This window comes from Shewanella sp. MF08487 (assembly GCF_050848685.1).
Classification (GTDB): domain Bacteria; phylum Pseudomonadota; class Gammaproteobacteria; order Enterobacterales; family Shewanellaceae; genus Shewanella; species Shewanella glacialipiscicola.
Window position 1 is genome coordinate 57,672 of the sequence record NZ_JBOZPB010000014.1, and the last position, 50,994, is coordinate 108,665.

The window sequence follows — 50,994 nt, forward strand, 5'->3', positions numbered from 1 at the left end:
AAGAAATATCTCGCGATGTTTCAGTCGCACTTAATCCTTGACGAGATTTAAACCATTGACGCTCAGCGTCGACTAACGTCACAAGGCAAATGGGCGCTGAAAAAATTCTTCTAGTGAGTCGAGTGACACGGTCGAAACGTTCTTCGGCTTCGGTATCAAGCACATTGAGTGTGCGTAACTTGGCCAAACGTTGCAGTTCATTGTCAGGAATTATAGGTAATTGCATGGCGCTCTCTGCTAACGGCTTTCATTAAACTCTAGCCTAAATTAAGTGTTATTGCGGCGTTAAGACAATGCTGGTGAAAAATGTTACCCATAGGATAAAGCATTTATCACAGTGCATTACTCAAGTATCGTTCGATAGATGTTCAACACCCGCTCAGTGTGAGCAGACACCGCAGATACAGGTAATTGGCTGAGCTTTTGCTGCAGCGTCAGTCGATGATTTTCATCTCTCAGTAAACAATAGGTCTGAGTCAAATGCTGGGCACTCATCATAGGTAACAGTTCAAGCTCGGCTAATATACCAAAAATTCGCACATTATCAGACCAAATCGTCAGCTCTGGATACTCATGGGCATTGGCAAGCACTAAGTATTGGGCAATAAACTCAATATCGGCAATACCGCCGGGACTCTGTTTTAAATCAAATATGCCTTCACTCACTTTAAGTAAATGGTCGCGCATTTTCTGGCGCATCTCACGTACCGCTTTTTTAAGCTCAACTTTATCCCTTGGTTTTTCCAATACCGAGGCGCGAATTTGGCTAAATTTAACCGCTAAGCTATTATCACCAAAAACAAAACGCGAGCGTACTAAGGCTTGATGCTCCCACGTCCACGCCTCGTTAGCTTGGTACTCGCCAAAACGCGCAATTTCACTGACCATCAAACCCGAGGCGCCAGAAGGACGCAAGCGCATATCTACTTCATATAACTCACCCGAAGTAGTACGAGTCGAAAATAAATGCAGAATACGCTGAGCGAGCTTGAGGTAAAAATGGCCGGCTTCAATTGAGCGCTCACCGTTGGTAAGATTATTTTCTGTTTTGTTTTCACACAAAAAGACTAAATCGAGATCCGAGCCGTAGCCCAATTCAATACCACCCAATTTGCCGTAACCAATAACAGCAAATCCGGTGTCATTACCCTCAAGATAAGCGGGCACGCCGTGGCGTACTGAAACCTGTTGCCACGCCTGCATTACCACTTGTTCGATAATCGCTTCGGCTAAAAAAGTTAAGTGATCGCTCACTTGCATCACGGGTAAAACGCCAGTGACATCGGCGGCGGCGATTTTAAGTTGTTGTGAAAGCTTAAATTGTCGCAGCGCTTCCATCTGCTGCTCCATATCATCCTCGGGCACGCGCATCATGTACTGACGCAGCTCGCTCGGATAATCGTCGATGGATGTCGTGTCATAGAGCTGCGACGGATCGATAAGCTCATCGAGCAGCATGGGAAATTTAGCCAACTGCGCGGCAATCCAAGGACTGGCGCAGCACAAACTCACTAACTGTTGCCGCGCGCCGGGGTTTTCACACAAAAGCTCAAGGTAAGTCGTGCGGGTTAAAATTTGCTCCAGTACCTTAGATACAGGCTCAAAAGCCGCCGATGGACTCTGTTGATGAATCAACTCTTCCAATAATCTTGGCATTAATTTATCTAAGGTTTCCCGCCCGCGTGGACCAATGGAACGCTTCGTCACTGTTTCGCGCCAGCTGCTGAGCATAGGGCACAGCTTGTCATCGTCAATTTGCTGTTCGGCCAACAACGCAATGCCATCATCAAGGTCTTGCATATTCCACAGCTGCGCCGTCCAATGTTCGGCTTTTTCTTCGCCTTCTTCACCACCCACTGTGGCTTTAAAATGACGATGGATTTTGCTCATTGCCGCTTCAATATGGGTTCGTAAATCGATCTCACTCGCCATATCAAGTACATGGCAGAGTCGTGCCCAATCCAGTGGATTATTCGGTAAGGTTTGGGTTTGTTTATCATCTATGGCTTGCAGTAAATTCTCGACTCGGCGCAGCAGTAAATAACTGTGCTTAAGCTCATCCACCGCCAAATATTCGAACTGCCCTAAGCTATAAAGAGTATCGATAGCGCCGAATAAACTCTGCTGGCGCAACGCAGGCTCACGGCCGCCACGGATCAATTGGAAACTTTGCACCACGAACTCGACCTCACGAATACCGCCTGCACCGAGTTTAATATTGTCGGTTAAATGACGGCGCCGCACTTCTTGTGCGATGAGTTGCTTCATTTTCCGCAGGGATTCAATTGCCGAAAAGTCGATATAACGGCGATACACAAAGGGTCTCAGGAGGCTGTGTAGTTCATCGGAGAAATGGTTCCAAGGCCCGAGCGCACGCGCCTTGACCATGGCATAACGTTCCCAGTCTCGTCCTTGTTCTTGGTAATAATCTTCAAGACCACTAAAACTCACCACCAAGGGGCCACTTTCCCCGTAGGGGCGCAAACGCATGTCCACGCGGAACACAAAACCATCAACAGTGACTTGGTCGAGCAAGTTGACTAGCCTTTGTCCCATGCGGATAAAAAACTGTTGGTTATCTATACTGCGGCGGCCACCAACGGTTTCGCCGTGTTCTGGGAAAGTGAAAATCAAATCGATATCGGAGGAGAAATTGAGCTCGCGGCCGCCCAACTTACCCATGCCCAAAATCAGTAACGGCTGCGCATTGCCTTCTTTGTCCATCGGCGTGCCATATTGGGCGCACATCTCTTTATAGAGCCAGTCACGGGCGCAAATCACTAAGGCTTCGGCGAGTGCGGATAAATCGAGGAGTGATTCTTCTAAACTGGCATAGTCTAAAAAATCACGCCATGCTAAACGTACCATTTGATAGTTACGAAACCGTCGCAAGCTGGCTTTTGCCATCTCTTCGGTTGTGGCGCAGCTCAATACTTCGTGTAATTCAAGATCAAAGTTTTTACGCTCAACCAGGCTTAACTCACCAGTAAACAGGGTGTTAATCCATGTGGGATAACGGCATAACTGGGCCGCCACGTAATCGCTGAGCCCTAAAACCGTTTTTAATTCTTGTTTTTGTGCCAGCGTTAATTGAGTCAGTCCTTCGGACCATACGTCCTCTAGCCGTTGAAAATTATGCTCAGCGGTTTGATTAACGAGAACAGACAATGACTTACTACTGTCTTTTTGCATGGACATAAGGGTTCCTAACAAATTTAGCTATCGACATATTATGTCGTGATGATATAAATTAACGCCACATCATGTTATGTTTGCCATGACTTACTCGCTGCACGATATAGCACGCAAGTAAAGGTTAAGGCTTTATCTGTGACATTTAAAGATACTATAACCTTGTAGCAGGCATATTGAGCAAGCAGATTATGATTGTCTGCAAGTATTTATGTTTTAATTCATTACCTTTTGGAGAAAACATGGCAGGAATGCTAACTCGTGTTCTCACATCGATACTCTTTATAGCCGTTTCGCTAGCGCTAACGGGTTGTGGCGATGACAGACCGGATAAAATTGCTAAGTATCAACAACTAGCGCAGCAACGCCTTGCAACACTCACCGCTATGATTGACGATGAGCAGTTGCGTAACGCTAACCTGTTAAAACAATACACCACATTATTAAAGCAACAGAAGCCCGAATTAGCGCCCTTACTCGATGAATTAGCCAAGGATGCAGGTACTCAAGGTCCCATGTATACATCGCTAAAACGTCGTTTAGAGGAGTCGAAAGTAGCGAGCAACTTTGCCGATCTCGATCAACAGCTGGCCGAAGCCGAAAATCTTTATCAAGCCGCGGATCCCAGTTTGTATAACGATATGTTGTCAGATCCCGTCAACGTAGTCGCTGATATGTCCGACGGTAAACTGGCCCGCGTGAATGCCATCAGCCGCGAAGCCGCAACCCTTGCTAATGGCGCAGAAAACTTTGGCCCAGGTAGCCAACTGGTGGGAAATCCCGCTTATGGTAACTGGCAAACTGATTCGAGCGGCACTTCATTTTGGGCTTGGTATGGCATGTATTCGATGTTTTCGAATATCTTCAATCGACCCATCTCCTACGATCGTTGGTCAGGTAATCGAGGTTATAGCTATTATAATGACGTTGGTCGTTATCGCTATACCTCACCAAAACAAGCAGATGCGCAGGCTAAAACATTCGAGCAGACTAAAAAGCGCTTTGACTCCCAAGGTAAACGCTTTGACAGCCCTTATGCTAAACCCCGTACAGGTGGCACGGCGTTATCCCGTGAAAGCACCAGCGCACCGAAAACTAACACCACCAGCGCAAGCAAGAGTTCCGCGAACAACTCCAAAAGTAAGTTTCGCTCTAACTATGCTAAAGACAGCAGTTTTCGCAATTCCAGTAATCGTACGACCCGCAGTGTGCGCCGCGGTAAGTAACTAAGGATTATCAATGACATTATTTCAAGGTTTAGGTATCACACCAGAGCTAGCCACTATTCTGGCGATCGATCTCACTATTGCGGTGATTTTACTCACACTGATGCGTTATTTGCAAGGTTGGAGCGTCAAGGTTAACAGCAGTAAAGAATTGGCAGAACGGGACAATTTTGCTTTTGGTATTAGTACCGCAGGCGCGGTTGCTGCGCTTGGCATTGTACTGACGGGCGCTATCACAGGCGCTGCGGCACACTCGTATCTTACTGAAGCGATTGGCATGAGTGCTTATGGTTTATTCGGTTTAGTACTGATTAAATTCGGCCGTTTTCTGCACGATAAAATTGCACTAAATGAGTTTGATAAGAACGAGCAAATCATCAAAGGTAATGTGTCTGTCGCTATTGTTGATGCCAGTGTCGCCATCGCCACTGCGATTATCATCCGCTCCGTGTTGTTATGGGCTGAAGACTTAACCTTAGATACCTTTATTGCTATTTTCAGTGCCTTTGCGATTTCGCAGTTAATGCTAGTGCTACTCACGCGCTGGCGCGAAAACCGTTTTGCGAGCCGCAATCAAGACTCGTCGATGCAACAAGCCTTAGCCCAAGGTCATACAGCGTTAGCGCTACGCCATGCGGGTTACATGATTGCTATGGCACTGAGTTTTAATGCCGCAAGTCACTTTATTATTTATAATCCAACAGCTTATGTGACTAACGTGATCGGCTGGTTAGTGTTTTCAATCATTATGCTACTCGCGCTCTCCTTACTGCTGTTCGTCGTGAAGAAACTGGTATTGGCTCGTATCGATTTAGCCGATGAAGTGGAAAGACAACACAATATCGGTATCGCTGCCGTAGAAATGGCTCTCTGTATCGCTATCGCACTTATCCTCACGGCACTGATGGCCTAATTAAATGCAACAAAGTAACTTAACTCCCTCGACGGCCAAACCTAGCCGTCTAGGTTGGTTCGACGATGTCCTATTGTTGGGCATTATGGCCGTATTAGCAGGCTGCGGCCTGATTTACGAATATCTTTTATCACACTATGCGGGACGCATTTTAGGCGCATTAGAAGCCGCCATCTATACCATGATTGGCTTAATGATCGTCTCCATGGGCTTAGGTGCTTTCGCCGCCCGCAAGATCCGTGATGCCTTTACTGGTTTTGTGATCTTAGAACTCACGGTTGCACTGTGTGGCTCGCTCGCTATTTTAATCACTGCGGCGGTCATTGGTTTTGGCCAACAACTACCGTTGATGATTGCTAACACCTTAGGCTTGCCGCCAGATCACTTGCCTGAAGGCGGCATGATAGGCACGCTGCAAAAACTCAGCGAATACTTGCCCTATGTGTGGGGCGTGTTACTGGGTTTGATGATCGGCATGGAAATCCCATTAATTGCACGGGTGCGTCAATCGCTTTCAGATGAACATTTACTGCATAATGCGGGGACGATTTATGGCGCCGATTATATTGGTGCTGGCATAGGTGCCGCCATTTGGGTTGGTTTTATGCTCGCCATTGATATCCAACTCGCTGCCGCCTTAACCGCTAGTTTTAACCTGCTGGCGGGTTTTGTATTTATCTGGCGTTTCTGGTCTAAAATCCATCGTGCAAAACTACTGTTGACTGGACATGTTATCGTCACGGGTGTCTTGTTAGTTCTAGCACTTCAAGGCCCGCACTGGGAACAGCACTTCAACAATCTGATCTATAAAGATAAAGTGGTATACACCAAGGCGACACGCTTCCAGCAACTGACCTTCACCGAGCGGTTACGTGGTAATGGTCTCCCTCCCGTTTACAACTTATATATCAATGGGCGCTTGCAGTTTTCTAGCATAGACGAACACATCTACCATGCGTTTCTCGTACACCCCACACTCGCAGCCAGTGCTCGTCACAACAAGGTGCTGATCATTGGCGGCGGTGATGGACTCGGCCTCAAACAAGTGCTGCGCTGGGAACCTGAACAAGTCACGCTGCTCGATCTCGATGTGGGCCTAGTGCAATTATTTAAATCGCCCGATACAGATATGCCCGATAGTCTCAGTCGCGCTATGTTGGCGCTCAATGGCAATGCACTGAACGATCCCCGTGTTACTGTGATCAACGACGATGCATTTAATGGTGTGGATAAGCTGATTGCCACAGGCGTGAAATACGATGCGATTATCGTGGACTTGCCCGATCCGAGCCACCCCGATCTTAATAAGCTGTATTCGGACTATTTCTACCGTAAATTAAAGGAACTTATGAGCAGTGATGGCGCTCTGACTGTACAGTCAACATCGCCTTACCATGCCCCTAAGGCCTTTATTTCGGTAGCAAAAACCTTGGCATTGGCGGGATTTGACGTCAAGCAGTACCATCATAATGTGCCCAGTTTTGGCGAATGGGGCTGGAGTATTGCAACCTTAGGCGGACTCGATGCACAACACAGATTAGCTAAATTAACTGAGTTGCCCATCAAAGATGACTGGCTCACTTTAGGTTTAGTGGATGGCGCCTTTGAGTTTCCAGCCAATTTTTATCAAGATGCCGCCACAATAAAACCCAATGAATTGGGTTCGTTGCAGTTGTATCACTACCATTTGCAAGATTGGTCCGAGAATCAAGGACTGGATCTTTTTTAATAGGATGAGATAGTGCTTGACATATTATGTCTCGGTGCTATCTTTGAACACAGACATAATATGTCAATAAGGACAAATATGAATATCCATACCATTGCCAACCACCTCAACAGTCTAGGCAACAATAGCCAAACTGGCTTTCAATTTGATTGTTATCCAATTGCTGGTGAAGTCGAAGTGTTGCAAGTGAATGTGGTCGGCCGTGAAGAAATCCCGGTATTTGTATCGGTAACGGACAATCAGATCCTGTGCATCAGCTATTTATGGGGCGAGAACGAAGTAAACCAAGAACGTCGCAGTGAAATGTTTGAAACTATGCTAGAGCTCAACATTCCAATGCCCTTGTCAGCCTTTGCAAAAATTGATGACAAATACGTGGTTTACGGTGCGCTATCACTACAATCTAGCATGCTCGAAATCGAGCAAGAATTAGCAGTTTTATCTGATAACTGTTTAGAAGTTATTGATGAAATGGTCGACTATCTTAAATAAGGAGCCACAAAATGGGCATTTTAAATAAAATTTTAACAGCGTTTCGCGGTGGTGCCACCGAAGTTGGCCAAAGTATCGTTGATGCAAACTCAACCCGTATTTTCGAACAGGAAGTGCGTGACGCTGAAAAGCACTTAACCAATGCTAAACGTGAACTGACTGATGTGATGGCGAAAGAAATGCAAGCCAGTCGTGAAATCGACCGCCTAAAGCGTTCTATCGCTGAACACGAAGGTTATGCAACACAAGCACTTGATAAAGGTAACGAAACCTTAGCGATTGAAATTGCTGAAAAGATTGCTCAGTTAGACCAAGAGTTGTCTGAGCAACAAAGCGCCAACGACAGCTTTAGCGCCCATGCTGCACGTTTGAAAGACTTAGTGAAGAAAACCGAGCGCCAACTGTCTGATTATCAACGTCAGTTGAGCATGGTTAAAACCACCGAAAGCGTCCAAAAAGCGACGGCAACCATTACTGACTCGTTCGCGTCTAGCAACTCTAAGCTGCTGAACGCTAAAGATTCACTAGAACGTATCAAGGCACGTCAACAACAATTTGACGACCGTTTAAAAGCGGCTGAAACCTTAGCCGATGAAAACAGTGATAAGTCGTTACAAGCCAAGCTAGCCGAAGCCGGTATTGGTGAGCAAAAGTCAAACGCAAATGCAGTGCTAGATCGAATCAAAGCACGTAAAAGCTAAGCAATGATTGACCGAATGCCGAGTCTCAGTGGGATCATCACCCCCTACTGACCTCGGCATTTTTTTGTTTCATCCTCATTAAATAAAAATGACCACTATTGCCCGTGAATATCCGCAGCCAATCAATATGAGGCCGCACTCGAGCATAGTCAGCAGGAGTCACTATGGGATTTTTCAATAGTATTTTTGATAAGAAAGCCCCGCCACAGCGTGAGCTCAATCACCCATCCCAGCTCAATGTAGGCGACATGATCTCAATCGATGATAGTTTTGCCCTGCCACCACAACTCCGTGGTCAACAATTAAGAGTCGAAGCCGTACATACTTACGAGTCTGAACGTAAACAACACTCCGAATGGTTACTCAAGGGACATGGTAGCGATACTCTCTTTTTGAGCATTGAAGAAGACGACGAAACCTATCTCGCCTTTTCGATTAAGGTTTCCCGCGCCCAAGTGGAGCAATTATTCGATCTCGAACAATTCAGCACCCTGTTCGAGGAACCGGGTCATGCCGAATTAACTACGCAAGTATTACCGGCCGAATTAGCTGAACAACTTGAACAATGGCTTGGAAAACAATATCACCAAGTGACTTTTGCCGCTTTTGGCTATTTCCATCGTCAGGATTATCGTGGCCAAAAGCCGCCACAGGATGCTAATGGCGCCACGGGTGAACCCTTCGAGTATTATTTGCTCCTCGATGACGATGAGAACCGAGCCGTCGAAGTGGAAGTCTACGAAGGTGGCGATACCGATGTCGTATTGACCTTATATCGCCCACTGACGGATATTCGCGATTACTGGCCAGCTAAATAATGCAAAAATAAGATAAAGTGCGGGCTCGCACTTTATCAATAATCCCAATACAATCTCACAAATAAGCGCGATAGAAACGATTGATAGCAATAGGTAATACGTTATGAGTAAAACCAAGCATGCTCTCCCCGAGCAATGGTTGAAAAACCAACAGGCGGCGAAAGCAACACAAGTGGCTTTCGATCTCGATGAAAAATTTCAATATTCGATTCGTAAAGCCGCGTTAGATGCAGGCGTTAGCCCTTCCGATCAAATTCGCACTATTTTGGGCTTAACGGTATCAAAACGCCCTTCTCGCCCACGTCTCACCGTGTCACTCAATGCCGACGACTACATTCAACTCGCAGAAAAGTATGGCTTAAGTGCCGATTCACAGCTCGAGATTAAACGTCGTGTACTCGATGACCTCGTCCACTTTGTTGATAAAAGCTGATACTCACATTCCACATCGGCATGCGAGCCTTAAGCTAAACGCGCTGGAGTAACGGGTATCCTACTCATAAAGAGCTCATAAAGTGTCCTTAAATTCGCTAAGTCAATTTACTCACAGTCGAAAGTCTTTTACTTTAGTGATCCGCCGCACTTAAACAGGAATGATGTTTGGCATGACAGATAAAACTCCATGGTCACTTCGCACCCTTGGGACGCCTTCTCCATTCGAAATGGCAATGATGATTTTATCTTTGCTGTCAGTGATTATTGTGCTCGTCATGACATTTGGCCGTCTGGATAGCGAAACCTACCGCTTACTCTTCTTTATTGACACCAGTATTTGCATGATTTTCATGCTTAACTTCTTTATCGGATTATTCCGCGCTCGCGATAAACTGTTTTTTATTAGACACCATTGGATTGATTTTATTGCCAGCATCCCAGCAATAGAAGCACTGCGAATGGCGCGTTTGTTCCAAATTTTGCGGGTAATCCGTCTTATCCGCATGAGTCGCTCACTGCTCCTACCGCTCATAAAACAACGCAAACAAGCCACCTTAGCCAGTTTATTGGTCGCTATGGTGACTATTTTGACCTTGGCCTCTGTCATTATACTCATCGTCGAAAGCGGCACTAAAGGTGCGAATATTCAAACCGCTGAGCAGGCAATTTGGTGGGCATTAGTGACTATCTCGACCGTGGGCTACGGCGATTATTATCCTGTGAGTACGCCAGGCCATATCATAGGCGGTATAGTGATTGTTAGCGGGGTGAGTTTTTTCGGGGTTATTTCAGGCTATATGGCGTCAGTATTTGTCGCACCCGATGAGGCTGAACGTCAGGAGCGCCACGATGCAAGTAAAGCCGAGCTAAAATCTGAGCTTGAATTAGCGTTAGCAAGAATGGAAGAAAACCAACTAAAGATGGAACAAAACCAAACGCAAATGCTCGCCAAAATAACGGAGTTGCAACAGAGTCTTGATAAAAAAATCTAACCATTAATGCCGATAAAAAAGGCCAACCCGTTATTGGATTAGGCCTGTATATCAAGCTACTACATTCAAACAACATTAACCGCTAAAAACTACCAATAGCCAAGTTGTTGTAACGCGTTGAGGCGCGTTGACTCCATTGCAAACAGCAGGCTCTGCTGTTTATCATCAAGCCACTCATGTAAATCAATATCCAACTTACGGCTCGCATGTTCTAAGGCGCTATAACACGCCAAGGTTTTAATCCCTAGGGTTAAATCAAGCCAAGGGGCGCGAAACATATCCCGCAATTTAACATCGTACAAACTACCATAAGCCTGACCGACGAGAATGCTCTCATCAAGCACTGTAGACGCTTGTAAGTAATGAGTGCTCGTCATAGAAGTATCACATGACATCACGTCAAATATGGCCTGCCAAGAAGCTTGCAGAGCACTATCAGCATGCTGGCGCAAACTTGGCGGCTTAATACTGCCAAGCTCACCCGCACTCACCTTAAGCAACTGTTCCACTACCGCTAACTGTAACTGACCGTATTCAGGCTGCTGCCAAAGTGAGCTTAATTGTTCATCGAGCTTAATATTGTCTAAGTCAAACCGTAGCTGTTGTTTTAATTGACGGCTCTGCGACTGTCGATGAAACAAACGATATTGACTACCCAGTAACGCTGTTAACGCCTGCGCTGGTTCAATAAAATCGAGTTGCTTTTCAATCAACATGAATTGACTCAAAAGCCTTGCATCCAATAAAGCAAACTGACTTAGGGTAATGCGCAGTAAACGGATACAGGCGCGCATACGCCACCAGAGTGCAATACAGGCCTCTGGCTCATGCTCATCTGCAATCATACTTTCTAATAATTGCCAGCGCTCAAGGGCGATTTCGAGTAATGTTTGACAGCTTGCGGTTAAATCGGGTGAGAGAGTCTCGCTGTGTTCGGCAAGTGGTAAAAATTCTAACGCGGTTAAGTGAAGCGGCGGAGCTTTACCGGCTAACCGATATCCTCGCTGCGCTTTACTGGCTTTACCTAAACGAACAGGCACAACACTCGCCACTTGAATGGCAAGCTTAAGTAAGGCCTCGGTATCGCCACTGAGCAGCTCGAATTCCAGTTCGCATAAAGCTTCTTGCTGACCATTGGCAGTGATTTCACCTATGTCTAAGGCGACTTCAACCAAACTATCATCTATATGAATATGCCAAGCGCGGCGATAAAAATCAGTATGGAAAATACAATCCAATTGGACTTGAGTAGAAGCTAAATCGGCATTACTCGGCCAGATACTGCTGGGGAACAGGCTTAAATTTGGGCTATCCAATTGAATGGTCACATTATACTCAGGCCGAGAATGAATCCCCCCAATGACCTGTCCCGCAGTTTTTATGGTTTGTTCTCGATGTTCATCATCGCCACGCACTCTCAGTCCCATATCCCATTGGCGCAATTGCAGATCAGGCGTATCAAAGTAACCGTTTGTTAAACGACGCTGCCCTTGAGGCACGCTATTATCGAGGCTATCTAACTTATTTATCAGGGATTGTTGATATTTTGGCAGGAAAAATAGTTTTAATTCAATCTCAGCATTCATTGCATAACCGCTCATTTTGTCATCAAATATTCATTGATACGTCATGTTTCGTTCATAATGTCACAAATGTGTCATAAAAATCCCGTAGGATTTGCTTTTGCAGTTGGTAGATAACCCGTTAGAATAACGCTGTGGTTTTTTCTTAAAAAACACAGTTTCAATATGCGGACGCTTAGGTTAACATGCGCCCGCTTTTTCCAATAATGGAACAATCTAAATAGGTAAACGGCAATGCCAGTAAACTCTATTTTGGGCGTGTTTGCAAAATCGCCAATTAAGCCCCTTCAAGAGCACATGGACAAAGTACACGATTGCGCATCGTTACTGGTCCCCTTTTTCGAAGCGACTCTCGCAGATGACTGGGACAGTGCAGTTCAATTACGTAAGCAAATTAGTTTAGCCGAGAAGCAAGCAGATTCACTAAAGCGTGAAATTCGCCTCACTCTGCCAAGCGGTTTGTTTATGCCTGTAGAACGTACCGATCTATTGGAACTATTAACCCAACAAGACAAAATCGCCAACAAGGCAAAAGATATTTCAGGCCGTGTTATCGGCCGTCAGTTGTTAATTCCTCAGATCATGCAAGTTCCTTTTATCGCTTACCTACAACGTTGTATAGATGCGGTTGCCCTTGCAAAACAAGTCATTAACGAACTCGAAGATCTACTCGAAACCGGTTTCCGTGGTCGTGAGCTCGACTTAGTGGCCAAAATGATCAACGAACTCGATATTATCGAAGAAGATACTGACGATCTACAAATTCAGTTACGCCGTCAGTTATTCGCTATGGAGTCGCAATTGAATCCTATCGATGTAATGTTCCTCTACAAAACGATTGAGTGGGTCGGTGGTCTTGCAGATCTTGCCGAACGCGTCGGTTCGCGTCTTGAGCTTATGCTGGCTCGCGTTTAATAAATTAAGGTTATCAAGGTATCAATATGGTTGATGCAGGTATTGAGGTGGCTAACGTCTTAGTCACTAATGGCCCGTGGCTTATTGCCATTGCGGCTGCATTTGGTTTTCTCATGGCATGGGGTATTGGCGCAAATGATGTCGCCAATGCGATGGGAACCTCTGTCGGTTCAAACGCAATTACAATTAAACAAGCGATTATTATCGCAATGATCTTTGAGTTTTCCGGTGCATTTTTAGCTGGGGGCGAAGTTACCAATACTATTCGTAGCGGTATTATTGATACGAGCTATTTCACTGCCACGCCTGAATTGCTGGTTTACGGCATGATAGGATCATTATTGGCGGCTGGTATTTGGCTTGTAGTCGCATCAGCTCTTGGCTGGCCAGTATCAACGACTCACTCTATTGTCGGTGCCATTATAGGTTTCGCAGCAGTGGGTGTTGGCGCAGATTCAGTCTCATGGGATAAAGTGGGTGGGATTGTAGGTTCTTGGATCGTAACCCCTGCTATTTCGGGCTTTATGGCATTCATCCTCTTCCAAAGCGTACAAAAACTTATCTTCAACACTGATGATCCTTTAAGTAATGCTAAGCGTTTCGTCCCTTTCTATATGGCATTTGCTGGTTTCATCATGTCATTAATGACAATTATGAAAGGGTTGTCTCACGTTGGTCTGCATTTCTCTATTACCGAATCTTACCTACTCGCAGCTGCTATTGCCGCCGTAGTGGGCATCACAGGTAAAATTGCCATTTCACGCTTACAAATGAGTGATAAAGCAGATCGTCAAACACAGTTCAAAAACGTTGAAAAAGTATTTGCGATCCTGATGGTACTGACAGCCTGTTGTATGGCTTTTGCCCATGGTTCAAACGATGTAGCAAATGCGATTGGCCCATTAGCTGCGGTTGTGGCTGTAGTGAATAGTGGTGGTGAAATTGCAGCTAAATCAGCTCTAGTCTGGTGGATTTTACCTTTAGGTGCCGTAGGTATTGTGATGGGTCTGGCTATTTTTGGTCAGCGTGTAATGCAAACTATCGGCAAAAACATCACTCACTTGACGCCAAGTCGTGGCTTTGCAGCAGAATTAGCCGCGGCAACCACTGTCGTTATCGCTTCAAGCACTGGTTTACCTATTTCGACCACACAAACCTTAGTGGGTGCGGTATTAGGTGTAGGTATGGCTCGTGGTATCGCAGCTATCAATATCGGTGTAGTACGTAATATTGTTGTCTCTTGGGTAGTAACTCTACCTGCAGGAGCGGGTTTATCTATTATCTTCTTCTTTATAATTAAAGGTGTCTTTAATTAATAAGTCTCGCAGGGGCGCTTATAACGAGTAAGTCATCCCAACACCGAGGGCAAGAAGATTGTAGAAACGTGCGCATTAAATTGGAATATACATAGCATGGATGCAGTAAAGTAGAGGGAAGTCTATGACTTCCCTCTTGCATTACAGGCCTCAAATCCATAGCATGTGCAGACTATTTCGTTGATGAGAATACAAAAGTGTTTAGACTCCTTACTCTGGTAGGAATGATGTTACTGTCTTCCAACCTGCTGGCCGAAGGCCAATCCCGTTACATATCAGATAATGTGTTTCTTTATCTTCTAGGCGGCCCAGGTACTGAGTTTCGAATAGTAGGATCAATCGAAGCTGGGCAACCTGTGACACTGCTCAATGAAACTCAGGGCGATTATTCCAAAATAATCGATCATAAAAATCGCGAAGGCTGGGTGCAAACGAGCTTAATTAGCTCAACTCAAAGTTTTCGTGAACAAGTGCCAGCCTTAACCGCTGAATTAACCCAAGCTAAGGCTAAATTGACCGAAGTGTTAGGATCAACGGATAACCACGCTGACGAAGTTACCGAGCTAAAAGCTAAGTTAATAGAGCTAGAAAGCAACCTAGCCACCACCACCCAAGAACGTGACAAGCTCAAAGTAGCCTTAGATCGCACCGCACAAGATGAACGTTTCGAATTATGGCGTCAAGGCGGATTAATTGCTGGTATGGGCTTGCTCGTAGGGATTGTTTTAGTTTATTTACCTAGACCACAGCGTCGCAATAAAAAGCGCTGGATGTAGTCTAATACGCTTTTCTTTAGTCACTAAAGCCAGTGTTTTTAAACACTGGCTTTTTTGTCAACTCCGCATTACATCTGGCTATTAACAAACCCGTCAAACAAGCCTTACAATTACTCACACTATGGTGTTGTCCGTCACATTTTGGTTGTATAATCGGCGCGCGCAAACCTTCATATTGTATACAAAATACTAAATGCGTTTAGCGCCTCCCCATTTGTTTCAACAATAACGCCCTAAAAACGGCCAAGATGGAAGCGATTACTATGTTCAAAGCGAGTGAAGTGCTGGCAGGCCGCTACGATTCTGCCAATCTCGACGAACTGTTCCAAGCTGTCAGCGATAACTATATTGTCGACGAAGAACAATACTTGTCAGAGCTAATCAAACTAGTTCCCTCCAGTGATGAAACCATAGAGCGTGTCACTCGTCGCGCCCACGAACTGGTCAGTAAAGTTCGTCAATTCGATAAAAAAGGCTTAATGGTCGGTATAGACGCCTTTCTGCAACAGTACAGCTTAGAAACGCAGGAAGGGATTATCCTAATGTGTTTAGCCGAAGCGTTGTTACGTATTCCCGATGCAGCCACTACAGATGCACTGATTGAAGATAAGCTTTCAGGGGCTAAGTGGGATGAGCACATGAGCAAGAGTGACTCAGTGCTGGTTAACGCATCAACTTGGGGGCTGATGCTCACAGGCAAAATCGTTAAGCTGGATAAAAAAATCGATGGTACCCCGAGCAACTTACTGAGCCGTTTAGTCAATCGCCTCGGCGAACCGGTGATCCGCCAAGCCATGATGGCTGCAATGAAGATCATGGGTAAGCAGTTCGTGTTAGGGCGCAATATGAAAGAAGCCCTTAAAAACAGCGAAGACAAACGTAAACTCGGTTATACCCACTCCTACGATATGCTCGGTGAAGCGGCATTAACCCGTAAAGATGCTGATAAATATTTTACCGATTACGCCAATGCTATCACAGAGCTGGGGGCGCAAAACTATAACGAAAATGAATCACCGCGACCAACTATCTCAATCAAACTATCGGCGTTGCATCCACGCTATGAAGTCGCGAATGAAGATCGCGTTTTAACTGAATTATATGACACCGTTATTCGCCTGATTAAATTAGCGCGCGGCTTAAATATCGGTATTTCTATCGATGCTGAAGAAGTCGATCGCCTCGAATTGTCACTAAAGCTGTTCCAAAAACTGTTTAATTCAGAAGCGGCAAAAGGCTGGGGATTACTCGGCATTGTGGTTCAAGCTTACTCTAAGCGTGCCCTACCTGTGCTGGTTTGGTTAACCCGTCTTGCAAAAGAGCAAGGGGACGAAATTCCCTTACGTCTGGTAAAAGGCGCCTATTGGGATAGCGAACTTAAATGGGCCCAACAAGCTGGCGAAGCCGCTTACCCACTTTACACTCGCAAAGCCGGTACTGACGTTTCTTATCTCGCCTGCGCCCGCTACTTGTTATCGGATGCGACCAGCGGCGCTATATACCCACAGTTTGCTAGCCACAATGCGCAAACCGTTGCTGCGATTGCAGATATGGCGGGCGAACGTCACCATGAGTTCCAACGCTTACACGGTATGGGGCAAGAGTTGTACGACACCATTTTGTCGGAAGCTGGCGCCAAATCGGTACGTATTTATGCGCCCATCGGTGCCCATAAGGATCTACTGCCCTACTTAGTGCGTCGTCTGCTGGAAAACGGGGCCAACACTTCGTTCGTCCACAAGCTCGTCGATCCTAAAACCCCAATCGACTCATTAGTGGTGCATCCACTAACAACGCTGACGGGCTATAAAACCCTGGCTAACAAAAAAATCGTTTTGCCTGCCGATATATTCGGTAGCGATCGCAAAAACTCCAAGGGACTCAATATGAACATTATTTCCGAATCTGAGCCATTTTTCGCCGCATTAGAGCATTTTAAAGATACCCAATGGCAAGCAGGTCCTCTGGTTAACGGTAAAACCTTAACTGGCGAGTACAAGACCGTTGTTAGTCCATACGACACCACTCAAACCGTAGGTCAAGTGGCCTTTGCCGACGATGCTGCCATAGAGTTAGCACTGGCGTCTGCTGACGCGGCATTTGCTTCGTGGACGCGTACGCCTGTAGAAATTCGCGCCTCTGCGCTGCAAAAATTAGCTGATTTATTAGAAGAAAACCGCGAAGAGTTAATTGCCCTTTGTACCCGTGAAGCGGGCAAGAGCATTCAAGATGGTATCGATGAAGTGCGTGAAGCTGTTGATTTCTGTCGTTACTACGCAGTACAAGCCAAGAAGATGATGGCAAAACCTGAACTGCTTCCAGGCCCAACGGGTGAATTAAACGAACTGTTCCTCCAAGGCCGCGGTGTATTCGTGTGCATTAGCCCATGGAACTTCCCACTAGCAATTTTCTTAGGTCAAGTTTCTGCGGCGTTAGCGGCAGGCAATACCGTTATTGCTAAACCTGCGGAGCAAACCTCAATTATTGGTTACCGTGCGGTGCAGCTGGCTCACCAAGCCGGTATTCCTGTTGAAGTACTGCAATTCTTACCAGGTACTGGTGTGACTGTGGGTAGCGCAATTACGGCCGATGAACGTATCGGTGGCGTGTGCTTTACCGGTTCAACTGGCACGGCAAAACTGATTAACCGCACACTCGCCAACCGCGAAGGCGCGATTATTCCATTAATCGCCGAAACGGGCGGTCAAAATGCCATGGTAGTGGACTCAACCTCTCAACCTGAGCAAGTAGTTAACGATGTGGTGTCATCGTCATTCACCAGCGCGGGTCAACGCTGCTCAGCGCTGCGAGTGCTCTTCTTGCAAGAAGATATAGCCGATCGCGTTATTGAAGTATTGCAAGGCGCGATGGACGAATTAGTCATTGGTAACCCAAGTTCAGTTAAAACTGACGTGGGTCCAGTGATTGACGCCACAGCAAAAGCCAACTTAGATGCGCATATCGACCATATCAAGCAAGTCGGTAAGCTTATCAAGCAAATGCCGCTGCCTGCGGGCACTGAAAACGGCCATTTTGTATCACCTACGGCGGTTGAAATTGATTCGATTAAAACACTTGAGAAAGAACACTTCGGCCCAATCCTGCACGTTATTCGCTACAAGGCGGCAGAACTTAGCCAAGTGATTAATGAAATCAATAGCACAGGCTTTGGTTTAACGCTGGGCATTCATAGCCGTAACGAAGGCCATGCATTAGAAGTCGCGGATAAAGTGAATGTAGGTAACGTGTATATTAACCGTAACCAAATCGGCGCAGTGGTTGGCGTACAACCTTTTGGTGGCCAAGGTTTGTCAGGTACTGGTCCTAAAGCCGGTGGTCCGCACTACTTAACCCGTTTTGTGACCGAAAAGACTCGCACTAACAACATCACCGCCATTGGTGGTAACGCGACCTTGCTATCATTGGGTGACGGTGACGAATAAACTCACTGCATCTTTGTGTTAAATAGTCGCGATATTTTTTGGTATCGCTCTGAAATATCGTGACTATCAAAACTAATCGCTAAGCCATTAAAAAAGCCAGACTATCGTCTGGCTTTTTTACTTTAAATCAATCGCATAACCCAACACTACGTTTAAGACTTCGATAACCACTACAGATCTGCTATTTCGCTGTGCTTAACTAAGTGTAAGTGCTATTGAACCAAAACTGCATCACATATCGGTCATTAATACCGGCTGACCAAAACCTTTGAGTTCGGCATGGGATGATGCAAAATATTGCTGCCAAAACTGCTTTAACGGCAACATGACTTGGCCACCACGAAATCCTTTTGACGTTGCCGGAACCCAGCCTGCACCTAGAACATAAATATCTGCCTGCTTAAAATCACTGAGCATATTGGCTTTAGTAATTTTTTGCATTTCTTGCTCAGGAGCAATAACTTTTAAGGCATTTTTACTGTAAAAGCTGGTGACATCCGAGTTCTCAACCATATCAGAGACCAATAACAACACTCGTCGCCCTTCGTTATCAGCTGCCACTTGCGGCGCTATTACTTGCGAAAGGTTGCTGAGGATTTCCGTTTTGGGTAAATCCACATCATCAGCTTTAAAAGCATGTTTGATATGAGCATCAATTTTACTCTTAACAAACTGAGCCTGTTTATTCATGCAGCTATCAAAGGTCATCAAGTTTTTCTTTGAAACATCATCTCTATCAGCAATGTTGGTGTCCAATCGGCCACTAAACAAGACATCGGTATAATAATCTTTCACATAAGCACTAAAACTGATGATGGTGATTTTGTCGCCTGGCTGAAGAAAAAGATGTACCTTTTCATGTACTGATTGTTTGATATTAAGATCAGGGGAAAAGGTGCCATCGATTGCCACAAATAAGTGCCGCCCTGATACTGATGTCGCGGTACTGGGATCAATTTTGGCAAACTCGTAGCAACTTTTAATGTCATTTCTCTCGGCAGCGATGAGCGGTAAGCTCGCAGAAATAGCGAAAGACCCCAATAGGCCACCGATAACGAACTTAGCGAGCTTTGTCACGCATGCCATTAACTTAATTCTCCCAGCAACTCTTTGCGTAAACGATCACGCATCTGCTCTTCCGTTTCAGCTACCTTTGGTGGTGGCGCCATTTCAGCAAGCAATTCTTGGCGAATACGCTGCTCAGCTTGCTCTGGTGTTTCTACTTGAGCTGCGGCTTTAGCTTCTGCTGCTTGCTTTGCAGCTGCATCGGCAATCAACTCAGCTTTAAGTCTGGCTGCCATTTGTTCTGGCGACTCAGTGACAACATCGTCGATGATCCTTGCCGCAGCGACTTTTTCTGCCGCGGCAGGTGTATTTTTCAGCGCCTGATGACTCGCTAACGTTTGATGCTCGCGTAACCGTACCGATTGATCATAGCGATTTTCCGCATTACCTAAGTCTTCCATATACATCAAGAATGAACGATCGCCACAGGCTTCTAATACTTGCAAGACTTTAGGATCTTGGCAGTTAATCTCAGCCTTTTGATTCATTCTTTGTTGTAAGTTGGTTAAGCGTTTTTGCGCCACACGTGCAACTTGCTGCTTTAAGCGTGAATAATGCGTCTTAAACTCACGCTCACTCTTAAAGTTACCGATTTCTTTACGGGCATCTTTAGAATGCTTACCTGCAAATCCGGTTTTAAAACCAATCAAAATACCGAAAATTTGTAACAGTACAAACAAGAATGCGAGGAAGATGAAGGTTCCCCAACCACCTTTCTGTTCACGTTCCCAAATATCTCCGCCCGCTTTATCGTCGGCACTTTTCGCTTCTTCGACTAAAAATGCGGGCGGCGCTTCAGCGTAGGGATCTTGAGTTTGATACATTTCACCGGAAGTTTTTATCAACACTTCGTCAATGTGCATTTTTTCAAGCACTTGACCACGAACATACGTCGCCAAGACTGCAATGACAATAATCGCAATCGCGGTAACCGCCGTGATGAAATAACGGGGTTTAACTTCAGCATTTGTAGAAATCCGATTAATAACTTGTTTGTATTGCGGCTCGTCATCATCGTCAAAGGTTTTATCTAAATTAATACGGGTATTAGGGGCTAGTTCTGGGGTGGCTTTATCACGATTTTTAGCATTTTTCCACCATACCTTTGCTTTTTTAATCAGCGAGTTGGCATGTAACTCATGCCCAGTAAAGTGAGTTAAACCAACCAGTAAAACTGAAATGATAAAAGCAATACCCACAGCACCTTGCTGTTGCAATTTTTCTGATGCGCCAGGGATAGTGAAACCAGACAGCACATAACTAAATCCCATCGCCTCCACAAAAACCAAGGCGGCGATCAGGACCCAACCTAAAATGTGTAAGTTATTGCGACCGTTCTCAGTCACTTTACCTAAGTAATCTTGGCTTTTACTGAATAACTCTTCGTCTTTATTCACTTTCTCGTAATGAGCGGCAAAGTCGGTACACAGCGCGACTTCGGTGTTCAGCCAATCTTTATCGTAAATCTTAACTTGAGTTTCATAATCTTTCGCTAGGCGACGTTCCTTACCGATCAATGGGAAGGCATACCACATATTGAGCCACCAAAAGCTCACTTTATCCCACCAAATAGTCATCACGACCACTAAGACCATTAAAGACAGTAACAGCGACACTAACGCGCGATACTCGTTAAACAGCGTAGACACCAAATCCATTTCTAACTCCTAAGCGCGTTTCTTATAACAATTTTGGTTCAAAATCGGCTTCATAAACCGCTTTATTCTTCTCGTAATACAGTTTGCCGGCAATCGCAGCAGCTGAACGATCAATGGGCATCACTAAATCCATGCAGCGCACTGGCGAGTCTTTCTCACTTGTAAACACTCGATATAACAAACCTTTATCGCCATAATAAGTTTCTACATGACTAGTCAGTTGATAATTAGGTGCGTCTTTGCTTGAACCTTTATAGTTCTTCCAAATATTTACCTTGGGTGCAGAGACCGCTGTGCCACTGTCCTTAATGACAGCCACCGGTGTTAAACCAATATAATGGCCGTTAACCTTACTAACCCAAACCGTCCCGTTCATGCCGGGTAAGTAATCTGCGGTGTTGTAATCATTACGATTGTAGCTCTCACCCGTAGATAAACTCTTCACATCGCCCGTCACCCGAGGCCCTTCTACAGCGCAGTTTAAACTGGATATTTCTGACGCATAGGCCTTACTGAATAATGCAAAACCGCTCTCTTTTTTAACTCCCACTAATTGTGCAAAGTTAGTCGAGGCGTCTGCCATTTTTTTGCCACCAAAATCAACGAGGGCTTGTTGCTGCTTTACGGGCTCAAGTAATTTCACTATTTCAGACGGCGTCATTTCGATTGATGCAGACTCTGCGGTCGATGAGCTTGGGGTAGAAGTAGTTTGAGCGGCTTCTTTTGTCGATTGAACCGTAGCCACTTTATCCTGCGAACGGCGGGATAAATAACTCAAATTCGTTTTTTGCTTATAGGAGTAAGCCAATAATTGATCCGGTTTACCCTCGATTTCAACAATCTCAACGCGGCGGTTTTTAGCCTTACCCACATCATCACTGTTGACGGCAACCGGTTGTGATTCGCCCGCACCTTGGAAGAATAATCGTTCTGTCGGAATCCCCGCTTGATTAAAAAGCGTTGCGACATAGCGCGCTCTTGCTTCGCTGAGTTCCTGATTTAGCGCCTCTCCACCACTGGCATCTGTGTGCCCAGTAATCAAGATATTTTGTTTAGAATCTTTATAAATAGCAGCGAGTTTTTGAAACTTTTGTTTAGCCGTTGCCGTGGCTTCAGCGGATCCCGAAGCAAACATCACCTCATTACTCGAAACGGTGGCAGCCATACCCACAACTTGATAATCAGCATACTTTTGCTGCTCATCCTTAGACATTGTCTGCTCAGGAGAACTAATCAACAGGCTGCTTTGTTGCGTATCACTGTCCTTTGAAGCACTAATTGAGGTGAATTGAATATCGAGGTTTTCAGTTTTGGCTAATTGTTCTAACGCTTCACGTTTCTTCTGAAAATCATAACCGACGGTACAACCTATCGCTGCGCCTGCAGCGCCGCCATAAACCATGCCTTTCTTCCCACCCAAATAATTACCAATCAGTACGCCTAAACCTGTACCAACGGCGCAACCAATAACAGTTTCTTTATTATTTTCGACAGATTGAGTGATTGCACAACTACTGAGCGATAATACGCCAGCAATGGCTAGCGATATGGATTTGAAATTGAACGTCATCGTCATCCCTAACTTTTTTAAAATTCAAACGGAATTCTATACATAAAATAAGTTAGGGATTAGAGTGAATTAGCCTTAAAAAGTCAATCTAAAGTTGACAATTATGTAATCAAAACATTAATTAAAGCTGCAATTTGTAAGTAATTTTCTACCTAAAATAGCTTTAATGACCGATGCCTAAGCGTTTGCAAAACAGTTTAATGTGAACTCTTAAACACTATCAAAAAAAATTATCCAAGGTCGTCGTTTCTCTGTTGCGCCGACTCTTTCAAACAGCCCATAATTAGCACCTGACGCTGTTCTCGTTTTATCTCATGTTAATTTTATTAAGGTTGCTATGACATTTTCGCTGTTAGATATTTCTGCATTGATGTGGTTTATCGTTTCTTGGGCTGGCTATACCGCCTTTGCCCGTATTAAGGCGAAAGATACTGATTGTATTGCCCGTGGCCTGAATAAGCATAGAATTTATTGGATGCTTGAGGTAATGACCCGTAATGTGCGTGTTGGTGATGCTGCGCTACTGGCCAACCTTGAACGAAATATTGCTTTTTTTGCCTCAACAACCCTATTTGTTCTCGCGGGTGTGCTGACTTTATTTGCCCAAGTTGAACGGTTAGAGAGCGTGATATCGACGATTCCTTTCGCTGCACCCCCCAATCATTCACTGGTGCAAGTCAAACTTGCCCTATTAGTTGGCATCTTTGTGATGGCCTTCTTCCAGTTTACTTGGTCAATGCGCCAATATGGGTTTGTGAATGTCATGATTGGTGCGGGGCCATTAGACAGCGATGGCTCAAACGATAATCTCAAAGCCTACGCAAGACAAATGGCAACGGTACAAGATCAAGCCGCACACTCCTATAACTATGGGTTGCGTGCCTATTATTTCTCGATGGCGGTATTGTGCTGGTTTGTACACCCAATATTGTTTATCTCAGCGAGTTTATTTGTGGTGGCAACTTTATATCGCCGCGAGTTCAAGTCCCGCGCGGTTACTGCTATTACAGCAGCACAAGGCTACTTACTGGTAGAAAGCCAAATAAGAGGAGACTCGCACGATCATCATAGCTAATTACATTCGCTAATTAGCGCGTGTTCAAGGTTTTCATTATTGTCCTATACTGCTGTTACCGTAACTAAATGATAGGAAAGCACAATGAATGAGAACTTACTGACCTTAGATGAAGTATGCAAAATGCTCGATAAGACACCAGCAACGATCAAACGCTTTGCGCGGGAAAGCTTACTATCGAGCGTGCAAGAAGGTGGCGAATTAAAATTCAACGAGGCTGAAGTAAAACGTTATCTTTCATTTTCGCAACGCTTAGGTTAATCGTTAATATCTGGCAGAGTCGCTCTTTAATATTTTGTGCAGATAGGTAAGTATTGCGAGCTTATCGGCAATATTAGTACTTAATTAGCAAGCCCCAATCATCTTGGGGGATATCATTTTTTAAGCCCGTTAGCCTTCAAAGTTTGAGAGAGTTGTCGATAGGATAAAAGCTCCCGCTGCGCTTCACATAAACCTAAGTCGGTAGCAAGTTGCAGTAATTGCGCTTCAAACTCAGGCAGCAGAGCTTCATCATCCGTCATAATCGCCAGCTCAGCAAAATCCCCTAGCCCATCGAGATAGTCCAGTGTTAGATGAAATTTACCGAGAAAATAAATACTACGGCGCTTTTTGATTTCAAGTACACACTCGTAACCTAAGGTATGCAGCATACTCTTAGCCTTAGTCGCATCTGTGATATTAACGGCTTCACAGCGGTCTTTTTCAGGGCCTTTGACTATCCACAGCATAATGCCCGATGGCTGCATCTCACGGATACACAAACTCTTGTACCCACTTATCAGTGAGTGTGACGCTAAATCAAAGTAACAGTCATGTTCTAGATTATCTTCGAGCATGACCTCGGGGTTTCTTGTTTGCAAAACCGCAAAAAAGGTATCTCGATCCACTAAACGATATTTAAGCTCAACCTCAAATTTGCCACTAAAGTGGGCATTAATTTGTGGGGCAAAGGCGACTGGCATTGCAGGGTTCATCGACACGGTTCCAGTTTTAATATGCAAAATATAGCGTGAGGTTGTAATCTAAAATTTATGCAAGCTTTTGATATAAGGCTTGGTACTCTTTACTGTTTGCCATCAAACTTTGATGAGTGCCAGAGGCATTAATTTTGCCCTCTTGCAGCAGATGAATTTGGTCCATCTTCGCCATTGCGGTCAAACGGTGGCTAATCATCAGTAAGGTTTTATCTTTAGCAAACTCAAATAGTAAACTTAAAATTTCCCGCTCAGTACGCTTATCTAAGCCTTCGGTGGGCTCATCGAGTAATAGTAATGGTGCGTCACGCAATAAGGCGCGCGCGACACCAATACGGCGCTGCTCGCCGCCTGAAAGCTGCCGCCCACCTTCACCAATCCATAGTTCCAGCGGTTTATCGCCCGTGAGTAAGGTGCTAAGCCCGACTCTTTGCAGCACTTCAATCAAACGCGCATCATGGGCGGTGCGTTTTTCACCTTCGACAACCGGTAAGGCCAATACTAAGTTTTCACGCAAGGTGCCTGCAAATAGATAAATCCGTTGACTCACCACAGTAATCGCCTCACGCAGACCGCGCTCGCTATAGTCTGAAAGTACATGACCATCGAGTTTGATAAGTCCTTGCTGCGCCTGCCATTCCCGGGTGATGAGCGCCAATAAGCTCGACTTACCGCAACCCGTTGGCCCAAGTAGCGCAACTTTTTCTCCGGCTTTGATTTCAAGGGACAAACCTTGCAGCACACTTTGCCCTTCACGATAGCCAAAATGGATATCTTCAATCAACAGCGCCCCCGATTTGGCTCTTAAGCCTGTATCGGTCATAAATTGAATATCGGCCTCTTGTTCGGTGATTTCATTAATCCGCGTCGCCGCGAGTACGCAGCCAGACAAATGCTGAAACGCGCCCGCAATCGGCATCATCATTTCCACGCAGGCCATAGTGGCAAACACCATAAGCGCAAACATAGGCCCTGGCGGTACTGCATCGCCTACCCCTTGAGCGGCTAAATACAGCATCATAATCAAGGCTGAACCCGTTGAGATAATCAACATGGCTTGGCTGAGCGCGGTAATATTGGCCATCGCACTTTGGCTTTTGAACAAACTAGCCTCTGCCTCATTCAATTTTTGCCTAAATCTGTCGTTAGCGCCAAATAAGCTCAGCTCGGCTTGGCCTTGCAACACATCTAATAATTGCACCCGATACTGGCGTTTTGTTTCGAGCATTGTCCGGCTTGGCACGTGTCCCAGTCGATAAAATAGTAATGGCATCACTAACCAAACCGCCACTAAGAACAGGCAAAGACTCAGGGCAAGCTTGGCATCAAACCAAGCGAGGAACAGATACAAGAGCCCCGTCATCAATAATGATGCCGCCATTGGCGTGAGCAAACGAAGATAGAGATGATCAAGGGTATCAATATCGGCAACTAAGCGATTGAGCATGTCGCCACGGCGTAACCCTTGTAGGTTTTTAGCACTGAGCGGTAACAACTTACGCCACGCCCAAACGCGTAGCTCGGTCAGTAACTTAAAGGTTGCTTCGTGGGTGGCTAAGCGCTCACCGTAACGACTGGCGGTTCGCGCTATTGAGAAAAATCGTACCCCGCCCGCGGGCGTAAAAAAGTTAAATGTTTGTGCTGTGACTATCGCTAAACCCGCTACCGCAGTAGCAGAAAGAAACCAGCCCGACAGTGACAGCAAACCTATACCTGTGATGAGGGTAATAATGGTCAGCAATAAGCCCACGGACATCATGAGCCATTGGCGCGAAAACAATCGAATAAAGGGGATCAGCACTCTCATTGGCGGTCTCCTTGAGTGATATCTGCGGCAATATCGAGCGTGGAATCAACCAAGCTAGTGTTTGATAACGGTGCAAGTTCAATATCTGCCACAGATTCAACATTCTCCCGCAATAGCGTTTGAAATAATCCTGGCGTGTTAGACAAAGTGGTAAAGTTGCCGCGCTGCGCTATCGAGCCTTTATCTAGTACGAGAATGCAGTCCATTTCATCGAGCTTATCTAATCTGTGAGTCACCATAATGCACATCTTGCCCGCCATCGCAGTGTTTAAGGCTGCGCTTACCGCTTGCTCACTCTGGCTATCTAAACTCGCAGTAGGCTCATCAAGTACAAATAAACTTGCCTGCTGTCCAAGCGCCCTTGCTAGGGCAATGCGCTGGGCTTGGCCAACAGACAGCCCTGAAGATTGCTCCCCAATCGGCGAGTCCAAACCCAATGGCTGCGCTTTAATAAACTCGGCTATATTGGCCGCAGTTAACAACTGCCAAATCTTATCATCTGGCATCGCTTGATTGGCTAAGGCAACGTTATCGCGCACTGTGCCGTGGAATAACTGCGGCTCTTGTCCAAGCCAAGCTAAGTGTTGCCGCCAGTGGGGTAAATCGACTGCTGATAACTCATGGCTATTAATCAATAAATGGCCTTTGTAGGGTAAAAATCCCAGTAGCGCATTGAGCAAACTGGTTTTACCCGCGCCACTTGGGCCAACCAAAGCTAAATGTTCACCGCTTTGGACATCAAAACTCAATGGGCCTAATAAACGCGTGCCATCCACACTGAATACTTCAAGATTATCAGCGCGAAGCGTCTGGATATTATCAATACGGATTTTTCCCGCAAACTCGGGCTCAGGATATTCAAGCAAGGTAATCAAGGCCTCTGCAGCACCAATGGCCTGTGCTTTAGCGTGATAGTGAGTGCCCATATCCCGCAGTGGTTGATAAAACTCAGGGGCTAAGATGAGAATAAACAACCCAGTAAACAAACTAAAAGGAATCCCACCCAGTTCAGGATCGGCACTCGCGCTGATATTGGCATGAGCGCCATAGTAGCCAAAATCTAAGTTACCTAAATAACTAAAACCAAAATACACCGCTAACACCGCAATCGACACCGCCGCAAAAAACTCTAATACCGCCGAGCTTAAAAATGCGAGCCGCAGTACCGACATAGTACGGCTGCGAAACTCTTCCGAAGCCGTGGCTATGACGTTAAGTTCAGCATCGCCACGGTGGAATAGTTTTAGGGTGCTTAAGCCCTTTAGTCTATCCATAAAATGACCACTCAACCTGGCCAGTGCATTGAAATTTTTACGGTTAGCATCGGCAGCGCCCATGCCGACTAAAATCATAAACATAGGAATTAACGGCGCGGTGAGCAATAAAATTAATCCTGCCGCCCAATTGAGTGGGAATACTGCCGCCAAAATAACCATCGGGATAAAACCAGCCAGACTCACTTGCGGAAGATATCTGGCATAAAAGTCTTGTAAATCTTCAACTTGTTCTAACACTATGCTCGCCCAACTGCCGGCGGGTTTACCTTTAATAAACGCAGGCCCCAGCTTAATCAGCTTGTCCATTACCGCAGCTCGGATATGGCCACGTAGGCGTTTACCCGCTTCAAAACTGGCGCGCTCACGCCCATAGGCGAGTAATGCGCGCAGTAACATTAACGTAATTAAGCCAATAAAATGCGGTATAAAAGCGGCAAGATTAACCGTCAAGGGCTGAGTGCCGCTATCACCTATAATCTCACTATTTATGAGCTTACCGCCAAGAATGACGCCATCAAGGATCGTCGCAATAAGATAAGCCTGCGCCACCATAGCGATAGCGCTTATCATCCCCAGCCATAAAGATAATTTAAGAAATCCGCCGCAGGCTTTTTTTTGCGTCTTAAGCCAAACAAGAAGGGATTTTTCTAACGACTTATCCATGGTGCTCCAACAAGAAAAAGATTAAGCGACAAATAGCAGGAATGTGTTACCGATAACCACTGAGTTTAAAACCCTTGCAACGGCTAAAAATTTCCGATAGGGACGCAGTATCGCAGGCATCTACAGCAGATGAAACCCTCCCACAAACTTTTGCTAGCAGACTCACAAAAACGCGCTAAAGATGAAAAAACTCCTGAGTTAACGGAACTTTCCCTAGCACTAGCCTGTTTGGCAAACCTAAGGTCATTTCCCATGCTCAGTGAATAGCCGCTCTCAGCATTCAAAAAACAGCGAGCTAACCTTAAGTTAGCTTGCTGTTTTTTGAGAGCCAAATCTTACAATCAAACGATTTTTAAAAGCTTAGCCCTTATTGCACTGCACCGTATTTCACTAGTACATGCCAGAGCAACTTAAGTTCGTGGGCGACTTGGGCGCGATTACCGCGTTCGCGCCAATGCTGCGGCGAATGGTATAAATCCCGCATTGCCACGCCAATAGCGTGGGCATCAACCCTATCGTCTATCGCGATACGGCTCGCCAGTGATGGCATAGTCGGACCACGAAAATCGCTCGGGATTTGCGCCGTGTGCAAACTAAAACCGTCGTGATATTGCAGTTCGATATCGTACTTATCGCAAATATTGCTTAACGTTAACCCAATATCCGTTCCCTTAAAGCTGGGATCTGCCACCAGCATGGCAATATCTTTATCGAGGGACACATCGCCGTGGATCTGGGCCTCAATATAATGGTCGAGATTATTTGATAACGGGCGCTCAAAACGTGCTAGCAAAGAAGCGTTGAGCTGATGCGCCAAATAATGGATCACATTTAATGGCTTAAAATCCGATTTCCCTAAAGCATAATGGCGCTCAAAACTCTCGGTTAGCAGCGCGGCTAAAATGTCATCAAAACAGGATAACGTGCCCTTTTCTTTGGGATTACGGTACGAATCAAGATAACTAAAGGTTGAGCGTGCCAGCACATCTGTTTGGGTCAGTAAATAGCAACTACCAAAACGGGGGGCAGGGCCATCCTGCCACATGCCCAGATCGAGTGCGCCGTACTTAGGCCGTGATTTAGTGCCCTTATAAACATGACCAAAAAGCTGATTTTCCCAATGATCTCGAGGGCCACCTAACTCAGGCGACAACTGACCATTAGAGATATGGGTTTCAAATTGGCTACGGTATTGGCCATCGCGCAGTAAACCTTCAGCCACTGTCATACCACGGCTATCAATTTTATCGGGATGGAAGTGTAATGCAATTCGGCCACAGTGGAATAACTGCTTGAGGGCGAGTTGCATCTCATGCATAGGGATATTTGACATCTGTTGCACATTTTTAATTACAGCAACGGCCTGTTCGCTGCGTCCACGAGCAAGGCGTTCAATATGCTGTATGGCTGTCATAATTCACCTATTAAAAGAGGTCGTTAACCGTTTACGAAGATGTTTTATCCTAAAATAAACATCCACACTATAACAAGCATACATAGACGGAATCTTAAGTTACATCAGCGATACGGCTGTGTTAGCGCGATAGATTAATAGCCTTCATTTTATACCAATCTACTGATGACGAAGTGATCTAGCATTCACTTATGTAACATGTGTAAAAATCGGCCTATTATTGCGTCTGAATATCTAAAGATAGGCTGGTGTAATGCAGCGTCAATGACTGCCAATAACCCACCTGATTAATATATGACACGTATTTAGCCACTAAGTTGCGCCATCCCCATTTTTGCTTACAAGGTTAGCAAGCCTCTCTTCAGCAGTCTGGCAAGCTATTTGTGTGCCAATATGAATGAAAACTGGCGTAAAAATCTATATTCGATGGCACTTAAGAGGCCGATCCTGTAAGCTGCACGCCCGCCAGCAGACCTGGCTATTGACCATAAATGCAGCAAAGCGTTGCCACAAGAGACCAATCTATGAGTTTTACCTCCCTGGGCTTATCGGCCCCGATACTTAAAGCCGTTGCCGAACAAGGCTACGACACACCTTCGCCAATCCAAGCTCAAGCTATCCCCGCTGTGCTTGAAGGCAAAGATGTGATGGCGGCCGCCCAAACAGGAACAGGTAAAACAGCAGGTTTCACTCTGCCTATGCTAGAACTCCTGAGTAAAGGTAACCGCGCCCAAGCAGGCCAAGTGCGTGCATTAGTGTTAACGCCGACTCGCGAATTGGCGGCTCAGGTTGCAGAAAGTGTTGAAACCTATGGTAAGAACTTACCACTGCGTTCGGCGGTGATATTTGGTGGCGTGCCTATCAATCCACAAATCGCTAAATTGCGCCACGGTGTTGATATTTTAGTCGCAACCCCTGGTCGATTGATGGATTTGTACAATCAAAAAGCGGTGAAATTCAGCCAGCTTGAAATCTTAGTGTTAGATGAAGCCGATCGCATGCTCGATATGGGCTTTATTCGCGACATCCGTAAGATTCTGGCCATTTTACCTAAGCAACGCCAAAACCTGATGTTCTCAGCCACCTTCTCCGACGAAATTCGTGAGCTGGCTAAAGGCTTAGTGAATAATCCGGTCGAAATTTCGGTTACGCCACGTAACGCGGCGGCAACCACAGTTAAACAGTGGATTTGTCCTGTTGATAAGAGTCAAAAGTCAGCGTTGTTGATCCAACTCATCAAACAAAACGATTGGCAACAAGTGCTGGTATTTTCGCGCACTAAACATGGCGCCAACCGTTTAGCGAAAAGCCTTGAAGATGCGGGCATTAAAGCCGCTGCTATCCACGGTAACAAGAGCCAAACTGCCCGAACTAAAGCCTTGGCCGATTTTAAAAATGGCCAAGCACGCGTATTGGTTGCGACCGATATCGCCGCCCGTGGTTTAGACATTGATCAATTACCACAAGTGGTTAACTTTGACTTACCAAACGTGCCAGAAGATTATGTGCATCGTATCGGCCGTACTGGCCGCGCGGGGGCATCGGGTCAAGCGGTATCACTGGTGAGCAACGAAGAAATTAAACTGCTGAACGATATTGAACGTCTGATCAATCGCGTGTTAGACCGTGAAATGGTTGAAGGCTTTCACCACGCATTGCCCGAATCACGTTTAGGTGGTGGTGGAAAAAGTAACAATAAAGCAGTAGCGACTCGTAGAAACAGCCGTAGCTCAACGCCATCGACCTCACGTGAAGGTGCACCAAGAAGCGTTGAACATAAAGACGGTCAACGCAGTGGTGACGTGGCCCGTGGCCACAAGCCAAACGATAAAAACCCACGACACAGCAATGATGCTACGAGTGCGCCACGCGCCGATGCTCAAGCACGCCCACCGCGTGCAAACGATGGTCGTGCAAATAGTTCAGGCGCTAGTCGCCCTAGTGAAGGCCGTTCTAGCTCAGGCGAGAATCGTAGCCAAGCAGGTGACAATCCTTACGCTAATGGCCCAAAGAAAAATACCCGTCGTCCAAATAATGGCGCGAGTCGCCCGAGAAACTCGCAGGACTAATTTACAGAGCAAATAAGCTTAGTTTGCAGTCCTCTTTGTACTTGAGCGAATACTCTCAATAAAAACGCCCAACTCCACACGGAGTTGGGCGTTTTTTATAGGTTTAATGACACCAATACTAAACCTTAAGCCCTATACCGCGTGAAACGAGATAATAAGCTAACGTCCACAGTGCAATACAAAAACCAATCATGATACCGATAGAGAGCGGCACGCTAATATCAGCAAAACCTAAAAAACCATAGCGGAACACGTTGATCATATACACTATCGGGTTAAGTGCCGACACGCCTTGCCAGAAAGGTGGCAAGAGGGACAGCGAATAAAACACGCCGCCCAGGTAGGTTAATGGCGTGAGCACAAAGGTTGGAATGATACTGATATCATCGAAACTCTTAGCGTAAATAGCGTTAATTAAGCCTCCCAATGAAAACAATACAGAAGTTAAAAACACCGTCATTACCACAAGTCCTACGTGATGTAAGCTAATGTCGACAAAGAACATCGCCACTAATGTCACGATTAAACCCACACAAAGACCGCGAGCGACACCGCCACCGACATAGCCTGCAATCAATACATAATGGGGCACTGGCGCAACCAATAGCTCTTCTAGATTACGCTGAAACTTAGCACTGTAAAATGAGCTCGCCACGTTCGAGTATGAGTTAGTGATCACCGACATCATGATCAAACCTGGGGCGATAAATTCCATGTACGTTACGCCGCCCATCTCACCGATACGGCTGCCGACTAAATTACCAAAAATCAAAAAATACAAGGTCATGGTAATCGCAGGCGGCACTAATGTTTGCAACCAAATCCGGGTAAAACGATTGATTTCTTTACTTAAAATACTTTTAAAGGCGATAAAATAGAGCTGGTTCATGCTGAGGCTCCCGGTGTTTTATTCACGAGTTCGACGAAGAGTTCTTCTAAGCGATTAGATTTGTTACGCATCGATAACACTTCCACATTAGCCGCACTTAATTGGCTAAAAACATCGTTCAGATTATGATCTTTCGCCACATCTACCTCTAAGGTATGTGGGTCGGTTAACCGACAAGCCATGCCATCAAGCACGGGGGCGGTTGAAATATCGCGGCGAAGATCGAGAATGAAAGTCTCCACATTCAACTGGCTCAGCAGCGCCTTCATACTCGTGCATTCCACTAAGATACCGTTATCGATAATGCCAATATTACGACATAGCATTTCCGCTTCTTCGAGGTAATGAGTGGTCAGGATAATCGTCACGCCCTGTTGATTAATTTGTTTAAGAAACTCCCACATAGAGCGGCGCAGTTCAATATCGACACCTGCGGTAGGCTCATCTAAAATCAACAACTTAGGTTCGTGCATGAGCGCACGGGCGATCATTAATCGCCGTTTCATGCCGCCGGATAATTCCCGCGATGGGCTATTACGTTTTTCCCACAAATCGAGTTGGCTTAAATATTTTTTAGCGCGCTCGAGGGCAACAGGTTTAGGCACGCCATAGTAACCCGCCTGATTCACCACAATCTGCAACACGGTTTCAAACTGATTGAAGTTAAATTCCTGAGGCACTAAACCAATGCAAAGCTTGGCATGTTCTAGCTGGTTATCGATATCATAATCAAAGACTTTGACCGTACCTGAACTCTTTTGCACTAAGGAGCTAATAATACCAATCGTGGTAGATTTACCCGCACCATTAGGGCCGAGCAAGGCGAAAAAATCCCCTTGATTGACTGTGAGGCTAATACCCTTAACCGCTTCGACGCCGCCTTTATAGGTTTTTTTAAGCCCTTCGAGTACCAGAGCATGGGTAATATTCGCCATATTTGTACCGTTCCTTACATATTAAGAAAGTAATAAGATGGTGCTAAAAAACACAATTACAATGATGGGTTGCTGAACTAAGGTAAACAAGTCGCTAATTGATTGAAAAGCTAGCCTTTAATGGTTCAATTATTTATTTTAATCTTTGTATAAGCGCTAAAAGTAAAACTCCCGCCTGCTGCGGGAGTTTTAAACAATATCGGACACTTAATCGAGTGGCACGACTTTGGCGATATAAGGTAGATTGCGATACTGCTCCGCATAATCGATACCATAACCGACAATAAACTCATCAGGGATAGTAAAACCGATAAAATCGACCTTTACATCTACTTCACGGCGCTCAGGTTTGTCCAGCAAAGTACACAGCGCCAAACTCTTTGGCTCACGCAGCAACAGCATTTCGCGCACTTTGCTTAAGGTGTTACCAGAATCAATCAAGTCTTCTACAATCAGCACATCACGACCCGAGATATCGGATTGCACATCTTTCAGCACTTTCACATCCCGTGAGCTGGTCATAGTATTGCCATAACTGGAAACCGACATAAAATCGATTTCAACATGGCCTTTAATGCGGCGACACAGGTCAGCCATAAAGACCACTGAGCCTTTTAATAGGCCAACCATCAACAAACGTTCACTGTTGGCATAATGAGCATTAATCAGCTCGGCCATTTCATCTAATTTCTGGCTTATCTCTTCTGCAGAGATCATCACTTCGGTGGTGTGTTTCATATAAGTCTCAATTGTCGAGGTCGCGGTTAGACTGTTTGTCATAACCCCAGCGACTCGTTAATGCATGGTCAACGCCCAAATGATCGAGAATTCGAGCGACCATGAAGTCTACCAGATCTTCAACCGATTGGGGATTGTGATAAAAGCCGGGAGCGGCAGGCATAATCGTCGCGCCGAGGCGAGAAAGACTTAGCATATGCTCTAAGTGTATGGCGCTAAAAGGTGTTTCCCTTGGTACTAGGATTAATTGGCCACGCTCTTTAAGCACCACGTCAGCAGCGCGTTCGAGTAAATTATTACTCATTCCAGTGGCCACCGCGGCCAAAGTGCCCGTCGAGCAAGGGCAAATCACCATTTGCTTAGGCGCAGCGCTGCCCGATGCCGGTGGCGAAAACCATTCATCTTTGCCTAAAACTACCAATTCGCCAGCGATACTCACGCCTTTTTCATGCAACAAAGCCAATAATTGTGCATGGGCTTTTTCACTATTGGCGCTGAGTTGTAAGCCGTGTTCAGTCGCTAATACCACCCTAGCGGCACTGGAGATCATTAAAAACACTTGATAACCCGATACCAACAGACACTCGAGTAACTTAAGCCCATAGGGAGCACCCGAGGCGCCCGTCCACGCTAAGCTAATTACCTTTGTCGACTTTGTGTAGCTCATCTTAAACCTGCTCTACAGTTGAAGCCTGTTCTAATGCGGCCAGCAGCTTCTTATGTAACCCACCAAAACCACCATTGCTCATGACCACTATAGTGTCACCCGCTTTAGCGTTAGCGGCAACTTTAGCCACGAGATCATCAATTTGATGTAATACAGTTACCGGGATCACCGCCGCGTCCATCGCTTCTTTCATATTCCAATCGATGCTATCTGCTTGATATAAAAATGCTTCGTCGGCCTGCATCATGGAGAAAGCCAGCGTATCTTTATGTACACCGCTCTTCATGGTGTTTGAGCGTGGTTCTAATATTACGGTAATTTTGCTCTGTCCGACTTTAGCGCGCATCCCTTTTAATGTGGTTGCGATAGCGGTTGGATGATGGGCAAAATCATCATAAACGCTGACACCTTTAACGGTTCCGAGTAATTCGAGTCGACGTTTAGGTGGCATAAACTTAGCTAAAGCTACTATTGCAGCGCTAGGTTTAACACCCACATGGCGCGCAGCAGCTATGGCCATAATGGCGTTTTCAATATTATGTTGCCCAATTAAATCCCATTGGAGAATACCTTGGGACTCACCCTCAAAAAATACTTCAAATTGATGGCAATCATCACTTAAGGCTTTGCCGTACCAGCCGCTGAGTGACTCAGTCAAATGATAGGTTTCTTGCTCGCTCCAGCAGCCCATATCAATGGTTTGCTTAACTGCTTGAGAATCTGCGGGCCAGATGATCTTGCCTTCACCTGGAACCGTCCGCACAAGGTGATTAAATTGTTTTTGAATTGCGGCTAGATCAGCAAAAATATCGGCATGATCAAATTCAAGATTATTGATCACTAAAGTACGTGGATGGTAATGCACAAATTTTGAGCGCTTATCAAAGAAGGCACTGTCGTATTCATCGGCTTCAACCACAAAAAAAGCCGTTTTACCTAAACGCGCCGACACACCAAAATTTTGCGGCACACCACCAATTAAGAAACCGGGTTCATAACCACAATCGTCTAAAATCCACGCTAACATGCTGGATGTAGAGGTTTTACCGTGCGTTCCAGAAACCGCTAATACCCAACGTTCAGGTAAAATATGGTCAGCTAAAAACTGCGGGCCTGAGATATAAGGAATGCCAATATTCAACACGGCTTCAACACAGGGATTGCCACGGCTCATGGCGTTACCAATCACCACTAAGTCAGGATACTGTCCGGCTTCACCCAGCTGACTAGGATCAAAACCTTGAATAAGCTCAATACCTTGGTCTTCAAGTTGCGTGCTCATAGGAGGATAGACGTTGGCATCTGAGCCCGTCACTCTGTGACCTTTTGCTCTAGCTAATAATGCTAAACCACCCATGAAGGTTCCACAAATTCCTAAAATATGTACGTGCATACGGCTCGCTCTGCTGTTTTGGATTCAACGCCATTCTAATCCATCGGACGACAGATTGGCAGGTAACAATCAGGGAAAGCACTGCAATCGCAGATGAAAAAACCTAGACCAATAGATCCAACCGCTGCGTTGCTGGCTTGATATTGTAAATAACATAACAGCGCACGTTGCCAAAAAATCGAATAAAATGTGCGATGGTGAAATAGACTGACTAGCTTAATTTACTATAGAGATTAGCGTATTGACTGCGATGACGATTAAATAAAAACCGCCGTAGAGCGTCACGCTCTTCCGATTCAGCTTTAAACTTAACAAAAGCTAAGCCTTTTTCAATTCGAATAGGCTTAATATCAACGCGCATTGTTTCTCCATTAGGCAGCTGCAATTGCAGATCTTTGCTGCTGAGTAATTGCTGCGAAGATGGAGCACGAATAGCCATACCCGAACTGGAAAGCGACTCAACTGACCACTGCTCACCTTGGTCATGGTCAAATATCCACACATCATCGGCGTGGGCTAAACGCCAACAGCGTTCGACGCCTGATACATCTAATACTTCAGGTACGCCTAAGGTTGGTTGAAATAGACCAAAATCATCGACCTTAATGCGTAGCGGAAACCAGAGTTTATAGGCCCCGACTTCGGCCAATAGTGTGAGCTTTGCCTTGCCCAAAATAGAGGCGACTACTTGGGGCACTTCGGTTGTCACCGTCAGTAAATGATTAACGAGGGGATCGTTAGTCAAGGCAGTGCCCACACGAGTCTGCGAAAAAAGGGCGCTAAAACAAGCGAGCTCCTCCGCTGATAATCGAGGTTCATCTATCATGATAAGTTCACCCAAGTTAAGATTTCTAATACAAAAAGTACCACTAAGGCACCAGGTTGTACATTTTTAAGCCAAATACTGGCAAAAAACGAAATGTAGGCTAGCAGGGCTAAATTCAAGATACCATCAGCCATTTGTGCTATTTAACTTAGAAAATACAGTAGGTTGTTATTCTTTGCGGTTAATACTGCTCGCGGGTGGAGCTAATAAAATATGTAATCGCTGCTTAACACTCAATCCTGGCCTCACTACCTCAGCAAACATGTCTCGCCATTCGCTAAAAGTCACTTTAAGGGGATTAAAGCTATTCACAGGCTTGGTAATGCCATAGACCACGGTTTCAATTTCTAGCTCAAAGGTGCCAAACAACCTATCCCAAATAATCAGTACTCCCGCATAATTCTTGTCTATATATTGGGGATTACGGCCGTGATGTACCCTATGGTGTGACGGCGTATTAAGAATCCATTCCAGCGGCCCGAGTGACTTAACCGATTGGGTATGCACAAAAAATTGTAATCCAAGATTCAGTAACACCACAAAGATGACCCAATTGGGATCAAAGCCGATTACCACCAGTGGTAACCAAAATACCCACATGCCGGCAAAGGGATACATTAAACTCTGACGAAACGCAGTGCTAAAATTCATATTCTCAGAGCTATGGTGCACCACGTGAGCCGCCCACATCCAGCGGACTCTGTGGCTCGCCCTGTGGAACCAGTAATAACAAAAGTCCTGCGCGACCATCAAGGCAATAAAGCTCAATGGGCCCATTTCAATATCGAATAACTTCCAACCAAAAATCGCCAAATACAGCTTAGCGATCAGCAGACCAGTGAGCAGATCAGCGCCTTGATGCATGGCCGCGAGGCTGAAATTACACAGCACTTCTTGGCCGCGATAACGTGCACTTAACGGTAGCTTTTGTCTTTTATCGCCAAAGTACCATTCCAGCAAAATACACACGAAAAACAAAGGTGCGAGCACCAGCAGTAACAATTCTGGGTGCTGGATCAGCGAGGCGATATCCATATACGTTCATCCGGTTTAGTTTTAGTTTTAGTTTTTATGACGACTTAACTCATCGTCAGTGGCATATCACTGTATTTACAACTGCATGTTACCAGCGGGCATAGTGATCTTCTGTTAATCCAAGCACATGATTAAGCTGATAACGGCGACCTTGGTTATCTATAATAGTGCCGCTAAAGTGGCCTAAATACTGACGAAAATTACTCTTAATAACCCATAGATTACGTTTTTCTTGCCGACAATTACGCGCCGAAAACTGTAAATCAACTTGGCCGTTCTGGCTGTAAACTCGCCAGACCTTAGTACCCAAAGTGGCATGGCGATCAAATTCAAATTGCACAGGTCCAAGTAAATGCCGCTCACCATTAATCCAAAACACATTTTCTGTTGCGCCTGTTTCATTAACGCCTGCCGCAAGATTGAGTCCCATAATGCCTTCTTCAATCTGCGCGTTGATCGACGCCCAACGCCAACTCGTATCGCGGCGCATATAACCCGCTGAAAAATCATAACCCGCTAAGGCTTGGTTCAACGGTTGCGGCTCATGAGCTACAGTCAAACGGCCTTTAACGGTCAATCCATTGTGCTTTTGAGTATAAGTCCAACCGTTGTATCCGGTAGGAGTGCACATGGCCATAGGCAGGCTTAAGGGAGCTGGATGCAAAGTGACATCCGCTTGAATATTTGGGGTATCGATAACCAAGCGCCAAACACCTTCAATAATCTCAAAGCTTAACTGCGCCCCTTTACGGCCAATGCCACTGATGCCAGCAGCGGGCGATGGCGCCATGTCATAACCCAATCTTAAGGGCTTTAGCCAATCTAATTGGGTTAAAGAGTTGGCTTTTATGTCATACAAATAACAAAAAGCACTACCAAGATAGGCGATGTCGGCAAGCGCTATGCCGATGACATAACGCGGTGTGACTAAAGAGACAAACTGAAATTGCTTATAATCGAAGTGTTTTGCCCACTTAGATGCGGGTTTATCCATAGTATCGAAATAGGTAAAGTGGGCTAAGCCTAAGCTGTTAACTATGCCATCGAAATGGCCAAAATGAGGTAATCCGTTCGGACTGATTAAGCTATCTGGGGCAATTTGGGTTGCTATTGTTAACATGACTAGGCCCTACAAAAAGGATGAAACACACTTATATTCTCTCACCCTATGCATCGAACTTTTACTCTAACCTGTCACCACCTGCATTAAAAGAGTGCAAGGCCTAAATGTTATTTCTTTGTTACTTAAAAGTCTGATTTTATACTTATAAAATCTGCACAAACTCAATAGCACCATGCCGTACACTGTGATAATAATCCTAAGAGACTTGGCATCACATTATTAGGCAACTGCCAGTGTTTGTAGCATCAAAAGTGATTTCTGGTATGCTGTCCAAACTTTTTATTTGTATGAGAGATGCTATGAAACGGCTATTACTGACTTTAACTTTCCCCCTATTATTCACGGGCTGTGCCAGCCAAAGCCCAACTCATATGGCTTTTAGCCCTCAAGTGCCTAATATCAGCCAACAAACAGCACAACGCTCTCCGATTTCTATGGAAACGGTTGACTCTCGCAGCATCGATTATGTGGCCCGTTTTATTGAAGAGGGCACTAAAACACGGCTCATTAGCGCAAGTGAACCACCAAAACTGTTACTTGATGAGGTTTTCCGTGCAGGTTTTACTGAGGCAGGCTACCAAATTGACCCAAGTGCCACTAATGCGGTGCAGATCCAATTAGAAGAACTGCAAATGGATGTGACTAAAAAAACCTTTGGCTATGAAGCTAAGCACAGCGTGGTAATTGCAGTACAGGCGAAAAACTCTACCCAAGAGCTGGTTAAACGTTATAAGGCCAAAGGTATTTTAAAAGGCCCATTAACCCCTGACTTTGCGACCTTAGAACTGGATATGAATAAACTACTCGGTCAACTGACAGGGGAAATTTTAAATGATCCTGAGTTAAACCAGTTTTTACAACAGTAATATCGCCAGTCTTTTAAGGAAATTAATATGCTCCGCTTGATATCTGCCCTGTTGTTTCTCGGTATCAGTTTTAATAGTCTCGCACTCGATATTCAAGCTGATAACCTGTACCCCAGAGTCGAATTTGAAACGAGTCTGGGGAAAATAGTGGTAGAGCTAGATAGAACTCGCGCGCCGATCACTGTTGATAACTTTTTGACTTATGTGGTTAAAGGCGAATACGACAATACAATATTTCACCGCGTGATCAGTGATTTTGTTGTGCAAGGCGGCGGGCTTAATCCCAAATTTGAAGAACTGCCAGCGGGTAAACCAATAGCCAACGAATCTGGCAATGGCCTCACTAACAGCATAGGCACCATCGCAATGGCGCGGGAGAATGAACCGCACTCGGCCACACGTCAGTTCTACTTTAATGTGGCTGACAACACTAAGCTTGATCCATCTAAGCGCCGTTGGGGTTATGCGGTATTTGGTGACGTCATTGAGGGCAGACTTATTCTCGAAGCCATGGCCATAGTGGAAACGGGAACCAATAGGAAACTAAATTGGCCCGACGTACCAGTGACACCTATCATATTGAAAACGGCGAAATTACTACCCAAAAAGTAATTTATCTCTCATTTTGAGTAAAAGCGCTAATTTTGCTTCTATACTGTAATGACAAACAGCAAGGAGACACTATGAGAACGATTGAATTCATCGATAATAAGGCACCCCAGCTCGCCTTTTATGGCAAAGCGTTTTTGAATGGTGAACTCGATTTCCAAGAGGTTCAGCTTTATTTGTGGGACACGTTAGAGGAATGGCAACAACTGAATTCAACTGGCGAAGCACAATCAGAAATGGAAAAGGTCTTTTGGCACTTGCTCCACAGCTTTAATCAGTGGCCTGACTATGTCATTCGCGGCAATCAATATCTGCGTAAGCAAGTTAATGATTGCTGTGATTACCTGAGTTTAGGTGGCCGAGTGCCGCAGGGATGCGTCGGGATAAGACCTTAAGTTTAGCATTCCTATCGATAGAAAATGGCCCTGTTATCAGGGCCTTTTTTATCGCGCAATTCATTCCTCCCCCTTCATTTTTGTGGTCTCTTTTACTCAACTTATTAATACTGACAATCAATGCCGACAATTAATGCTGACGATAAAAACCGCTGCAAACGCTTAGCAACAGAAGATTAACGCTTAAGCCATATTCAATCATCAAAATGCGCCAAAAAAGAGCCTTGTACAAAAGGAATGCCATTAGCCCTTGAACCCTATGGCACCTTACCCGTAAGCTAGGCGGATTAAACACTTAGACTTATACCTATGCCCGCAACAGGTTTTATCCAACGCACCCTCGACGCGCTCAGTGTCTATTACCATAAGCGGGTTTTGATCCTGTTATTACTGGGGTTTTCTGCTGGTCTACCGTTAATGCTCGTCTTTTCAACATTATCGTTTTGGTTACGCGAAGCAGGGGTCGACCGCACTTCAATTGGCTATTTTAGCTGGATTGCCCTCGCCTACGCATTTAAATGGGCTTGGTCTCCCTTGGTTGATAGGCTCTCATTGCCACTGTTAACCCGATTTTTAGGCCGTCGTCGAAGTTGGATGCTCTTTGCGCAGTTATTGTTAGTCGGCGCAATTTTAGGGATGTCGTTCAGCGATCCACTCCAAGATCTTCAACATTTGGCGCTGTTCGCGTTAATGGTTGCCTTTGCGTCTGCCACTCAAGATATTGTCATTGATGCTTTTCGAATTGAATCGGCTCCACAGAAAATGCAAGCCGCATTAGCGGCTGCTTATCAAGTGGGTTATCGCAGCGCCATGATTGTCGCGACTGCTGGTGCGCTCACTATCGCAGCTTGGGTCGAGCCGGGGAATACCGCCTACAACTTAGTGGCGTGGCAAACCTCTTACCTGATTATGGCGGGTTTAATGTCAGTAGGGATTTTAACTACGCTGTTTAGCCGCGAGCCTATCGTTGATACCCGCGCCGCCGATGCCACCGAATTAGCGTTAAAACAGCGCCTAAGCGATAGTTATCCCAAAGTGGTTGCCGCTACGATGTCTTGGGTATATACGGCCAGTATTTTACCCTTTATCGACTTTTTCAAACGTTATGGCCGCAGTGCTATCCTCATCTTGCTGCTCATATCCTGCTACCGTATCTCAGATATTGTCATGGGAATTATGGCGAATGTATTTTATGTAGATATGGGATTCACTAAGGAGGAAATCGCTTATTTAAGTAAAATTTATGGCCTTATCATGACCTTAGTTGGCGCGGCTTTTGGAGGCATACTCTTAGCACGCTTTGGCACAATGAAGATTCTTTTCCTCGGCGCTTTATTGGTTGCGGTAACTAATTTGTTATTCGCGTGGCAGGCGGTAATTGGTTATAACGTATCCTTTTTAACCTTTGCAATTTCAGTAGACAATTTTAGTGCCGGTATCGCTACCGCCGCCTTTATTGCCTATTTATCGAGCTTGACCAGCAACGGCTACAGTGCAACACAATACGCTTTATTATCTTCAATTATGTTGCTGTTTCCTAAGTTTATTGCGGGCTTCTCGGGGGCATATGTCGACTCATTCGGTTATGTTAACTTCTTTGTTGCCGCCAGTATCATTGGTTTTCCAGTATTATTTTTGATCTACTTAGTCAATAAATATGCACCGCACCCCAGCACCTCGTTAATGGATGACACTGCAGAAACCAGTGAGTTAAAGCCTGATTAAACGGTCAAAGACGCGCCATAGCTCATAAATAAGCGATATACATAAGCCACACAAAAAAGCCCTCAAACCGTTAAGTTGAGGGCTTTATATTTAACTGCAAAAAAGCGATGGTATAGAGTATTTAAATTAACCTGACCTCGGCATAGTGGCTGTGGTAACTGATTAATCTTAATTTCCTTATCCAAAAAATTCACTTACAGTGGACGTTGTTTCGTTATCAAGACCCTTTTGCTACTAATAGCGGGCTATTTTGTAGCAAACTTAACGCAGATAAAGGGGGGAAATAGCCTGTAGAGACGCAGGGCTTATCCCAAGTTCAGCTTAAATTAGTCTTTAAAGTTATCAAACTGAAAAGGCTGGCCTAAATCAGACTCACGCGCCAATGCCATTACCGCTTGTAAATCATCGCGTTTTTTACCCGTCACTCGCACTTTTTCGCCTTGGATAGACGCTTGCACTTTAAGTTTACTGTCCTTAATGTGCTTAACCAGTTTTTTAGCGGTTAAGGTTTCGATGCCTTCTTTAAACTTCACCTTTAAAGAAAAGGTTTTACCACTGTGGATAGCTTTATCATCAACTTCCATCGAAGACGGATCAACATTACGCTTGCTAAGTTGCATACGTAAAATATCCACTAACTGTTTGCATTGAAAGTCATCTTCAGCAGTTAACGTCACCACGTGGTCTTTATATTCTACATCTGCGGTTTTACCACGAAAATCAAAACGAGTTGCTAGCTCACGCTTAGCGTTGTCGACCGCATTACGCAGCTCGACTTCGTTTACTTCTGACACAATATCCATTGAAGGCATAGTTTTTATGTCCTATTTCAAATTAATATGCCGCTAGTTTACCCATACACTGGCCTAAGTTGAAGATAAAGCCAAGAATAAAGCCGGATCATGGATGACATTAGTAGCAGATTTTTCTATCATGACGCTATCTTAGTATTATAAAACCTGCGCTGTGATAAATAAAAATACCCTATTTAAACTGGTGTTAGCCGTAGCCGTTGTAGTGATCAGTTATCTGGTATTTTCCAGACCGACCTATTCGCAAAGTATTCCAAATATTGACAAGGTAGGCCATCTTGGCAGCTTTTTTTGCCTCTCTTACCTTACCTATCTGGCGTTCAAACCCAAGTGGTATTGGTTATCCCTCACGCTTGCCAGCTATGCCATTTTGATTGAGCTAGTGCAATCTCGTTTACCGTATCGGAGCGCGTCTGTAGGTGATGTTGTTGCTGACTTTGCCGGTATTGCCTTGTTTTACTTTTGTAATTGGGGCTATGGTAAATACTTTCGAGCAGCTCAACTACAAGAAGATTAGCTCAAACAGCTCGCATTAATACTTTAAGGCTGACATATATGACACGCGCGGTGGATATTGCAATTTTAGGTGCTGGCGCCGTTGGGCAACTTATTTGTCGCCAACTGACTGCTGCGGGTGAGCATGTGGGATTTATCGCCCGTGATCGCCAAGAGCCCCTGTCACTCCAAGACTCTCAGGCGCAGCAATACTCGCAGTCACAAAAGCTCAGCTTTACGCCATTAATCGCAAGTGATGATAGTCACTCTCCCCAACCAATCGACTATCGCGTCCCCATCATTGCAGCCAATGCACTTGATCATATTCGTCTTGTCATTGTGTGCGTTAAAGCCTATCAAGTCATCGATGCCCTTTTGCCTTTGTTCCATCAACTCCCGCGTCAATGCCATATTTTACTACTCCACAATGGTATGGGGCCCCACTTAGCCCTAGCGCCACTGATTGAAAAAATGGAGAGTCGAGGCTTAAGCCTAGGCACAACATCGCAGGGGGTGTTACGCCAAGCCCGTTGGCAGATTAAACAAACGGGTAAGGGACTGACTCAGTTGGGGCATTTTACTGGCATAGAACTGGCTGAGCATTACCGCAGCGCCATACTGACAGCCATCCCTAACAGCGAATGGGTTGATACCATAGTGCCTTGTTTATGGCAAAAGTTGGCCGTCAATGCCGCGATTAACCCTCTGACGGCTTTGCATCAATGTCCTAATGGCGCACTGGCCAAAACGGATTTTAGCGCCATCATTGAGGGTATTCTCGATGAGTTAGTCACGGTTGCAGCGCAAGATGGCGTGCCGCTCGATAAACCTTTACTGCACGATAGGATTTACCAAGTTATCCAGCTTACCGCCGCAAACTTCTCGTCAATGCACCAAGATGTCGCGCATCAAAGGCAAACCGAGATAGACCAAATTAATGGTTATATCTGTGAACGCGCACAAGCGCACGGTTTAACCACGCCCATCAATGCTAAGCTCTGCCAACAAATCAAACAGTTAACCGTTGCGACCTAATTCATTAAAATCGTATCGCTATACTTAGTATTATTACAAAGCCATTGACTAGCTCAAAGATGCACCAAAAATGGGCGATATAATTTTAGCTTGCACCGTTTTGAATCAAATTTAGTGTTGTTTCAGTATGTGATAACGACAACATAATGATAATACATGCCTTATTCATCTGGCCTGATTCCTGCTTTATTCCATACATTGAGCCTGATATTGGTTGGAGAAAAGATTGAAACTGATCACCGCAATAATTAAACCATTTAAATTAGACGATGTACGTGAAGCCTTAACTCAGCTTAATGTCCATGGTATGACAGTGACTGAAGTGCGTGGTTTTGGCCGTCAAAAGGGCCATACTGAACTGTATCGTGGCGCCGAATATACTGTGGATTTTTTACCTAAAATAAAGCTCGAAGTGGCTATTCATGCCGATCAAGAAGAAGCGGTTGTCGATGCAATCATTGCCGCGGCTCATACAGGTAAAGTTGGCGATGGCAAAATTTTTGTCACAGCACTCGAACAAGTGGTTCGTGTGCGCACCTCAGAAGAAGGCGCCGATGCGATATAAGTCAGCCTATTGATAAGCGCGATATAGCCTCAACCTGTTGATAATCATCTTTTTTATTCGCGATTTCATAAGATTGCCGCTTTGCTATATCCCATCAAATATTGCTTATTCAATTACGGTTAAAATATCTCTTTTATCTTCACGTTATTCTCTAAGCTAACTGGTTATGCTTACACTTTAAAAACAAAAGCCCCGACGAATCGAGGCTTTAGATTAAGCAATATCGTTGAGATTACTTACTGGTATCGATAGGCTCAAAAGATTTAACCAAATCATCGATTGCTTTCATTTGCTTTAGATAATTTTCTAACTGATGCAAAGGTAAAGCACATGGGCCGTCGCACTTAGCATTATCAGGATCGGGATGCGCTTCAATAAATAAGCCCGCTAAACCTAACGCCATGCCACTGCGCGCTAACTCCGTGGCTTGTGCACGACGTCCGCCAGCAGAATCAGCTCGGCCGCCAGGGCGTTGCAGTGCATGGGTCGCATCGAAAATCACCGGATAACCCGATTGCTTCATCTCGTCCATACCGAGCATATCAACCACTAAATTGTTATAACCAAAGCTTGAGCCACGTTCACACAGAATAATTTCGTCATTACCCGCTTCATTAAACTTAGTGATGATGTGGCGCATTTCGTGCGGCGCTAAAAACTGCGGTTTTTTCACGTTGATGATGGCACCGGTTTTTGCCATCGCAACAACCAAATCGGTTTGACGCGCTAAGAATGCAGGTAACTGAATAATATCCACTACTTCAGCAACGGGTGCACACTGATAAACTTCATGCACGTCGGTGATCAATGGTAAGTTAAAGGTCTTTTTGATTTCTTCAAAAATTTTCAAACCTTCTTCCATACCTGGGCCACGGTAAGAATTGATTGAAGAGCGATTCGCTTTATCAAAGGAAGCCTTAAACACATAAGGGATCCCCAGTTTTTGGGTCACTTCGGCATAGGTTTCAGCAACCGACATAGCAAGATCGCGAGACTCAAGCACGTTCATGCCACCAAACAACACGAAAGGTTTATCGTTAGCAATCTCGATTGAACCTAGGTTTATGATTTTATTACTCATCGCAACTTCTCTCTAAAATGCTGGAACCGTTCCCAGCGATAAACTGAATATAGGGCTAAGACGGCTATGCCGCAACTGCCTGTAAAAGCTGGCCACAGAGCCATGCCATGTAAGTTCCTAATGCATAACCCAATACGGCTAATAATACTCCCACTGGTGCTAAAGCCGGATGGAATGCTGCAGCCACAATTGGAGCCGATGCAGCGCCGCCCACGTTAGCTTGACTTCCCACGGCCATATAAAATAATGGTGCTTTAATCAACTTCGCCACCAATAACATAAAGCCTGCGTGTACTAGCATCCACACAAAACCTATTAAAAAGTACAAGGGCGTGTCGAGTACTTTACTCACATCCATATGCAGACCAATGGTCGCCACTAAAACATACAAAAATGCGGAAGCCACTCTTGATGCTCCAGCAGCCTCTAGATGGCGAACGGGGCCGAATGACATCGCCAAACCAATGGTAGTCACAATCACCACTAGCCAGAAAAATTTAGAGGTTAAACTGTAATCTTCGGTCCAAGGGTAATTAACTTCAAAAAATGGCCCGAGAAAGTCAGCTGCCATATGGGCGATGCCAGTAACACCAAAACCTACGGCCACAATCAGCATCAAATCGCGTAAATTAGGAATACGCGCATTTTCAGCGTGATACTTTTCAACCTTATCTTTTAACGCTTCAAGAGCTGTAGTATCCGCGCCCGTTCTAGCATCGATTTCTTTCGCTTTTGAAGCCATAAATAACAACACGGCCATCCAGATGTTGGCAACAATGACATCTACAGTCACCATCACAGAGAAAATATTGCCACCGACTCCATAAATTTCTTTCATCGCCGCTTGGTTTGCGCCGCCGCCGATCCAACTCCCAGCTAAGGTTGTCATACCGCGCCATACGGCATCAGGACCATCGACCCCAATCAAAGAGGGTTCGATAATCGATACCAAAAATAATGCAATCGGGCCACCAATGACAATACCCACAGTGCCAGTTAAAAACATAATTAAAGCTTTGGGGCCTAGACTTAAAATAGCTTTAAAATCAACACTTAGTATCAGCAACACTAAACAAGCGGGGAGTAGATAGCGCGATGCCACAAAATACAGTTGTGAGGTATTAGCGTCAATGACGCCAAAGGTGTTCAATAACGAGGGTAAAAAATAACATAATAAAAAGGCAGGAATAAAACGATAAAACTTTTGCCAAAATGGATGACTGCTACTACTGGTATAAAATACAAAACCTAAAATAATCGCGAGTATCCCTAACGCCGTGGCATCGTTCGTCACTAAAGCCGTGCTTGTCATGTTAATTGCTCCCTGTTGATTCAGTTATTATTTTATTTATATTAGAGACTTAACCTTAAGTCTTTGAGTCAAATTCTTCGTTGGCTCAGTGTTATTATTTTTGCTGATTGAATTTTGCGATGATATAGATAAAAAGAGCCCCGAAAGGCTCTGCTTTAATGATAAATTTCTGCGTGCTCGTTAAGTTCTTTGAGCTGCATTTTAACGATTTCGATCACCGGATCATGCGGGCTATTATCGACAAAGTGCTGTAAATCCGCAGCCGCCACACTAATACAGCCCAATTGCTGGGCGATAAATGCGCGTTCGCGATTTAAATGCACATCGTCGCTATGCCATTGCAGTAGTAGACTACAACATTCCATCGCCGCCTCAAATTGGTGCGATACAATGCAACCGGCTTTAAGCTCATGCAGCATACGCGTCAGTAACTTTTTTACCGTAGCGGGTTTTAAATAGCTTTGCTTAAGCAAAGCGGCATTACCCAGCTCACCGCGCACTAACACATGTAACTGGTGACGAGTCAGCGTTTTACCCGTTAAAGGGTCAAGATAACTCACTTCTCCGGCAATTTTGCAACGTAACACAGTATTACCTGGTAGCAATATGGGTTCAAACTCAAGATCTAGCTGTTTAGCCAATAACATCAACACCGTTGCCAACGTTGTACTATTGCCTTGGCGGCTAATCAAACAAGTGCCTAAATCTGCCGCCTCAGTGCTAAAGTAGTTATCACGTACGCAAAAGCCTAAGTCGTTATAAAACCAATGCAACAGCGCATTAAAGCGCTGTTGTTGATCGACTAAGTAATGACTTAATACCGCTCCCGCCATTTCAAACCAAGCAAATCTAGCCGCTTCAAGTTTAGAAAATCCAAGGTGCGCACCTATATCCAATGCCGACTCAGGCAATGAAATGCCATCTTGCAGAGTGTAGTTACTCATTAACCCAATAATACCGCTTGTTTAAAATGAGCCATTTTTGCAGCATAAACCAACCAACCAATAGCACCCAAAAAGGCGAATACTTTGAACAGTTTGTTTCTATTTGATTTTATTGCGATCACGCCTAAGGCAATATAGGCGACAACGGCACCGATTTTTTCGGTTAACCATGGATCTACAAAAGGAAATTGTTGGATCATAAAACACAAGGTTAAGCCAGATAGCAGTAGAAAAGTGTCAATCACATGGGGAGCGATTTTGATCACTTTCTTATTCATTAGCTCAGACTGACGTAAATGCAGCACAAAACGAACAGTTAAAAAGAGCGCGCTTACGGCAAGCAAAGTTAAATGCAGATGCTTAGTTGCAGGATATAGACTGTAAAAAGTTTCCATTGCGATACTTATGGCCTGTGACAAAGGCGCTAGTTTACCCTAATCCGTTACGGCATACCAATGCCTATCAACCCTGAATAACAGCGCAAACCACATAAAAAATCAAATGAGAAATGATGATGAATTTAAACTTAATTAATGACGAATCAACCGAATTTGCCGATGCAGTAAAACAAAAAATCGTTGAGTTCAACCAAGTGCAATGGCAAGAGCTTAGCCGTAAAAATCTTGGGCTCAAATTACAAAATGTAGAGGGCAAACTACTAGCCGGTATTAGCGGCAAAACTTTCGGCAACTGGTTTTTAATCGATTACCTGTGGGTTGATGACAGCCTAAGGCAGCAAAAAATCGGCACTCGTTTATTGTTAGCGGCAGAAAGCCAAGCAAAGGAACGTGGCTGCCAATTTGTATTACTCGATACCCTAGATTTTCAAGCCAAGCCCTTTTACGAGCACCACGGCTATAAAGTGCAATGGATACAACAAGCTTACCCAGAAACCGGCAGTAAATTTTTTATGTTGAAGGTATTGTGAACTTGGCCTCAGCGATCATAACAAGAGCTTAATCATCCCGAATCTTAGTCACTCTAAAACAAGCGGTTTATATTTTAAAAGGGTTAACCTATCAGTAAGTCAGCGTTGTCATTACAATGACTCGCAGCATGTACATCCGTGTATGCTCGTCCGTGGTATCCATGACTGTGCTTAATCCAATGAAGCTTGGCGTATGTCTGCCCCAATGGCACAGTTTCAGGCAAGAAAAAGCCCCAAGCGAATGAGGCTGATTGATAAAGATTCACCTAACACAAACTTATGAACAATCTCGTAGTCAGTGACTCTTTTTCATTATTACATTTCAAACCGACGAAGTTTAAATTTGTAGTCATCATCTACCGTGAATCGTTTTACTTGACTGCTTTGGCTTCAGGGCGGGATCATACTTTGTTACAGTAGGGAACTTCTTCGTATCTGCATGATCTGATCGGACATGTTATTCTACTGAGCCTAATCCATGTCTTTATTTGAACACTTGAAACTCATCGAAGACCCTC

Annotated in this window: 46 protein-coding genes (1 of these 46 cut by a window edge); 23 read left to right on the forward strand and 23 right to left on the reverse strand. The window is 45.0% G+C overall.

The window, feature by feature from the left end; translation table 11 throughout:
* Positions 1–226: the start of a diguanylate cyclase domain-containing protein gene (locus tag ACRN9H_RS11280; RefSeq protein WP_432313727.1), read on the reverse strand. The gene continues 740 nt to the left of window position 1, outside the view; only the first 226 of its 966 coding nucleotides appear in the window; the start codon lies at positions 224–226; its stop codon lies beyond the left edge, outside the window.
* Between the two features lie 116 nt (positions 227–342).
* On the reverse strand, positions 343–3,198 hold the full coding sequence (gene glnE, locus ACRN9H_RS11285) for a bifunctional [glutamate--ammonia ligase]-adenylyl-L-tyrosine phosphorylase/[glutamate--ammonia-ligase] adenylyltransferase (protein WP_432313728.1): 2,856 nt from the start codon (positions 3,196–3,198) through the stop codon (positions 343–345).
* Between the two features lie 236 nt (positions 3,199–3,434).
* Here glnE and ACRN9H_RS11290 point away from each other — a divergent pair, with 236 nt between their 5' ends.
* The 8 genes from ACRN9H_RS11290 (at position 3,435) to ACRN9H_RS11325 (ending at position 10,498) form a co-directional block, all read left to right on the forward strand.
* Complete coding sequence (locus tag ACRN9H_RS11290; RefSeq protein WP_432313729.1) at positions 3,435–4,418, forward strand: hypothetical protein; 984 nt, start codon at positions 3,435–3,437, stop codon at positions 4,416–4,418.
* A gap of 13 nt (positions 4,419–4,431) precedes the next feature.
* Positions 4,432–5,331, forward strand: coding sequence for a DUF350 domain-containing protein (locus tag ACRN9H_RS11295; RefSeq protein ID WP_432313730.1), 900 nt, complete (start codon positions 4,432–4,434; stop codon positions 5,329–5,331).
* Positions 5,332–5,335: 4 nt separating this feature from the next.
* Positions 5,336–7,060 (forward strand): polyamine aminopropyltransferase, encoded by a 1,725-nt coding sequence (locus tag ACRN9H_RS11300; protein ID WP_432313731.1) that lies wholly within the window; start codon positions 5,336–5,338, stop codon positions 7,058–7,060.
* A 78-nt stretch (positions 7,061–7,138) separates the two neighbouring features.
* Entirely contained in the window at positions 7,139–7,552 is a 414-nt protein-coding gene (locus ACRN9H_RS11305) for a YjfI family protein (protein ID WP_432313732.1), read from the forward strand.
* An 11-nt stretch (positions 7,553–7,563) separates the two neighbouring features.
* The gene (locus ACRN9H_RS11310; protein ID WP_432313733.1) at positions 7,564–8,253 is read left to right on the forward strand and encodes a PspA/IM30 family protein; all 690 of its coding nucleotides are present in this window, start codon (positions 7,564–7,566) and stop codon (positions 8,251–8,253) included.
* 164 nt (positions 8,254–8,417) lie between these two features.
* On the forward strand, positions 8,418–9,071 hold the full coding sequence (locus ACRN9H_RS11315; protein ID WP_432313734.1) for a hypothetical protein: 654 nt from the start codon (positions 8,418–8,420) through the stop codon (positions 9,069–9,071).
* Positions 9,072–9,174: 103 nt separating this feature from the next.
* Positions 9,175–9,504, forward strand: coding sequence for a hypothetical protein (locus ACRN9H_RS11320; protein WP_432313736.1), 330 nt, complete (start codon positions 9,175–9,177; stop codon positions 9,502–9,504).
* 172 nt (positions 9,505–9,676) lie between these two features.
* Positions 9,677–10,498 (forward strand): ion transporter, encoded by an 822-nt coding sequence (locus ACRN9H_RS11325; protein WP_432313738.1) that lies wholly within the window; start codon positions 9,677–9,679, stop codon positions 10,496–10,498.
* Between the two features lie 89 nt (positions 10,499–10,587).
* On the opposite strand, the gene ACRN9H_RS11330 is transcribed toward ACRN9H_RS11325, so the two are convergent.
* Positions 10,588–12,084, reverse strand: a complete 1,497-nt coding sequence (locus ACRN9H_RS11330; RefSeq protein WP_432313788.1) for an inorganic triphosphatase — start codon at positions 12,082–12,084, stop codon at positions 10,588–10,590.
* Between the two features lie 231 nt (positions 12,085–12,315).
* Here ACRN9H_RS11330 and ACRN9H_RS11335 point away from each other — a divergent pair, with 231 nt between their 5' ends.
* From ACRN9H_RS11335 to putA, 4 genes are all read left to right on the forward strand, one after another.
* The gene (locus ACRN9H_RS11335; RefSeq protein WP_220772565.1) at positions 12,316–12,996 is read left to right on the forward strand and encodes a TIGR00153 family protein; all 681 of its coding nucleotides are present in this window, start codon (positions 12,316–12,318) and stop codon (positions 12,994–12,996) included.
* Between the two features lie 26 nt (positions 12,997–13,022).
* The gene (locus tag ACRN9H_RS11340; protein WP_432313740.1) at positions 13,023–14,312 is read left to right on the forward strand and encodes an inorganic phosphate transporter; all 1,290 of its coding nucleotides are present in this window, start codon (positions 13,023–13,025) and stop codon (positions 14,310–14,312) included.
* A 227-nt stretch (positions 14,313–14,539) separates the two neighbouring features.
* The gene (locus tag ACRN9H_RS11345) at positions 14,540–15,088 is read left to right on the forward strand and encodes a TIGR04211 family SH3 domain-containing protein (protein ID WP_432313742.1); all 549 of its coding nucleotides are present in this window, start codon (positions 14,540–14,542) and stop codon (positions 15,086–15,088) included.
* Between the two features lie 248 nt (positions 15,089–15,336).
* Positions 15,337–18,531: a bifunctional proline dehydrogenase/L-glutamate gamma-semialdehyde dehydrogenase PutA gene (gene putA / locus ACRN9H_RS11350; protein ID WP_432313744.1), complete on the forward strand. Its 3,195-nt coding sequence runs from the start codon at positions 15,337–15,339 to the stop codon at positions 18,529–18,531.
* Between the two features lie 231 nt (positions 18,532–18,762).
* On the opposite strand, the gene ACRN9H_RS11355 is transcribed toward putA, so the two are convergent.
* From ACRN9H_RS11355 to ACRN9H_RS11365, 3 genes are read right to left on the reverse strand one after another with little or no spacing between them, the layout of a single operon-like run.
* Positions 18,763–19,617: a hypothetical protein gene (locus ACRN9H_RS11355; protein ID WP_432313746.1), complete on the reverse strand. Its 855-nt coding sequence runs from the start codon at positions 19,615–19,617 to the stop codon at positions 18,763–18,765.
* Entirely contained in the window at positions 19,617–21,254 is a 1,638-nt protein-coding gene (locus tag ACRN9H_RS11360; protein WP_432313748.1) for a hypothetical protein, read from the reverse strand. Before ACRN9H_RS11360 ends, ACRN9H_RS11355 begins: the two co-directional genes overlap by 1 nt.
* Positions 21,255–21,276: 22 nt before the next feature.
* Positions 21,277–22,824, reverse strand: a complete 1,548-nt coding sequence (locus ACRN9H_RS11365; protein WP_432313749.1) for an OmpA family protein — start codon at positions 22,822–22,824, stop codon at positions 21,277–21,279.
* Positions 22,825–23,161: 337 nt separating this feature from the next.
* Here ACRN9H_RS11365 and ACRN9H_RS11370 point away from each other — a divergent pair, with 337 nt between their 5' ends.
* Together ACRN9H_RS11370 and ACRN9H_RS11375 are read left to right on the forward strand one after the other, a co-directional pair.
* Positions 23,162–23,899, forward strand: coding sequence for a DUF599 domain-containing protein (locus ACRN9H_RS11370; RefSeq protein ID WP_248938023.1), 738 nt, complete (start codon positions 23,162–23,164; stop codon positions 23,897–23,899).
* A gap of 84 nt (positions 23,900–23,983) precedes the next feature.
* The gene (locus ACRN9H_RS11375) at positions 23,984–24,160 is read left to right on the forward strand and encodes a helix-turn-helix domain-containing protein (protein WP_432313751.1); all 177 of its coding nucleotides are present in this window, start codon (positions 23,984–23,986) and stop codon (positions 24,158–24,160) included.
* A 113-nt stretch (positions 24,161–24,273) separates the two neighbouring features.
* On the opposite strand, the gene ACRN9H_RS11380 is transcribed toward ACRN9H_RS11375, so the two are convergent.
* From ACRN9H_RS11380 to ACRN9H_RS11395, 4 genes are all read right to left on the reverse strand, one after another.
* Positions 24,274–24,873: a class IV adenylate cyclase gene (locus ACRN9H_RS11380; protein WP_432313753.1), complete on the reverse strand. Its 600-nt coding sequence runs from the start codon at positions 24,871–24,873 to the stop codon at positions 24,274–24,276.
* A 55-nt stretch (positions 24,874–24,928) separates the two neighbouring features.
* Complete coding sequence (gene cydC, locus ACRN9H_RS11385) at positions 24,929–26,680, reverse strand: heme ABC transporter ATP-binding protein/permease CydC (RefSeq protein WP_432313755.1); 1,752 nt, start codon at positions 26,678–26,680, stop codon at positions 24,929–24,931.
* Positions 26,677–28,620 carry a heme ABC transporter permease/ATP-binding protein CydD gene (gene cydD / locus ACRN9H_RS11390; RefSeq protein WP_432313757.1) on the reverse strand — a complete coding sequence of 648 codons (1,944 nt, stop codon included), beginning with the start codon at positions 28,618–28,620 and terminating at the stop codon, positions 26,677–26,679. Before cydD ends, cydC begins: the two co-directional genes overlap by 4 nt.
* 367 nt (positions 28,621–28,987) lie before the next feature.
* Positions 28,988–30,034, reverse strand: a complete 1,047-nt coding sequence (locus ACRN9H_RS11395; protein ID WP_432313759.1) for a DUF3626 domain-containing protein — start codon at positions 30,032–30,034, stop codon at positions 28,988–28,990.
* 524 nt (positions 30,035–30,558) lie between these two features.
* On the opposite strand from ACRN9H_RS11395, the gene ACRN9H_RS11400 reads away from it, so the two are divergent.
* The gene (locus ACRN9H_RS11400) at positions 30,559–32,103 is read left to right on the forward strand and encodes a DEAD/DEAH box helicase (protein ID WP_432313762.1); all 1,545 of its coding nucleotides are present in this window, start codon (positions 30,559–30,561) and stop codon (positions 32,101–32,103) included.
* A 118-nt stretch (positions 32,104–32,221) separates the two neighbouring features.
* Here the strand turns inward: ACRN9H_RS11400 and ACRN9H_RS11405 are convergent, their stop codons facing one another.
* From ACRN9H_RS11405 to ACRN9H_RS11440, 8 genes are all read right to left on the reverse strand, one after another.
* Positions 32,222–32,992 carry an ABC transporter permease gene (locus ACRN9H_RS11405; RefSeq protein ID WP_263187566.1) on the reverse strand — a complete coding sequence of 257 codons (771 nt, stop codon included), beginning with the start codon at positions 32,990–32,992 and terminating at the stop codon, positions 32,222–32,224.
* Positions 32,989–33,927: an ABC transporter ATP-binding protein gene (locus ACRN9H_RS11410; RefSeq protein ID WP_220772580.1), complete on the reverse strand. Its 939-nt coding sequence runs from the start codon at positions 33,925–33,927 to the stop codon at positions 32,989–32,991. Before ACRN9H_RS11410 ends, ACRN9H_RS11405 begins: the two co-directional genes overlap by 4 nt.
* A 207-nt stretch (positions 33,928–34,134) precedes the next feature.
* Positions 34,135–34,665: a hypoxanthine phosphoribosyltransferase gene (hpt, locus tag ACRN9H_RS11415; protein ID WP_220772581.1), complete on the reverse strand. Its 531-nt coding sequence runs from the start codon at positions 34,663–34,665 to the stop codon at positions 34,135–34,137.
* Between the two features lie 7 nt (positions 34,666–34,672).
* Positions 34,673–35,332 (reverse strand): flavin prenyltransferase UbiX, encoded by a 660-nt coding sequence (locus ACRN9H_RS11420; RefSeq protein WP_432313765.1) that lies wholly within the window; start codon positions 35,330–35,332, stop codon positions 34,673–34,675.
* Between the two features lies 1 nt (position 35,333).
* The gene (gene mpl, locus ACRN9H_RS11425) at positions 35,334–36,725 is read right to left on the reverse strand and encodes a UDP-N-acetylmuramate:L-alanyl-gamma-D-glutamyl-meso-diaminopimelate ligase (protein WP_432313768.1); all 1,392 of its coding nucleotides are present in this window, start codon (positions 36,723–36,725) and stop codon (positions 35,334–35,336) included.
* Positions 36,726–36,936: 211 nt separating this feature from the next.
* Positions 36,937–37,551 carry a PilZ domain-containing protein gene (locus tag ACRN9H_RS11430; RefSeq protein ID WP_432313771.1) on the reverse strand — a complete coding sequence of 205 codons (615 nt, stop codon included), beginning with the start codon at positions 37,549–37,551 and terminating at the stop codon, positions 36,937–36,939.
* A gap of 168 nt (positions 37,552–37,719) precedes the next feature.
* Positions 37,720–38,586 carry a sterol desaturase family protein gene (locus tag ACRN9H_RS11435; RefSeq protein WP_432313773.1) on the reverse strand — a complete coding sequence of 289 codons (867 nt, stop codon included), beginning with the start codon at positions 38,584–38,586 and terminating at the stop codon, positions 37,720–37,722.
* Between the two features lie 88 nt (positions 38,587–38,674).
* Positions 38,675–39,706, reverse strand: a complete 1,032-nt coding sequence (locus ACRN9H_RS11440; RefSeq protein ID WP_432313774.1) for a DUF2804 domain-containing protein — start codon at positions 39,704–39,706, stop codon at positions 38,675–38,677.
* 302 nt (positions 39,707–40,008) lie between these two features.
* Between ACRN9H_RS11440 and ACRN9H_RS11445 the strand changes: the two genes are divergently transcribed.
* The 4 genes from ACRN9H_RS11445 to ACRN9H_RS11460 all read left to right on the forward strand — a co-directional run bounded on the left by ACRN9H_RS11445 (position 40,009) and on the right by ACRN9H_RS11460 (position 43,304).
* The gene (locus ACRN9H_RS11445) at positions 40,009–40,575 is read left to right on the forward strand and encodes a YajG family lipoprotein (RefSeq protein ID WP_220773775.1); all 567 of its coding nucleotides are present in this window, start codon (positions 40,009–40,011) and stop codon (positions 40,573–40,575) included.
* A 27-nt stretch (positions 40,576–40,602) separates the two neighbouring features.
* Positions 40,603–41,187 (forward strand): peptidylprolyl isomerase, encoded by a 585-nt coding sequence (locus ACRN9H_RS11450; protein ID WP_263187571.1) that lies wholly within the window; start codon positions 40,603–40,605, stop codon positions 41,185–41,187.
* Positions 41,188–41,258: 71 nt separating this feature from the next.
* Positions 41,259–41,579 carry a hypothetical protein gene (locus ACRN9H_RS11455; protein WP_220773773.1) on the forward strand — a complete coding sequence of 107 codons (321 nt, stop codon included), beginning with the start codon at positions 41,259–41,261 and terminating at the stop codon, positions 41,577–41,579.
* 309 nt (positions 41,580–41,888) lie between these two features.
* Entirely contained in the window at positions 41,889–43,304 is a 1,416-nt protein-coding gene (locus ACRN9H_RS11460) for an AmpG family muropeptide MFS transporter (RefSeq protein ID WP_432313776.1), read from the forward strand.
* Positions 43,305–43,630: 326 nt separating this feature from the next.
* On the opposite strand, the gene ACRN9H_RS11465 is transcribed toward ACRN9H_RS11460, so the two are convergent.
* On the reverse strand, positions 43,631–44,116 hold the full coding sequence (locus tag ACRN9H_RS11465; protein WP_220773771.1) for a YajQ family cyclic di-GMP-binding protein: 486 nt from the start codon (positions 44,114–44,116) through the stop codon (positions 43,631–43,633).
* Positions 44,117–44,270: 154 nt separating this feature from the next.
* Between ACRN9H_RS11465 and ACRN9H_RS11470 the strand changes: the two genes are divergently transcribed.
* From ACRN9H_RS11470 to ACRN9H_RS11480, 3 genes are all read left to right on the forward strand, one after another.
* The gene (locus ACRN9H_RS11470; RefSeq protein WP_220773770.1) at positions 44,271–44,633 is read left to right on the forward strand and encodes a VanZ family protein; all 363 of its coding nucleotides are present in this window, start codon (positions 44,271–44,273) and stop codon (positions 44,631–44,633) included.
* Positions 44,634–44,671: 38 nt separating this feature from the next.
* The gene (locus tag ACRN9H_RS11475) at positions 44,672–45,646 is read left to right on the forward strand and encodes a ketopantoate reductase family protein (RefSeq protein ID WP_432313778.1); all 975 of its coding nucleotides are present in this window, start codon (positions 44,672–44,674) and stop codon (positions 45,644–45,646) included.
* Between the two features lie 226 nt (positions 45,647–45,872).
* Complete coding sequence (locus ACRN9H_RS11480; RefSeq protein WP_220773768.1) at positions 45,873–46,211, forward strand: P-II family nitrogen regulator; 339 nt, start codon at positions 45,873–45,875, stop codon at positions 46,209–46,211.
* A 232-nt stretch (positions 46,212–46,443) separates the two neighbouring features.
* On the opposite strand, the gene kdsA is transcribed toward ACRN9H_RS11480, so the two are convergent.
* The 4 genes from kdsA to ACRN9H_RS11500 all read right to left on the reverse strand — a co-directional run bounded on the left by kdsA (position 46,444) and on the right by ACRN9H_RS11500 (position 49,943).
* A complete protein-coding gene (gene kdsA, locus ACRN9H_RS11485; protein WP_220773767.1) occupies positions 46,444–47,292 on the reverse strand; it encodes a 3-deoxy-8-phosphooctulonate synthase in 849 nt (282 codons plus the stop codon).
* Between the two features lie 64 nt (positions 47,293–47,356).
* The gene (locus tag ACRN9H_RS11490) at positions 47,357–48,604 is read right to left on the reverse strand and encodes a DUF819 domain-containing protein (protein WP_220773766.1); all 1,248 of its coding nucleotides are present in this window, start codon (positions 48,602–48,604) and stop codon (positions 47,357–47,359) included.
* Positions 48,605–48,759: 155 nt separating this feature from the next.
* A complete protein-coding gene (locus ACRN9H_RS11495) occupies positions 48,760–49,548 on the reverse strand; it encodes a SirB1 family protein (protein ID WP_432313780.1) in 789 nt (262 codons plus the stop codon).
* Positions 49,548–49,943 carry a SirB2 family protein gene (locus ACRN9H_RS11500; protein ID WP_432313782.1) on the reverse strand — a complete coding sequence of 132 codons (396 nt, stop codon included), beginning with the start codon at positions 49,941–49,943 and terminating at the stop codon, positions 49,548–49,550. The genes ACRN9H_RS11495 and ACRN9H_RS11500 overlap by 1 nt, the downstream gene beginning before the upstream one ends.
* A gap of 119 nt (positions 49,944–50,062) precedes the next feature.
* On the opposite strand from ACRN9H_RS11500, the gene ACRN9H_RS11505 reads away from it, so the two are divergent.
* Positions 50,063–50,476, forward strand: coding sequence for a GNAT family N-acetyltransferase (locus tag ACRN9H_RS11505; RefSeq protein ID WP_432313790.1), 414 nt, complete (start codon positions 50,063–50,065; stop codon positions 50,474–50,476).
* The last annotated feature ends 518 nt before the right edge of the window (positions 50,477–50,994 follow it).

Excerpts from the sequence above, each read along its gene's own strand:
- ACRN9H_RS11325 (WP_432313738.1), top strand. The coding sequence starts at position 9,677 with ATGACAGATAAAACTCCATGGTCACTTCGCACCCTTGGGACGCCTTCT.
- hpt (WP_220772581.1), bottom strand. The coding sequence starts at position 34,665 with ATGAAACACACCACCGAAGTGATGATCTCTGCAGAAGAGATAAGCCAG.
- ACRN9H_RS11450 (WP_263187571.1), top strand. The coding sequence starts at position 40,603 with ATGCTCCGCTTGATATCTGCCCTGTTGTTTCTCGGTATCAGTTTTAAT.
- ACRN9H_RS11475 (WP_432313778.1), top strand. The coding sequence starts at position 44,672 with ATGACACGCGCGGTGGATATTGCAATTTTAGGTGCTGGCGCCGTTGGG.
- putA (WP_432313744.1), top strand. The coding sequence starts at position 15,337 with ATGGAAGCGATTACTATGTTCAAAGCGAGTGAAGTGCTGGCAGGCCGC.
- ACRN9H_RS11305 (WP_432313732.1), top strand. The coding sequence starts at position 7,139 with ATGAATATCCATACCATTGCCAACCACCTCAACAGTCTAGGCAACAAT.
- ACRN9H_RS11335 (WP_220772565.1), top strand. The coding sequence starts at position 12,316 with ATGCCAGTAAACTCTATTTTGGGCGTGTTTGCAAAATCGCCAATTAAG.
- ACRN9H_RS11495 (WP_432313780.1), bottom strand. The coding sequence starts at position 49,548 with ATGAGTAACTACACTCTGCAAGATGGCATTTCATTGCCTGAGTCGGCA.
- ACRN9H_RS11435 (WP_432313773.1), bottom strand. The coding sequence starts at position 38,586 with ATGGATATCGCCTCGCTGATCCAGCACCCAGAATTGTTACTGCTGGTG.
- ACRN9H_RS11340 (WP_432313740.1), top strand. The coding sequence starts at position 13,023 with ATGGTTGATGCAGGTATTGAGGTGGCTAACGTCTTAGTCACTAATGGC.
- ACRN9H_RS11490 (WP_220773766.1), bottom strand. The coding sequence starts at position 48,604 with ATGACAAGCACGGCTTTAGTGACGAACGATGCCACGGCGTTAGGGATA.
- ACRN9H_RS11410 (WP_220772580.1), bottom strand. The coding sequence starts at position 33,927 with ATGGCGAATATTACCCATGCTCTGGTACTCGAAGGGCTTAAAAAAACC.
- ACRN9H_RS11400 (WP_432313762.1), top strand. The coding sequence starts at position 30,559 with ATGAGTTTTACCTCCCTGGGCTTATCGGCCCCGATACTTAAAGCCGTT.
- ACRN9H_RS11445 (WP_220773775.1), top strand. The coding sequence starts at position 40,009 with ATGAAACGGCTATTACTGACTTTAACTTTCCCCCTATTATTCACGGGC.
- ACRN9H_RS11405 (WP_263187566.1), bottom strand. The coding sequence starts at position 32,992 with ATGAACCAGCTCTATTTTATCGCCTTTAAAAGTATTTTAAGTAAAGAA.
- ACRN9H_RS11360 (WP_432313748.1), bottom strand. The coding sequence starts at position 21,254 with ATGGATTTGGTGTCTACGCTGTTTAACGAGTATCGCGCGTTAGTGTCG.
- ACRN9H_RS11300 (WP_432313731.1), top strand. The coding sequence starts at position 5,336 with ATGCAACAAAGTAACTTAACTCCCTCGACGGCCAAACCTAGCCGTCTA.
- ACRN9H_RS11395 (WP_432313759.1), bottom strand. The coding sequence starts at position 30,034 with ATGACAGCCATACAGCATATTGAACGCCTTGCTCGTGGACGCAGCGAA.
- ACRN9H_RS11465 (WP_220773771.1), bottom strand. The coding sequence starts at position 44,116 with ATGCCTTCAATGGATATTGTGTCAGAAGTAAACGAAGTCGAGCTGCGT.
- ACRN9H_RS11460 (WP_432313776.1), top strand. The coding sequence starts at position 41,889 with ATGCCCGCAACAGGTTTTATCCAACGCACCCTCGACGCGCTCAGTGTC.
- ACRN9H_RS11310 (WP_432313733.1), top strand. The coding sequence starts at position 7,564 with ATGGGCATTTTAAATAAAATTTTAACAGCGTTTCGCGGTGGTGCCACC.
- cydD (WP_432313757.1), bottom strand. The coding sequence starts at position 28,620 with ATGGATAAGTCGTTAGAAAAATCCCTTCTTGTTTGGCTTAAGACGCAA.
- ACRN9H_RS11500 (WP_432313782.1), bottom strand. The coding sequence starts at position 49,943 with ATGGAAACTTTTTACAGTCTATATCCTGCAACTAAGCATCTGCATTTA.
- ACRN9H_RS11430 (WP_432313771.1), bottom strand. The coding sequence starts at position 37,551 with ATGATAGATGAACCTCGATTATCAGCGGAGGAGCTCGCTTGTTTTAGC.
- glnE (WP_432313728.1), bottom strand. The coding sequence starts at position 3,198 with ATGTCCATGCAAAAAGACAGTAGTAAGTCATTGTCTGTTCTCGTTAAT.
- ACRN9H_RS11320 (WP_432313736.1), top strand. The coding sequence starts at position 9,175 with ATGAGTAAAACCAAGCATGCTCTCCCCGAGCAATGGTTGAAAAACCAA.
- ACRN9H_RS11380 (WP_432313753.1), bottom strand. The coding sequence starts at position 24,873 with ATGAACCCTGCAATGCCAGTCGCCTTTGCCCCACAAATTAATGCCCAC.
- cydC (WP_432313755.1), bottom strand. The coding sequence starts at position 26,680 with ATGAGAGTGCTGATCCCCTTTATTCGATTGTTTTCGCGCCAATGGCTC.
- ACRN9H_RS11370 (WP_248938023.1), top strand. The coding sequence starts at position 23,162 with ATGACATTTTCGCTGTTAGATATTTCTGCATTGATGTGGTTTATCGTT.
- ACRN9H_RS11345 (WP_432313742.1), top strand. The coding sequence starts at position 14,540 with ATGTTACTGTCTTCCAACCTGCTGGCCGAAGGCCAATCCCGTTACATA.
- ACRN9H_RS11330 (WP_432313788.1), bottom strand. The coding sequence starts at position 12,084 with ATGAATGCTGAGATTGAATTAAAACTATTTTTCCTGCCAAAATATCAA.
- ACRN9H_RS11420 (WP_432313765.1), bottom strand. The coding sequence starts at position 35,332 with ATGAGCTACACAAAGTCGACAAAGGTAATTAGCTTAGCGTGGACGGGC.
- ACRN9H_RS11440 (WP_432313774.1), bottom strand. The coding sequence starts at position 39,706 with ATGTTAACAATAGCAACCCAAATTGCCCCAGATAGCTTAATCAGTCCG.
- ACRN9H_RS11455 (WP_220773773.1), top strand. The coding sequence starts at position 41,259 with ATGAGAACGATTGAATTCATCGATAATAAGGCACCCCAGCTCGCCTTT.
- kdsA (WP_220773767.1), bottom strand. The coding sequence starts at position 47,292 with ATGAGTAATAAAATCATAAACCTAGGTTCAATCGAGATTGCTAACGAT.
- ACRN9H_RS11295 (WP_432313730.1), top strand. The coding sequence starts at position 4,432 with ATGACATTATTTCAAGGTTTAGGTATCACACCAGAGCTAGCCACTATT.
- ACRN9H_RS11505 (WP_432313790.1), top strand. The coding sequence starts at position 50,063 with ATGAATTTAAACTTAATTAATGACGAATCAACCGAATTTGCCGATGCA.
- ACRN9H_RS11290 (WP_432313729.1), top strand. The coding sequence starts at position 3,435 with ATGGCAGGAATGCTAACTCGTGTTCTCACATCGATACTCTTTATAGCC.
- ACRN9H_RS11355 (WP_432313746.1), bottom strand. The coding sequence starts at position 19,617 with ATGGCATGCGTGACAAAGCTCGCTAAGTTCGTTATCGGTGGCCTATTG.
- mpl (WP_432313768.1), bottom strand. The coding sequence starts at position 36,725 with ATGCACGTACATATTTTAGGAATTTGTGGAACCTTCATGGGTGGTTTA.
- ACRN9H_RS11315 (WP_432313734.1), top strand. The coding sequence starts at position 8,418 with ATGGGATTTTTCAATAGTATTTTTGATAAGAAAGCCCCGCCACAGCGT.
- ACRN9H_RS11375 (WP_432313751.1), top strand. The coding sequence starts at position 23,984 with ATGAATGAGAACTTACTGACCTTAGATGAAGTATGCAAAATGCTCGAT.
- ACRN9H_RS11365 (WP_432313749.1), bottom strand. The coding sequence starts at position 22,824 with ATGACGTTCAATTTCAAATCCATATCGCTAGCCATTGCTGGCGTATTA.